Source organism: Enterobacter sp. WCHEn045836, from assembly GCF_003965585.1.
GTDB classification, from domain to species: Bacteria; Pseudomonadota; Gammaproteobacteria; order Enterobacterales; family Enterobacteriaceae; genus Enterobacter; species Enterobacter dissolvens.
Genome location: NZ_RXPT01000002.1, coordinates 115343 through 172256, shown reverse-complemented (window position 1 = coordinate 172256; position 56914 = coordinate 115343). Strand labels below are relative to the sequence as shown.

The following is a 56914-nucleotide window of genomic DNA, read 5'->3' as shown; positions in this document are numbered from 1 at the left end:
CGTGGTGGCATCACTGTGTGCGTGCGGTGCATCCGGCGTGGCGGGCGGTTCTCTGCTGCTGATCCCGCTGGCGTGCAATATGTTCGGTATCCCGAATGAAATTGCCATGCAGGTTGTTGCTGTCGGCTTTATCATCGGCGTGCTGCAGGATTCCTGTGAAACGGCGCTGAACTCCTCTACCGACGTGCTGTTCACCGCTGCGGCCTGTCAGGCGGAAGACGCGCGTTTAGCGAAGAACGCCCTGCGAGGTTAACAGCAAAACGGCAACCCTGAGGTTGCCGTTTTTAGTGTTTGTACCCTCTCCCCGTGGGAGAGGGTCAGGGTGAGGGCATCAGGCCGCACCGATTACAGCGTCACCCCACTCTTAAAGATCGCCAGCTCGCGGAAGTCGTTCTTCTCGTTACAGGTCTGTTTGCCGTTGGCAAACGCTACGATAGTATCCACAAACTCCGTCAGCAGCTGCGGCATCGCTTTGCCGTGAATGAGCTGACCGGCATCGAAGTCGATCCAGTGCTTTTTCTTCGCCGCCAGTTCACTGTTGGTGGCAATTTTGACCGTCGGGACAAACCCACCGTACGGCGTACCGCGGCCGGTACTGAACAGCACCATATGGCAGCCAGCCCCGGCAAGTGCACTGGTGGCAACCGCGTCGTTACCCGGGGCGCTCAGCAGATTAAGCCCGTGCGTTTTCAGGCGTTCGCCATAGCGCAGGACATCCACCACCTGGCTGGCCCCTGCTTTCTGCGTACAGCCCAGTGACTTCTCTTCAAGCGTGGTGATCCCGCCCGCTTTGTTGCCCGGAGATGGGTTTTCATAAATTGGCTGGTTGTGGGCAATGAAGTACTGTTTGAAATCATTCACCATGGTGACCGTTTTCTCAAACGTCGCTTCATCACGGCAGTGGCTCATCAGGATACGCTCAGCACCGAACATCTCCGGCACTTCTGTCAGCACGGTGGTACCGCCGTTGGCAATCACATAGTCTGAGAAGCGCCCCAGCATGGGGTTCGCGGTGATGCCGGAAAGACCGTCCGAGCCGCCGCATTCCAGACCAAACTTAAGCTCGCTCAGTTTGCCCGGCTCGCGTTTGTCGTGACGCATCACCTCATACAGCTGATGCAGTTGCTCAACGCCCGCTTCCACTTCATCGTCCTGATGCTGACACACCATAAAGTGCACACGGTCAGGGTCAAACTCGCCCAGTGTCTCCCGGAAGGCATCCACCTGGTTGTTCTCGCAGCCCAGGCCAATCACCAGCACCGCCCCCGCGTTCGGATGACGCACCATATTTTGCAGCATGGTACGGGTGTTAATATGGTCATCTCCCAGCTGCGAACAGCCGTAGGTGTGGCTGAACAGATGCACGCCGTCAGTGCCTTCGGCATCATGGGTCTCTTTCAGAAAACGCGTCTGGATTTGACGCGCGATCCCGTTCACACAACCGACGGTCGGGAGGATCCACAGTTCGTTGCGGATCCCCACGTCACCGTTGGCGCGGCGGTAGATCTGTACCTCACGATCCGCCGCCTGCTTTTCTTCCGGGTGGAAATCAGGTTGATAGCTGTACTCGTCCAGATCGCTCAGATTGGTGCGGGTATTGTGGGAGTGGATGTATTCACCCGGCGCAATATCCTCCAGCGCATGGCCAATCGGTAAACCGTACTTCACCACGTTCTCCCCTTTCGCAATGGGGAGCAGGGCAAACTTATGCCCACGTCCAATGGCCTGACGTAACGTAACCGACTGATTATCGAAAGTGACGTCCGTTCCTTCGGTCAGATCCGCCAGCGCAACGGCGACGTTATCCAGCGAATGGATTTTGATGTATTGCATATCAACCTCAAACGGCCTTAGTTCAGTTCAATGGCGAAGTAGTCACGCGCATTGTTGAAGCAGATGTTTCTCACCATTTCACCCAGCAGCTGGATATCTGCCGGTGCTTCGCCTGCGTGCACCCAGCGGCCAATCATCTGGCAGAGAATGCGACGGAAATACTCGTGGCGGGTATAGGAGAGGAAACTGCGACTGTCGGTCAGCATCCCCACAAAGCGGCTCAACAGGCCCAGCTGTGCCAGCTGCGTCATTTGACGCTCCATGCCATCTTTCTGGTCATTGAACCACCAGCCGGAGCCGAACTGCATCTTGCCTGGCATCCCTTCGCCCTGGAAGTTGCCAATCATGGTGCCCAGCACTTCGTTATCGCGCGGGTTCAGGCAGTAGAGAATGGTTTTTGGCAGCAGATTTTGCTCGTTCTGCTTACTCAGCAGTTTAGAGAGCGCTTCGGCCAGCGGACGGTCGTTGATGGAGTCAAAGCCCACGTCCGCGCCCAGCAGTTTGAACTGACGCTGGTTGTTATTACGCAGCGCGCCAATGTGGTACTGCTGTACCCAGCCGCGACGGGCATATTCTGCACCGAGGAACACCAGTACCGCAGTTTTGAACTGGGCGACTTCATGCTCGCTCAGGGATTCGCCGGAGAGACGGCGCGCCAGGATGCTATCCAGCTCGGCTTCGTTAGACTCCGCAAACAGCACCACATCCAGGGCGTGGTCAGAGACTTTACACCCGTGCGCGGCAAAATGGTCCAGACGTTTGGTCAGCGCAGTTTGCAGATCGGCGAAACGACGAATGTCGGTGTCGGAGACTTCAGCCAGCTTCGCCATATAGTCGCTAAACGTATCGAGTTCAATGTTAAACGCTTTATCCGGACGCCAGCTTGGCAGCACTTTGATATCAAACGCGGTGTCTTTCGCAATAACCGCGTGGTGCTCCAGCGAGTCGATTGGATCGTCCGTGGTGCCCACCATTTTCACGTTCATCTGCTTCATGATGCCGCGCGCGGAGAAGTTATCCTGTGCCAGCAAGTCGTTGCACTGCTCCCAGATCTCATCCGCCGTGGCCGGTGAAAGCAGCTTGCCGGTAATGCCAAACGGACGGCGCAGTTCGAGGTGCGTCCAGTGATAGAGCGGATTACCGATGGTCTGCGGCACGGTAGCCGCCCAGGCGTCAAATTTCTCGCGGTCGCTTGCGTCGCCAGTACACAGGCGCTCCGGGACACCGTTAGTGCGCATGGCGCGCCATTTATAGTGATCACCCTTCAGCCAGATGTCATACAGGTTTTTGAAACGGTAATTTTCGGCTACCTGCTGCGGCGGTAAATGGCAGTGGTAGTCGAAAATGGGCTGGTCTTTTGCGTAGTCGTGGTACAGGCGGCGGGCAAATTCAGTGTCTAACAGAAAATCGTCGGTCATAAACGGTGTCATTATCGTCTTCCTCGTAACGGGAGCGGCAGAAAGCTTATGTTCAGATGCTGCAAAGTTATCACACCAATTTCCAGAGCCCGAAGTTTTTTTCGTGAGTTGGATCAATAAACCCGGACAAAAAAATTACCCCAAATGAGGTAAACCCTCCTCCAGACCGCGCCAGCACTGGCTTTACCTGCGCCAGATAATGTCCCCACAAAGAATCATACATTTGTGATGTCACTCACCTTTTAAAGTTGTATGACAAGTTATCTTTTCGCCGTCGCAAACACGCAGCTGACGGAATGCATTACCGGTGGCAGACATCGGATTTAACGGTACGGAAACCGACTTATGCACGCTTACTTATGGCAAGGTTCGGGCCGTTCCGGGACGTTCTCCCGGTTACGCCCCTCCCGTTACACAGCCCTCCCCGAAACCGGTTGAGAGGTTGCCGTGCCCCGGCACGGAAATAACATAACGATGAGGTTTTAGATGCGTAAAATTAAAGGGTTACGTTGGTATATGATCGCACTGGTGACGCTGGGCACCGTGCTGGGTTACCTGACGCGTAACACCGTGGCAGCCGCCGCGCCCACGTTGATGGAAGAGCTGCACATCTCCACGCAGCAATACTCCTACATCATTGCCGCTTACTCCGCGGCTTACACCATCATGCAGCCTGTTGCCGGCTATGTGCTGGACATTCTCGGGACCAAAATCGGTTATGCCTTCTTCGCCATTGCCTGGGCGGTATTCTGCGGGGCAACAGCGCTGGCAGGGAGCTGGGGTGGCCTGGCGCTGGCACGCGGCGCGGTAGGTGCGGCGGAAGCGGCGATGATCCCCGCAGGGCTGAAAGCCAGCTCTGAGTGGTTCCCGGCAAAAGAGCGTTCCATTGCGGTCGGTTACTTCAACGTCGGTTCGTCCATCGGGGCGATGATTGCCCCCCCGCTGGTGGTGTGGGCCATTGTGATGCACAGCTGGCAGATGGCGTTCATTATCTCTGGCGTACTGAGCTTTGCCTGGGCTATGGCGTGGCTGGTGTTCTATAAACACCCACGCGATCAGAAAAAACTCTCTGAAGAAGAGCGCGAGTACATCATTGGTGGTCAGGAAGCACAGCATCAGACCAACAACGGCAAAAAAATGTCCGTCTGGCAGATCCTGGGAACCCGTCAGTTCTGGGGGATCGCCCTGCCACGCTTCCTGGCTGAGCCGGCCTGGGGCACCTTTAACGCCTGGATCCCGCTGTTCATGTTCAAGGTCTATGGCTTTAACCTGAAAGAGATCGCCATGTTCGCCTGGATGCCGATGCTGTTCGCAGACCTGGGCTGTATTGTGGGGGGTTACCTGCCGCCGCTGTTCCAGCGCTGGTTTGGCGTGAATCTGATCGTCTCCCGCAAAATGGTGGTGACGATGGGCGCGGTGCTGATGATTGGCCCAGGCATGATCGGTCTCTTCACCAGTCCGTATGTGGCTATTGCCCTGCTGTGTATCGGTGGCTTTGCTCACCAGTCGCTGTCCGGTGCGCTGATTACGCTCTCGTCTGACGTTTTCGGGCGTAACGAAGTGGCGACGGCCAACGGCCTGACCGGGATGGCCGCCTGGACCGCAAGTACCCTGTTCGCGCTGGTGGTCGGTGCGCTGGCGGACACGATTGGTTTCAGCCCGCTGTTCGCGGTACTGGCTATCTTCGACCTGATGGGTGCGGTCGTTATCTGGACGGTGCTGAAAAGCAAATCAGCGGACGAACTGGCGAAAGAGACGCTTGGGGGACCGGCGACGCAGAGTTAGCCTTGCTGTGCCGGGTGGCGCTACGCTTACCCGACCTACAAAACCAGCCGCCTCCGGGCGGCTTTTTTCATGGTGAAATCTGGAGAGTGGTGCGCAAAAGTGGTATAACAAATCATCTGCCGTACCCTGCCTGGAGCGCATATGGAAATCACCGAACCACGTCGTTTATATCAACAACTTGCTGCCGAGCTGAAAGATCGCATCGAGCAAGGTGTCTATCTTGTCGGTGACAAACTCCCCGCTGAGCGCTTCATTGCCGATGAAAAGAGCGTGAGCCGCACCGTGGTGCGTGAAGCGATCATCATGCTGGAAGTGGAAGGTTACGTTGAGGTTCGCAAAGGCTCTGGCATTCATGTGATTTCGAATCAGCCGAAACACTCTCCTGTGGCGGACGAAAGTCTGGAGTTTGCCAGCTATGGTCCGTTTGAGCTGCTCCAGGCCCGCCAGCTCATTGAAAGCAACATCGCTGAATTTGCGGCAACCCAGGTAACCAAGCAGGACATCATGAAACTGATGGAGATCCAGGAGAACGCCCGCAAGGAAAAATGTTTCCGCGATTCAGAGTGGGATCTGCAGTTCCACGTTCAGGTTGCCCTGGCGACGCAAAATACCGCGCTGGCCGCAATTGTAGAAAAAATGTGGACTCAGCGCGTTCACAACCCGTACTGGAAAAAACTGCACGATCATATCGATTCTCGAACGGTGGATAACTGGTGTGACGATCACGACCAAATCCTCAAGGCGCTGATTCGTAAAGATCCCCATGCCGCGAAACTGGCCATGTGGCAGCACCTGGAAAACACCAAGCAGATGTTGTTCAATGAGACCAGTGACGACTTCGAATTTAACGCTGACCGTTATCTTTTTGCAGATAATCCGGTCGTTCATCTCGATACCGCCTCAAGTCAGGCAAAATAGATTCCCTTTCTGCTGGCAGGCGCTTCGCTGCGCCTTCCGGCGCTGATGGGTAAGCAAAACATATATAGTGTCAGCCTTTGTAAATCCCCTCGCTCACTTCCAGGGCTTACGCCAAAATCATCACACCCTGCAAATTCTGTGACGCAGAACGTTGGGCTTTGTTACAATTGGATTCAATTCCTTATTTTGTAAGTTAGTGCTTGCTAACCAGCCAATTAACAGGGAACAGTGTTGGCCACACCGCAATGTGTCCGCGAGCGACCATAATGAAATCACAACAATGTCGCCGTGCTGTTTGTCCCGGATAACAGGCGTGACGTTAACCGATTTCCAGGAACACTGAATGGAACTTTTGACCCAACTACTGAATGCCCTCTGGGCTCAGGATTTCGAAACGCTGGCCAACCCTTCCATGATTGGCATGCTCTATTTTGTCTTGTTTATGATCCTGTTCCTTGAGAACGGTCTGCTGCCTGCGGCCTTTTTGCCAGGCGACAGTTTGCTGGTGCTGGTCGGCGTGCTGTGCGCTAAAGGGGCGATGGCATTCCCGCAAACCATTTTGTTACTGACCGTCGCCGCCAGCCTCGGCTGCTGGGTGAGCTACATCCAGGGACGATGGCTTGGCAATACGCGACTCGTGCAGAACTGGCTCTCTCATCTTCCCGCCCATTATCATCAGCGGGCGCACCATCTTTTCCATAAGCACGGACTTTCGGCACTGCTGATTGGCCGTTTTATCGCCTTTGTGCGTACCCTGCTGCCAACCATCGCAGGTCTTTCAGGGCTCAGCAGCGCGCGCTTCCAGTTCTTTAACTGGATGAGCGGCCTGTTGTGGGTGCTGATCCTCACCACGCTGGGCTATGCGCTGGGTAAAACGCCGGTCTTTATGAAGTATGAAGATCAGCTGATGTCATGCCTGATGCTGCTGCCTGTCGTTCTGCTGGTCTTCGGCCTGATTGGTTCGTTGGTTGTCCTGTGGAAGAAAAAATACGGAGCCAGGAGCTAGCAATGGTTATCTCAGCGCTCTCCCTGCGTCGTTGTGCGTATGCCCTGACCGTGCTGGTGCTAATGAGCGCCATGCTTCTGGTCTGGAGCGCGCTTTCGCATCAGGAGTCTACGCTGGCCATTCGCCCGGTGAATCAGGGTGCCAGCGTACCTGATGGTTTCTCTGTCTGGCATCATCTGGATGCCAACGGGATCCGCTTTAAAAGCATTACGCCGCAAAATGATGTGTTACTGATCAAGTTTGACTCCCGTGCGCAGAGCGCGGCCGCGAAAGTGGTTCTCGACCGCACGCTGCCCCATGGATATATCATTGCTCAGCAGGACGATGACAGCCAGCCTGCGTCCTGGCTGTCGCTGATTCGCGATACGTCGCATCGATTTGGATAATTACCAGGATTCCGAATCTTTTCACTTACTTTGGTGAATCCCCCGTTTACTTACTATGCTTAAGTACGCGGAGCACCCCTCAGATGTTCTCCGCTTAGTCTGGATAGCGGCGTATGCCGCAACACAATGGAAGGTTTCGATAATGAAATTCCGCATTACTCTGGCTCTGGCCCTTTTATCTTTAAGCACTGCATCCTTCGCTAACTCTCTCTGTCAGGAGAAAGAGCAGGATATTCAGCGTGAGATCGGTTATGCCGAAAAGCACAACAATCAGCATCGTGTTGAGGGTCTGAAAAAAGCGCTGAGTGAAGTCAAAGCTAACTGTTCGGACAGCAAACTGCGTGCCGATCACCAGAAAAAAATCGCTGAACAGAAGGACGAAATAGCCGAGCGCCGTCGCGACCTGCAGGAAGCGAAAGAGAAAGGGGATGCGGAAAAAATTACCAAGCGCGAGAGAAAGCTGAAAGAAGCGCAGGACGACCTGAAAGCGCTGGAAGCTCGCGATTATTGAGTTAACGGAAATCTCAACAGGAGAAAATCATGTCAAAAGATACGACGTCTGAACATCTGCGCGCTGAACTGAAATCCCTGGCTGACACCCTTGAAGAGGTGCTGAACTCCTCCGCAGATAAGTCAAAAGAAGAGGTCAGCAAACTGCGCAGTAAAGCGGAGCAAGCGCTGAAAGAGAGCCGTCATCGTCTGGGTGAAACCGGTGATGCGCTGGCGAAACAGACCCGTGAAGCCGCCGCTCGCGCCGACGAATATGTACGCGATAATCCGTGGACGGGTGTCGGTATTGGTGCCGCAGTCGGTGTGGTACTGGGTGTTCTGCTGACGCGTCGTTGATATGGAAGATCCTCGTCACGCACAAGGGCCTGCTAACAACGTCCTCGGCATCGGCCAGCGTATTTTAACGACGCTGGTCGGGATTGCCGAAACGCGCGTCCGGCTGGCAGTGGTAGAACTGGAAGAGGAGAAAGCCAACCTCTTCCAGATGCTGCTGATGCTCGGGCTGACCATGCTCTTCGCCGCGTTTGGTCTGATGAGCCTGATGGTATTAATCATCTGGGCTATCGACCCGCAATATCGACTTAACGCGATGATTGCCACCACCGTCGTTTTGCTGGTTGCGGCACTGATTGGCGGTATCTGGACGATGCGCAAAGCGCGTAAGTCCACTTTCCTGCGCCATACGCGCCAGGAGCTGGCGAACGATCGCGCTCTGCTGGAGGATGACAAGCCGTGAGCGATAAAGCCGAACGTGAAAAGCGAAAAGCCTTTCTGTTAAGTCAGATCCAGCAGCAACGGCTGGATCTGTCTGCCAGCCGTCGCGACTGGATTGACGCGACGCGTCGTTTTGACCGTGGCTGGAACACCTTCCTGAGCCTCCGTTCCTGGGCTCTGGTCGGCAGCAGTGTGATGGCTATCTGGACGATCCGTCATCCGAATATGCTGATCCGTTGGGCCCGACGCGGCTTTGGTGCCTGGAGTGCCTGGCGCCTGGTGAAAGCAACGATTCGCCAGCAGCAGCTTCGCTAGCCTTCTCGCCGGGTGGCGGCGTCGAGGTAAAAGTAAAACGGTAACTCAGGTTACCGTTTTTTGTTTTTGCGCCCTCTCCCTGTGGGAGAAGGCTGGGGTGAAAGCACTAGCTCACCTGCCCTTACTCAATATCTTTGATAAAGATTGACAGTTTTCCTTGCTAACAATCGCCCACCGTCACCTTTATGATGCTCTCCATCGACAGCAAAGACGCGGTATCTAACCGAATTTGCAGACAAATAAAGATCAGCCACTAATGTGGTTTCCTGGAGAGTAAAATGAAAAAATTAGAAGATGTTGGTGTACTGGTAGCACGTATTCTGATGCCAATTCTGTTCATCGTTGCAGGTTGGGGCAAAATCACCGGTTATGCGGGTACCCAGCAATACATGGAAGCCATGGGCGTTCCGGGATTCCTGCTGCCACTGACCATTCTGCTTGAGTTCGGCGGCGGCCTGGCAGTACTGTTCGGCTTCCTGACCCGCACCACGGCACTGTTTACCGCGGGCTTCACCCTGCTGACGGCGTTCATCTTCCACAGCAACTTTGCTGAAGGTGTGAACTCCCTGATGTTCATGAAAAACCTGACCATCGCGGGTGGCTTCCTGCTGCTGGCTATCACCGGCCCGGGCGCATACAGCATCGACCGCGTTCTGAATAAGAAATGGTAAGCACGCTATACTGAATGAACACAAAGCGAGGAGACCTCTCCTCGCTTTTGCTATCTGACGGAGGAGAAAAAAATGGGACAACTCGTAGACGGCGTCTGGCAGGATGTCTGGTATGACACCAAATCCACCGGTGGACGCTTCAAGCGCTCTGTTTCGGCCTTCCGTAACTGGCTCACCGCCGATGGCGCACCCGGCCCCAGTGGCGAGGGTGGCTTTGCCCCCGAGAAAGATCGGTATCACCTTTATGTTTCCCTCGCCTGCCCGTGGGCACACCGCACGCTGATTGTGCGCAAGCTGAAAGGCCTCGAATCCTTAATTCCGGTGTCGGTTGTGAACCCGCTAATGCTGGAAAACGGCTGGACTTTCGACAGTGATTTCCCTGCTGCGACGGGTGATGACCTTTACCATCATGACTTCCTCTACCAGCTTTATCTGCGTGCCGACCCGCACTACACCGGGCGCGTCACCGTACCGGTTCTGTGGGACAAGAAAAACCAGACGATTGTCAGCAATGAGTCTGCGGAGATCATCCGCATGTTCAACACCGCCTTCGATGCCCATGGCGCGCGCGCGGGTGATTACTATCCGGTTGAGCTGCGAGACAAAATCGATGAGCTGAACAGCTGGATTTACGACAACGTTAACAATGGCGTTTACAAGGCCGGTTTTGCCACCAGCCAGGAAGCCTACGACGAAGCGGTCGGGAAAGTCTTTGAATCTCTTGAGCGTCTGGAGCAGATCCTCGGCCAGCACCGCTACCTGACGGGCGATCGTCTGACGGAAGCGGATATCCGCCTGTGGACGACGCTGGTTCGCTTTGATCCGGTGTATGTTACTCACTTCAAGTGCGACAAACATCGCATCAGCGATTATCTGAACCTGTATGGTTTCCTGCGCGACATCTACCAGATGCCGGGAATTGCCGAAACGGTCGATTTTGACCATATTCGTACCCACTATTTCCGCAGCCACAAAACCATTAACCCGACGGGTATTATCTCTATCGGGCCGTGGCAGGATCTAAATGAACCCCACGGGCGCGACGTTCGTTTTGGATAAATATCGAGGGCATCGTGAGATGCCCTTTTTTAATTCACAATCTGCATCTATCCTTACCTCGATCGCTTAGAAAACAAGTGATTGACTGATAAAAGAGGCAAGGAAATGGATTGGTATTTAAACGTACTGCGCAACTACATTGGATTTGGTGGCCGCGCGCGCCGCAAAGAGTACTGGATGTTCATTCTGGTGAACTTCATCCTCGCTCTGGTGCTGAGCATCGTGGATAAAATTCTGGGCTGGGAGTGGGCGAGCGGGGAAGGCGTCCTTACATCGATTTATGCCATTTTTATTCTGCTGCCGTCGTGGGCCGTCCAGTTCCGCCGGCTTCACGACACGGATCGTTCCGCCTGGTGGTTACTGCTGCTGTTGATCCCGGTAGTGGGGTGGATCGTGATTTTAATCTTCAACTGTCAGAGCGGGACACCGGGCGAAAACCGCTTTGGTCCGGATCCTAAAATCGGCGCGTAACTTTATGCCCGATGGCGCTTACGCACATCGGGCTTACACTTTTACTTGTTGTGATGCGCAAAGAGCTTTGGAATTTCGCGCAAACACCACGACTTGGCTTCGCCCATGCTGTCGCGACGCCACGCCATAATGATATCCACTTCGCTGGTATATTCCGGGCTGACAACGCGCAGACGCCCTTCAGCAATATCTTTTTCAACAAACGGATACGGCATGGTCGCCACGCCCAGTCCGGCCAGCAATGCCTGGCGCTTATCTTCCAGAGAGGTCACCGTCAGACGCGGCTGTTTATCCAGCAACTGTACCGTTAACACCGGACGCTCACGCGCGGTATCCGCGACCGCCACGCCGCGATACTTCACACGCGTCACTTCAGAAAGCGGCTCCGCCTCCTGGTGAATCGGGTGATTGGGTGCGGCGACGTAGACGTTCATCACGCTGTAGAGTTTGCGGGAGTTGATTTCAGACGATGACCGGAAGTGCATATCCGGCGCAATGACGATATCCGCCCTGCCCGTCTCCAGACGCTCCCACGCGCCTGCCAGCACCTCAGTGATGATTGAGAGCTGCGTGTTCGCTTTGTCTGCCAGCCTGTCCACCAGCGGGAACAGCGCCTCGGTAGGCACCAGAGCCTCAGTGACCAGCGTCAGATGGGTTTCCCAGCCGCGCGCCAGCGCTTCGGCGTCCGTCGTGAGTTTATCCGCCGCTTCCAGCAGTACGCGACCGCGCTCCAGCAGCATCCGCCCAACGTTAGTGAATTTTGTTCGATGACCGGAGCGGTCAAAGAGTACCACGTCCAGCTCTTCCTCCAGCTTCTGCATGGTATAGCTGAGCGCAGACGGAACGCGCCCCAGTTCATCTGCCGCGGCGGCAAAGCTGCCGCGCCTGTCAATCGCGTCCATGACGCGAAGCGCCTCAAGCGTCAATGCTCTCTCTTTAGCCATCTCGTTCTCATTCAGGAAATTTGAACATACCCGGCAGAATATCTGGCTAACAATGAAGCGTCCATACCTTTACCATTGTTTTAGTGTAAAGAGAGGTCAAGTTTATGATTACGACAAGAACAGCTAAACAGTGCGGACAAGCCGATTTCGGTTGGCTGCAGGCCCGCTACACCTTTTCCTTTGGACACTACTTTGACCCTAAACTCCTCGGTTACGCTTCATTGCGCGTGTTAAATCAGGAAGTACTCGCCCCGGGCGCCTCCTTCCAGCCGCGTACGTATCCGAAAGTCGATATCCTGAACCTGATCCTGGAAGGCGAGGCAGAATACCGCGATAGCGAGGGCAATCATGTCCAGGCAAAGGCTGGCGAAGCGTTATTAATTTCCACGCAGCCGGGCATCAGCTACAGCGAGCATAACCTCAGCAAAGACAAAACGCTGACCCGCATGCAGCTGTGGCTGGATGCCTGCCCTGAGCGGGAAAATCCGCTGGTGCAAAAAATCGATCTGCAGAGCGAAAAGCAACAGCTGATCGCTTCTCCGGACGGGAGCAAAGGCAGCCTGCAACTGCGTCAGCAGGTGTGGCTGCACCATATCGAACTGAAGAAAGGTGAACAGGCGAGCTTCCAGCTTCATGGCCCGCGCGCCTATCTGCAATCGATTCACGGTACGGTGCATGCGGTAACGCACACGGAAGAGAAAGAGGCGCTCACCTGCGGCGACGGGGCGTTTATTCGTGATGAAGCGAATATTACGCTGGTGGCCGATACGCCGCTGCGTGCGCTGCTGATTGATTTGCCGGTTTAAAGAATGCCCTCACCTACAGGGCTGAGGGATCCCCACAAAATAATGCGTGCACAAACGGCCCCCTCTCCCTTGAGGGAGAGGGCTGGGGTGAGGGGGAACATACGGCTCTGGTGGTCATTCCGTTCACTTTACGTTGATTGCTACTCTGTAACGACGAAACCTGTGAACGTGTCAGGGCGACTCAGTCGCCACCGCCCTGACGACCCGGGCTCCCGGCCAGAAGGAAATGCCTCAGCGATTTACAGCCGGACCAGGGCATCGCTGTAATTGCTTAATTCTACAGTTAAATGTTAATCGCTTTTGAATGTAAAGATCACTCTGCCAGCGCGTTAGCCATATCCGTTCTGATCTGCTTACGCTGTTCCGGTGTCAATACCTGGCTAACGTCGAAGTAATATTTCACGCGGTAATAACGGGTCTGCTCTTCAATTTTGCTGAAGGCGGTAAGCTGGCTTTTCACCGTGCTTTCGTCCCATTTACCCGCCTGGAACATGTCGATCAGCGCACCGTCCTTCACGCCCGTCATTGGGATCTTGCTGACATTTTGTTCCAGCTGCTGATGCAGATCGTCAATCTTTTTAACCTGCTCATTGCTGAGCTTCAGGTGCTGTACCAGCGGATCCTGCGATGGAGAAGGGGCTGCCTCAACGTTCGCGGCCTGCGCGGTAAAGCTGCACACCGCCAACGACGCTGCAACCAAAGCAATACGGGCCATTTTCATCATCTTACTGTCCTTACATTTTGTTATGGGGAAAAGCAGGAACATTGTTTTTCAAGAGCGGATGAATATGTGTGAGTAATTATATAAACAATTTTGTATGTTTAGCGGGCAAAAAAATGCCCCCTGCGTTGAGGGGGCATGAGACCTGAATGTCGTCAGATTGATTGCGTAAATGTTCGCGAAATCACATCCTGCTGCTGCTCGCGCGTCAGGGCATTAAAGCGCACCGCATACCCCGAAACGCGGATCGTCAGGTTCGGGTAATTTTCCGGGTGCTCAATGGCATCCAGCAGCATTTCCCGGTTCATGACGTTGACGTTCAGATGCTGCCCGCCCTCGATGGCTGTTTCGTGGTGGAAATACCCGTCCAGAAGCCCCACCAGGTTGGTTTTGCGCACCAGCTCGTCCTTGCCCAGCGCCTGCGGCACGATGGAGAAGGTGTAAGAGATCCCGTCCTTGGCGTAGGTGAACGGCAACTTGGCGACCGAGGTTAACGATGCCACCGCCCCTTTTCTGTCACGTCCGTGCATTGGGTTGGCACCCGGCGCAAACGGCGTGCCGCCCCGGCGTCCGTCTGGCGTGTTGCCGGTCTTCTGGCCGTACACTACGTTCGAGGTGATGGTCAGGATCGACTGGGTAGGCACCGCGTTACGATAGGTTGGCAGCGCCTGAATTTTTTTCATAAAGCGCTCCACCAGGTCGCAGGCGATGCTGTCCACGCGATCGTCGTTGTTACCGTACTGCGGATAATCCCCTTCAATCACGAAATCGACCGCCAGACCGGTATGGTCGCGCACCGGTTTCACCGTGGCGTATTTAATGGCGGAAAGGGAATCCGCCGCCACCGACAGTCCGGCGATACCGCAGGCCATGGTGCGGTAGACGTCCCGATCGTGCAGCGCCATCAGCGAGGCTTCGTAGCTGTACTTATCATGCATGTAGTGAATGAGGTTCAGGGCGCTGATGTACTGTACCGCCAGCCAGTCCATAAAGTGATCCAGGCTCGCCATCACGGTGTCGTAATTCAGCACCTCATCCAGCAGCGGCGCAGTTTTCGGGCCGACCTGGATCTTCAGCTTCTCGTCCACCCCACCGTTAATTGCATACAGCAGCGTTTTGGCGAGGTTGGCACGGGCACCAAAGAACTGCATCTGCTTGCCGATCACCATCGGGCTGACGCAACAGGCAATGGCGTAGTCGTCGCTGTTGAAGTCGGCACGCATCAGGTCGTCGTTCTCATACTGTAGCGACGAGGTGACAATCGAGACCTGCGCGGCGTATTTCTTGAATGCGATCGGCAGTTGTTCAGACCACAGGATCGTCAGGTTTGGCTCTGGCGCAGGCCCCATGGTGTGCAGCGTGTGCAGATAGCGGAAGCTGTTTTTGGTCACCAGCGTGCGGCCGTCCAGCCCCATCCCGCCAATCACCTCCGTCGCCCAGATCGGATCGCCGGAGAAGAGCGTGTCGAACTCCGGCGTGCGCAGGAAGCGCACCATGCGGATCTTCATGATGAAGTGGTCGATCAGCTCCTGCGCCTGGACTTCATTCAGCCTTCCTGCCTGCATGTCGCGTTCAATGTAGATATCGAGGAACGAGGCCGTGCGTCCCAGCGACATTGCCCCACCGTTCTGGGATTTCACCGCCGCCAGGTAGGCAAAGTACAGCCACTGCACCGCTTCCTGCGCGTTCATCGCCGGACGCGAGATATCAAAGCCATAGTTCGCCGCCATCTGCTGGATCTGCAGCAGCGCGCGCTTATGCTCCGCGAGCTCTTCGCGCAGGCGGATCGTCGCCTCCAGATCCTCGCCGCGCTCCAGTTTCCCCTGCAGATCCGCAAACTGCAGTTCACGCTCGCGCACCAGATAAGCGATCCCGTACAGCGCCACGCGGCGATAGTCGCCGATGATGCGCCCGCGCCCGTAGCCGTCCGGCAAACCGGTCAGTACGCCGGATTTACGGCAGCGCATCATCTCCGGCGAGTAGACGTCAAACACGCCCTGGTTATGGGTTTTGCGCAGGTCGGTAAACAGGTATTCGAACTGCGGATCCATCTCGCGGCCGTAGGCGTCGAACGAGCTGCGGATCATGTTGATCCCACCATACGGATGCAGGGCGCGCTTGAGCGGCTTATCGGTTTGCAGGCCGACGATGGTCTCCAGCTCCCGGTCAATATAGCCCGGCCCATGCGCGGTAATGGTGGTGGCGATGTTGGTATCGAAATCTACCGGGGCGTGGGTGGCATTCTCCTGACGAATGCCGACCATCACCTTTTGCCACAGCGCCGTCGTTGCTGGCGTCGCCTGCGCGAGGAAAGTTTCGTCGCCTTCATAAGGGGTGTAGTTATGCTGAATAAAATCGCGCACGTTAACGGCGTCTTTCCATTCTTCACCGCGAAACCCGGCCCATGCGTCGCTGTAGGGCGCAACGCGCGTATCAATCGTTACTTTCATGAGATTCTCGCTCTGTCAGGCGTAAGCCGCAGCCGGGGTAACCTTCCCAAGACGGAGGGCGTCCAGCGCGATCATTTTTTCTTCATTGGTAGGGACAACCGCGCAGGCCACGCGGGACGACTCAGTGCTAATGACGCGCTCACCCGCGCTGCCCGGCAGGGCATTTTTGGCATCGTCGAGGATGATGCCAAAGACTTTCAGGTGTTCCGCCACCAGCGCACGGACAAGCTTCGAGTTTTCGCCAATGCCGCCGGTAAAGACCACCCCATCCAGGCGGTGCAGGGACGCAGCATGACCCGCAATGTGCCGCGCAATGCGGTGAACGAAGGTATGGATAGCCAGCTGTGCCCGCTCGTTGCCTTCGTGCCAGGCTTTCTCCAGCGTGCGTAAATCGGAGGAGAGGCCGGAGATCCCCAGCAATCCGGACTCTTTATTGACCACGCGCTCCAGATCCTCAAACGACTGGCCGGTTTGCTGGGCAATCCACGCCATCGCGCCAAAATCCACGTCGCCACAGCGCGTGCCCATCATCAGCCCTTCCAGCGGCGTCATTCCCATCGAGGTATCGACGCTTTTGCCATTACGAACCGCGCAAATCGACGCGCCATTCCCAAGGTGGGCAATCACTAACCCGCTGTCGTCCGGTGAAAGCCCGAGAAGCGCCTGCGCCTGCCCGGCAACGTAGCGGTGGGAAGTGCCGTGAAAACCGTAGCGCCGCACGCCCAGCTCTTCAAAATAGCGGTACGGCAATCCGTACAGATACGCCTGCGGCGGCAGCGTCTGGTGGAAGCTGGTATCGAACACCGCGACCTGCTGTACGCCCGGGAACAGGCGCTCTGCGGCTTCCACGCCGCTTAAGTTGGCGTAGTTATGCAATGGCGCCAGAGAGGAAACCTGGCGGATCTCGTTGATAACCTGCTCCGTGATAAGGGTCGACTCGCTGAAACGTTCGCCACCGTGAGCAATGCGGTGGCCAATTAAGGCCACACTGCTCATCAGGTTACGCTTCTCCAGCTCCAGGGCGATGGCAGCCAGGGCCCCTTCGTAGTCGTGGTGAGCCAGTGTGGCTGGCTCACCCCCGTTCACGGAAATAAAGGCGTTTTCAGTATTGATACCGTCGGCAATGCCCGTCATCAGGGCATCGCAGCTGCTGGCATCGAGTACCGAAAACTTAACAGAGGACGAACCGCAGTTAATAACCAGTACAACCGGAAACTCATTCATCATGTGACTCCGCTCTTCCTGAGCTTTGGTTAGAACAGTTTGTAAACGATATTCAGAATGGTCAGCAGACCCACAATCGTGACGAAGATGTTCTCCGGTCTGCCTTTGTATTTCGCCATGGCCGGCGCTTTGCGGATGGCATACATCGGCAGCAGGCACAGCAGAGAGGCGATGATCGGCGCACCCATGGCTTCGATAAGGTCAAGAATGTTCGGGTTGGCATACGCGACGACCCAGGTGGACCCCATGATGAAGACCATGCTGATGGTGTTCAGTTTGCCCACCGAGACCTTCTTCTTATCGCCCTTGTAACCGAACTTCAGGATCAGGCCGTTAAGCCCTTCCAGCGTGCCCAGGTAGTGGCCGAAGAAAGATTTGAAGATTGCGACCAGCGCGATGATGGAGGCGCCGTATTCCAGCACCGTCGCAAACGTCGATTTGGTGCCTGACATCGACGCAAAATGGTTCGCCAGATAAGAGAGCACCGGAATGTTCTGCGCTTTGGCATCAGCCATGTTCTGCGGAGAGAGCGTAAACAGGCAGCTAAAGGCGAAGAACATCACCACGGCCACCATCAGCAGGCTGGCGCGGCCGATGATTCTGGAACATTTCTGCTCGGTGAAGTCTTTACCGAACTCCGGTTCGTACTCTTCGCGCTTGGAGACCACAAACGAGGAGACAATCGGCGAGAAGTTAAAGGAGAAGACCATGATGGAGATCCCCAGCCACACCGTCACCAGAATGCCGTCATGGCCGGTGAAGGCGATATCGCTCAGGTTGACCTGGTCGATCACCGCCGAGTTCCAGTAAGGGATCAGCGACAGGGAAATCAGCACCAGACTGGCGATAAACGGGAACACCAGAAAGCTCATGACCTTCACCATCAGATCTTTGCCAAACCAGATCACAAAGGCCATCAGCAGCAGCAGGAACAGCGCCACCACCCCGCGGTTCAGCGCCGGCAGCTGGAGCTGGTTTTCCCAGAAGGTCATAAAGGTGTTGGTAATGGTGACGCCGTAAATCCACAGCAGCGGGCAAATGGCGAAGAAGTAGAGGAAGGTGATGACCACTCCGCCTGTTTTACCAAAATGCTCCTCCACCGTTTCGGTGATATTGCCGGAAACGTTGCTACCGGACAGGCACAGACGCGCCAGCGCGCGGTGGCAGTAGAACGCAATCGGGAACGCGAGAAGCAGCATCAGCAGGATAGGGATCAAGCCGCCAAAACCTGCACGAATAGGGAAGAACAGCACGCCTGCGCCAATGGCGGTACCAAACAATCCCAGCGTCCAGGTGGTGTCTGACTTACGCCAGGAGGACGTTTTTGTCTGGCCAACGATAATGCTTTCAGTGTTGCTCATAGGTCATCCTTATGCGTCAACGAAGCCGGTAATTTGGGAAACACGGGAGAGATCGATATTGCCGCCGGAAATAATGCAGACGGTTTTGCGTCCCTGAATATAATGGTCGAGCTTGCCGCTTAATAACGCCGCACAGGCCAGCGCACCCGCCCCTTCAGTCACCACTTTATTGCGCTGTATTAACGCAATCATGCTGTTGCGAATGTCATCTTCACTAACCAGCACAATGTCATCGACTAATTCGTGAACAATTTCGAAGGTTAAATTTCCCGGACGAGAAACATCGCAACCGTCGGCTAATGTGCCGGTCACGCGATGGCTTGTTATTTCTCCGGCCTGATACGATGCCGCCATGCCGTGAACGTTTTCCGACTGCACGCCAATAATATTAATGGTCGGGTTAATCGATTTTATGGCCGTTGCGATGCCGGCAATTAACCCGCCACCGCCGATCGGCACAATGACGTTATCCACGTCGTATAAATCTTCGAGAATTTCGAGGCCGATCGTGCCCTGACCGGCGATCACTTTCGGGTCATCGTAAGGCGGGATAAAAATACGCCCTTCCATCTCAACGATTTCGCTCACTTTGGCGATCGTGTCGTTGAAGTTCTCGCCGTGCAGCACCACTTCCGCCGAGTAGTCACGCGTGGCGGCAACTTTGGATTTTGGCGCGCCCATCGGCATCACCACTTTGCCGTCGATGCCGAGCATGGCACAGGAAAGGGAGACGCCCTGCGCATGGTTTCCCGCAGAGCAGGCCACAACCCCTTTACGTCTTTCAGCATCGGTCAGCGAGCTTAATTTATTGAACGCGCCGCGAATTTTGAAGGAGCCGGTACGCTGCATATTTTCAAACTTCAGAAAGATTTCACCCTTACAGCGTTCGCTGAGATAATTAGAGCGCGGCATGCCGGTTTTATATATCTTTCCTGCCAGTCGTTTTCTGGCGTCCTGAATATCTTCAATGGTTACCGGGAGATCGTAGGTAATATGCATAATATCCTCGTTATAATAATTCATTCTTTTCGGGCAAAGTCAGGGTATCAGAGCACAGCTAAAATAAGCTCTGGGGTGTTTTTCAAAAAATAGGCAGTACTTATTTGGAAATTAATTATTCATCGTCGTCGTTCACTGGTCAGTGACGCATATTGTTTTGCCAGCTCAACTAACACTGACGCTGATTTTTTAATTCTGTAATTTTTTGACCACACGGCGGCATAGCGTGCCACCGGTAATTCATCTTCTACTGGCAGTACAATAAACTGGTCTGAACCGAACGGCGCAATCATGTCGCGAGGGATCACCGTCAGGTAATCGGCATTCAGGACAAGGTTATAAATGGTGACGACGGAATCGGTCTGGACGATGTTTTCAATACTGATGTGGTTGTCTTGCAGAGTGGTCAGAAGTTCTTTGTAGTAGCCCATGTCGGTTTGCGGCATCACCCACTGCTCATGGGTGAGCGATGCCAGTGTCGTCGGGGCGGTGCACGTTCGTGATTTGCTGGCCACCAGCACAAATTCAGACTCGAACAGCGGCTCGACATGCAGATCCTGCAGCAGCATTTCATCACTCAGCGTGCCGATGGCAAAGTCCAGACGCCCGTCACGAATGGCCGGAAGGAAAGAAGAGAGCTGCGCTTCATACATGGAGACCCGCGCTTTCGGGAACACTTCCTTGAATTTTTTGATCATTTCAGAGAGGAACGTGAAGCCAATCAGCGACGGATAACCAAACGAGACGTCCATGACGGTGCTGAAACTGAGGCTGTTAATCTCGCTCACCATGTTTTTCATCTCACGGGTGATCGTCTCTGAGTACGAGAGCAGAACCTGGCCCGCCGCCGTTAGTTTTACGCCCGTGTTTTTACGCACCATCACTTCCACACCGAAGTAAGATTCGATGTCACTGATAATTTTGCTGACGGCGGGTTGCGTCAGACCCAGTTGTCTTGCTGCAGAACCTATGGAGCCACTTTTAATGACTTCCTGAAATACCACGAGGTGCTGTGTTTTCGGTAGAATAATAGTGTTCATAATATTCTGCGCTTATTTCCCTATGACGGGGTGAATTCTACTCAATATTGTTTCAGGGGGTATGTGCTGTTACTCACAATTTACCTTTTCGCACCATTACCAGGAACTACCGGACCCCACTAAAAACCCTTAAAATCAATAAAATACGACAAACCAAATACGCTATTACGCTGATATTGATCAACAAAAATGGCGGTAATAAATTTATTTTATGGCGATAACCCGGATAAATTTTTCTGCGTTTAAAAAATCAATAAAGACTATCTTTCAGGCAATTAAAGAACAATAAATAACCATTGTTCATGTGAAACATTCTTTCAGTTTTTCGAAATTTACAGGCGTAATTTGGCAGAGGTTCGGGAAAGAGTGGAATACGTCACACATTCTTTGGGTGAATGTTTTTAATTTCAAAATATGCATATCAAATAAGAAAACATTCGGGATCATCCAGTTAACATTCATAACAAATTAATCATACTCAGAATTCAGGATTTTTTAGCGGTAAATTTTGTGATAACGATCAGGATTAGACAGCAGAGCGGCAATGAATGAAGAAAACAGTGAAATGTGCTTAATGTCGCAAATATGAGAATTGGTGTCGTTTGGGGGGGGGCCGGGTGGCGCTGCGTACATACCTCATTAAGCAAAAACCCCGCCGAAGCGGGGTTCTCTAAGAAGTTGAAGCTGACCGATAAGCCGGGTTCTGTCGTGGACAGTCATTCATCTAGGCCAGCAATCGCTCACTGGCTCAAGCAGCCTACCCGGGTTCAGTACGGGCCGTACCATGTGAACCCCTATTTGGCCTTGCTCCGGGTGGAGTTTACCGTGCCACGGACTGTTACCAGCCGCGCGGTGCGCTCTTACCGCACCCTTTCACCCTTACCTGATCCCACTTGCGTGGGCCATCGGCGGTTTGCTCTCTGTTGCACTGGTCGTGGGTTTCCCCCCCAGGCGTTACCTGGCACCCTGCCCTGTGGAGCCCGGACTTTCCTCCCCTTCGCCCGTCTCCACCCGAGGGTGGACGACGACGAAGCGGCGACTGTCTGGTCAGCTTCGGCGCGCAGTATAGTGGGTTTGCACGCCGCTGTCACCCTCAGGAGTGGGGAAGACGAAATTAGCGGGAGACTTCCACCTTCGCCAGTTTTTCGTAGTAGCACGCAATGGCACTGTGGTCGGCGGTGCCCAGACCGTCGGCGCGCAGCGCCTGCATCATCTCCATGACGGCGGCGGTCAGCGGCAGTTGGGCCCCTACGCCGTGAGAAGTGTCCAGCGCGTTAGCCAGATCTTTAATGTGCAGGTCGATACGGAAACCGGGTTTGAAGTTACGATCCATCACCATCGGCGCTTTAGCATCCAGCACCGTGCTGCCCGCCAGCCCACCGCGGATTGCCTGGTAAACCAGATCCGGGTTGACGCCCGCTTTGGTTGCCAGAGTGAGCGCCTCCGACATGGCGGCAATATTCAGCGCCACAATCACCTGGTTTGCCAGCTTGGTCACGTTACCCGCGCCAATCTCCCCGGTGTGCACCACGGAACCGGCCATCGCTTTCATCAGGTCGTAGTATTTATCGAAAATCGCCTTGTCACCGCCGACCATGACCGATAACGTGCCGTCAATGGCTTTCGGTTCACCGCCGCTCACCGGGGCATCGAGCATCTCGACGCCTTTCGCTTTCAACGCCTCGCTGATTTCCCGGCTGGCCAGCGGTGCGATAGAGCTCATGTCGATCAACACCAGGCCCGGCTTCGCACCGTCGATAATACCGTTCTCACCCAGCGCGACCTCTTTTACATGTGGAGAGTTTGGCAGCATGGTGATAATGACATCGCACTGCTCAGCAATGGCTTTGGCTGTGGTGGCCGTTTCTGCGCCAGCCGCCATCACTTCGGCTACAGCCTGCGAATTATGGTCTGAAACCACCAGTGAGTATCCTGCTTTAATGAGGTTTTTACTCATTGGTTTACCCATAATGCCCAGGCCAATAAAACCCACTTTCAGCGTCATAATCTGTTTTCCTCAAAGATGGTTATTTTTTAAAAGCGTCCGCTAATTTCTGCGTCGCAGAACGGAATACGCCGAGGTCGCTGCCGACGGCAACGAAGGTCGCGCCCCACTCCAGATAGCGGCGTGCGTCTGCTTCAACCGGCGCCAGAATGCCACACGGTTTGCCGTGCGCTTTGGCGCGGGCAAAGATGTGCTGAATGGCGCGCTGCACATCCGGGTGACCCGCATTGCCCAGGTGCCCAAATGCGGCCGCCAGATCGCTTGGGCCGACGAAAATGCCGTCCACACCCTCGGTGGCGGCGATGGCATCCACGTTGTCGACACCCTGCTGACTCTCAATCTGTACCAGAATGGTGATGTTGCTGTTGGACTGCGCAAAGTAGTCCGGTACGGTGCCAAACATGTTGGCGCGATGCGAAACGGAGACGCCGCGGATCCCTTCCGGTGGATAGCGTGTTGACGCCACGGCCTGTGCCGCTTCCTCCTGCGTTTCAACAAACGGGATCAGGAAGTTGTAGAAGCCGATATCCAGCAGGCGCTTGATGATCACCGGCTCGTTCGTGGGGACGCGGACCACCGGCGCGCTCTGGCTGCCTTTGAGCGCCATCAGCTGCGGAATAAAGGTGCTGATATCGTTCGGCGCATGCTCGCCATCCAGCACCAGCCAGTCGAACCCCGCCAGACCCAGCACTTCGGTGCTGATTGGGTTTGCCAGTGCGGACCAGCATCCAATCTGAATCTGGTGCGCCGCAAGCGCCGCTTTAAATTTATTTGGGAAGATAGCGTTATTCATCGTATTTACCTTTTTAATTCCGCAGCCCTGGTCAGTATATTTATTACCAGCGTTATATTTATTCTCTATTTCGGCGTGATAAAATCGTCATTCAGTATAATCTCCACTTTCCGGCAGCACATTGTTTTAATGCTCAAGTGTTACGCTCTGTTTCAATAATATTTTGAGCATATGCACAAACCACTGGGCGCTGATGCACAGAATCAGCCATTACTGGTTCGGGAGCGATCGCGATCACATTCTCACGCTCTGTCTCCTGACATGCTCTATTTTCGCAAGCTGCGTTTTTATTTTTGCCATAAGAAAATTGGCTGTATTAATTATCAGATTCTTTGCTGGAGAATATTGAACAATGGCCGACATTGAAATTCGACAAGCGTTGCCGACGGCGTTCTATATAAAAGTTCACGACACGGATAATGTGGCAATTATTGTGAACGACAATGGCTTAAAAGCCGGAACCCGCTTCCCGGATGGTCTGGAGCTGATTGAACATATTCCGCAGGGGCATAAAGTGGCGCTGGAGGATATCCCGGCCCAGGGTGAAATCGTGCGTTATGGTGAAGTCATTGGCTATGCCGTCCGTGCCATTCCGCAAGGCAGCTGGATTGATGAGTCTCTGGTTGAGCTGCCAGAAGCCCCACCGTTGAACACCCTGCCGCTGGCGAACCGCGTCCCGGAGCCGCTGCCACCGCTGGAAGGGTACACCTTTGATGGCTACCGCAACGCAGACGGGAGCGTGGGAACCAAAAACCTGCTCGGCATTACCACCAGCGTTCACTGTGTGGCAGGCGTGGTGGATTACGTGGTGAAACTCATCGAGCGCGATCTGCTGCCAAAGTACCCGAACGTTGATGGCGTGGTGGGGCTGAATCACCTTTATGGCTGCGGCGTGGCGATCAATGCCCCTGCGGCCGTGGTGCCAATCCGAACTATCCACAATATCGCCCTGAACCCGAACTTTGGTGGCGAAGTGATGGTGATAGGCCTGGGTTGTGAAAAACTACAGCCTGAGCGCCTGCTGCAGGGCACCGAGGATGTCAAAGCCATTCCGGCCGACGAGGCCAGCATTGTGCGTCTGCAGGACGAGCGCCACGTTGGTTTCCGTTCGATGGTTGACGATATCCTGCAGGTGGCAGAGCGTCATCTGGCTAAACTCAATACCCGTCAACGTGAGACCTGCCCGGCTTCCGAGCTGGTGATTGGTACACAATGCGGCGGCAGCGATGCGTTTTCCGGCGTGACCGCCAACCCGGCGGTGGGTTATGCCTCCGACCTGTTTGTTCGCTGCGGGGCCACGGTGATGTTCTCCGAAGTGACCGAAGTGCGTGACGCCATCCATCTGCTCACGCCGCGCGCCATCAACGAGGAGGTAGGCAAACGCCTGCTCGAAGAGATGGCCTGGTACGATAACTATCTTGATATGGGTAAAACCGACCGCAGCGCCAACCCGTCTCCGGGCAACAAAAAAGGGGGTCTGGCGAACGTGGTGGAAAAAGCGCTTGGCTCAATCGCCAAATCCGGCCAGAGCGCCATTGTGGAAGTGCTCTCGCCGGGCCAGCGCCCGACAAAACGCGGCCTGATCTACGCGGCAACGCCGGCCAGCGACTTCGTTTGCGGCACCCAGCAGGTGGCTTCCGGCATTACGGTGCAGGTCTTTACCACCGGACGCGGTACGCCGTACGGCCTGATGGCGGTGCCTGTGATAAAAATGGCGACCCGCACTGAGCTGGCTAACCGCTGGTATGACCTAATGGACATTAATGCAGGCACCATTGCCACAGGGGAAGAGAGTATAGAAGAGGTAGGCTGGAAGCTGTTCCACTTTATTCTTGATGTGGCGAGTGGTCGGAAGAAAACCTTCTCGGATCAATGGGGGCTGCACAATCAGCTGGCGGTGTTTAACCCGGCACCGGTGACGTGATAGCCCCTCACCCTGCCCTCTCCCCACAGGGGAGAGGGTAAAAACCGCACCGAGCAGTCCCCTCTCCCCACAGGGGAGAGGATTAGGATGAGGGGAGAAACTACCCTTTCACCAGCACCACATCGATCCCGCTTTTACGCAACCCATCCAGGCTCTCCGCCGGAATGCCTTCGTCGACAATAATCATATCAATCCGTTGTGTATCAATGATTTTATGCAGGCTTGAGCGGTTAAATTTGCTGGAGTCGGTCACGACAATAATACGCTCTGCCACTTCGCACATCCGGCGGTTGAGGCGCGCCTCGTCTTCATTGTGCGTACTCACGCCGCGATCGAGATCGATTGCGTCAACGCCCAGGAACAAAAGATCGAAGTGATAATTCTGTAATGACTGCTCCGCCTGGTCGCCATAAAAGGATTGCGACTGGCGGCGCAGATGCCCGCCTGTCATCAGCAGTTCCACTCCTTCCGCTTCCAGCAAAGCGTTCGCGACGTTCATGCCATTAGTCATGGCAATCACATCTGTGTGCTGGCGCAGCATTCGGGCAATTTCAAACGTTGTGGTACCCGAATCCAGAATGATTCGATGCCCTGGCTTTACCAGTTCTGCGGCAACCTTCGCGATGCTGCGCTTCACGGCAGTATTCAGCGAGCTTTTATCTTCAACGGAGGGTTCAACGCCCGGCACATTACCTTCGCAAATCAACGCGCCGCCATAGGCGCGAACGGCGATACCTTGCTTCTCCAGAAAAGCCAGATCGTTGCGGATCGTTACCGTCGACACGCCGTATAAATGGGAAAGATCGTTAACCTGTACGCTTCCCTGCGCCCGCAACCGCTGAATGATCTGCTCTCGCCTTTCACTGGTGCCGGTGATGCGCTTTTCCGCGGAGGAATCAGTGCTGCTCATACGCGATCCTTTATAAATAAACTTTCGTTTCATTTCGTTTTGCCTATTAAGGCCTTTCTTTTAGGGGAATGCAAGCCCCATCTGCCGTTCTTACCCTCCCCTTCCCGACGCTGAAACCTTTCATTGCGTTTCTTTTGTGAAACAGATCGGAAAACCATTATCTTTCGTTTTATTTTTATACCACCATAATGCAGTATCAAATGAAACAAAACGAAAGATGAATACCATCACCATCCGAAATGGAGAGGAAAGTGAAACATCTGACTGATATGGTGGAACAACATAAACGGGGGAATTCAAACGGGATTTATGCCGTCTGTTCCGCACATCCATTAGTACTTGAAGCTGCAATTCGTTACGCCCATTCGCAACAAACGCCGCTGCTGATTGAAGCCACCTCAAACCAGGTCGATCAGTTTGGCGGTTACACCGGCATGACGCCCACCGACTTTTACGGGTTCGTCCGCAAGCTGGCGGACTCTCTTGGCTTCCCCGCGTCACAGCTGATCCCCGGCGGCGACCACTTGGGGCCAAACCGCTGGCAACACCTGCCCGCGCAGCAAGCGATGGCAAATGCTGACGATCTTATCAAAAGCTATGTCGCAGCCGGGTTCAAAAAGATCCACCTCGACTGCAGTATGTCCTGCGAGGATGATCCGGTTCCTTTGACCGACGCGATTGTCGCCGAACGCGCGGCACGTCTGGCAAAAGTCGCCGAGAAGACCTGCCGTGAACAGTTTGGTGAATCCGATCTGGTCTATGTCATTGGCACTGAAGTCCCCGTGCCGGGTGGCGCACACGAAACGCTTACCGAGCTTGAAGTCACCACGCCGGACGCGGCTCGCGCGACGCTTGAGGCGCATCGTCATGCGTTCGAAAAGGAAGGGTTAGGTGACATCTGGCCACGCATTATTGGCCTGGTGGTTCAGCCTGGCGTGGAGTTCGACCATGGGCACGTCTGTGACTACCAGCCGCAAAAAGCCCATGCCCTGAGCACCATGGTTGAAGCCTACGATACGCTGGTTTTTGAAGCGCACTCCACCGACTACCAGACGCCACAGGCGCTTCGCCAGCTGGTAAAGGACCACTTCGCCATTTTAAAAGTCGGCCCGGCCCTCACCTTCGCTCTGCGCGAGGCACTCTTTGCGCTGGCTGCCATAGAAGAGGAGCTGCTGCCAGCGAAAGCCAGCTCGGGCCTGCGTCACGTGCTGGAAAACGTGATGCTCGATCGGCCGGAATACTGGCAAAGCCACTACCATGGCGACAGCAACGCACGCCGCCTGGCGCGCGGCTACAGCTACTCTGACCGCGTACGCTACTACTGGCCGGACAGCCAGATTGACGATGCCTTTGAACGTTTGGTGCGTAACCTGGCGGACGAACCGCTACCGTTGCCGCTGATTAGCCAGTATCTGCCGTTGCAGTACAGCAAAGTTCGCGAGGGGGCTCTCAAGTCAACGCCGCGAGAACTCATCATCAACCACATTCAGGACATACTTCAGCAGTACCACGCCGCCTGCGAAGGCGTAACGACTCAGCATGCATAATTAAAAAGAGGAAAAAGCTATGCCAAACATTGTCTTATGCCGAATTGATGAACGTCTGATCCACGGTCAGGTGGGCGTGCAATGGGTGGGGTTCGCGGGGGCGAACCTGGTACTGGTCGCGAATGACGAGGTGGCAGAGGATCCGGTTCAACAGAACCTGATGGAAATGGTGCTCGCGGAGGGGATCGCCGTGCGTTTCTGGTCTTTGCAAAAAGTGATCGACAACATTCATCGCGCCGCTGATCGCCAGAAAATTCTACTGGTCTGTAAATCTCCCGCTGATTTTCTGAAGCTGGTTGAAGGGGGCGTGCCCATCACCCGTATCAACGTAGGAAACATGCACTACGCCAGTGGCAAACGACAAATTGCCAAAACGGTATCTGTAGACGCGGACGACATCGCCGCCTTCAACGGCCTGAAAGCGGCCGGGGTGGAATGCTTCGTTCAGGGCGTTCCAACAGAGACTGCTTTGGATCTCTTTAAACTGCTTTGAGGGATTCACAATGGAAATCAGTCTGTTGCAGGCTTTCGCGCTGGGGCTTCTCGCCTTTATCGCGGGTCTGGATATGTTTAATGGCTTAACACACATGCACCGTCCGGTCGTACTTGGGCCGCTGGTTGGCCTGATCCTTGGCGATCTGCACACCGGGATTTTAACCGGCGGGACGTTAGAGCTGGTCTGGATGGGTCTGGCACCGCTCGCGGGCGCACAGCCGCCAAACGTCATTATCGGCACCATCGTCGGGACCACGTTTGCCATCACCACAGGCGTGAAACCGGATGTCGCCGTTGGGGTCGCCGTGCCGTTTGCCGTCGCGGTACAGATGGGAATTACCTTCCTCTTCTCGGTAATGTCCGGTGTGATGTCCCGCTGCGATCGCATGGCGGCTAATGCAGATACTAACGGCATTGAACGGGTTAACTATCTGGCTCTGCTGGCACTCGGCCTCTTCTATTTCTTGTGCGCGTTTCTGCCCATTTATTTCGGTGCAGAACACGCGAAAACCGCCATTGATGTTCTGCCGGCGCGTCTGATTGACGGCCTTGGCGTCGCGGGCGGCATCATGCCTGCCATTGGCTTTGCCGTGCTGCTCAAAATCATGATGAAAAACGTCTACATCCCCTACTTCATTATCGGTTTTGTCGCCGCGGCCTGGCTCAAGCTTCCGGTGCTGGCGATTGCCGCTGCCGCGCTGGCCATGGCTTTGATAGACCTGATGCGTAAATCACCTGAACCGGCGGCACCAGCGGCCCAGAAAGAGGAATTCGAAGATGGCATCTAATCACACAACATTACCGGGCGTGTCTGAAAGCGAAGAGACGCTGCTGACCGGCGTCAATGAAAACGTCTACGAAGACCAGAGCATCGGTGCAGAACTGACGAAAAAGGACATCAACCGCGTGGCCTGGCGTTCTATGCTGCTGCAGGCCTCATTCAACTATGAACGTATGCAGGCCTCCGGCTGGCTTTACGGGTTACTGCCCGCGTTGAAAAAGATCCATACCAACAAGCGCGATCTGGCGCGAGCCATGAAAGGCCACATGGGGTTCTTTAATACCCACCCGTTCCTGGTGACCTTTGTTATCGGCATCATTCTGGCGATGGAACGCTCCAAACAGGATGTAAACAGTATTCAGAGCACCAAAATTGCCGTCGGTGCGCCGCTTGGCGGCATTGGTGACGCCATGTTCTGGCTGACCCTGTTGCCGATCTGCGGCGGTATTGGCGCCAGCCTGGCGCTGCAAGGTTCGATTCTGGGTGCGGTGGTGTTTATCGTGCTGTTTAACGTTGTGCATCTCGGCCTGCGCTTTGGCCTGGCGCATTACGCTTACCGGATGGGCGTCGCAGCCATTCCGTTGATCAAAGCCAATACTAAAAAGGTCGGCCATGCGGCTTCCATTGTCGGGATGACGGTGATCGGTGCGCTGGTGGCAACCTATGTTCGTCTCAATACCACGCTCGAAATCAAAGCCGGTGATGCGGTCGTCAAACTGCAGGCTGACGTTATCGATAAGCTGATGCCCGCGTTTCTGCCGCTGGTCTACACCCTGACCATGTTCTGGTTGGTGCGTCGTGGCTGGAGCCCGCTGCGGCTGATTGGTATCACCGTGGTGTTGGGTGTTGTCGGTAAATTCTGTCACTTCCTGTAAAAGCAAAGAGGTTGCGATGTTAGGCATTATTTTGACAGGTCACGGCGGTTTTGCCAGCGGGCTTGAGCAGGCTATGAAGCAGATCCTGGGCGAGCAGCCGCAGTTTATTGCCATCGATTTTCCTGAAACCTCCACCACCGCGCGGCTGACCGCGCAGCTTGAGCAGGCGGTGAGCGAGCTCGACGCACGGCACGATATAGTGTTCCTTACCGATCTGCTGGGCGGGACGCCGTTTCGCGTTGCTTCTATGCTCGCCATGAAAAGACCGGGCAGCGAAGTGATCACCGGTACCAACCTGCAATTGCTGCTGGAGATGGTGCTGGAGCGCGATGGATTAACCAGCGAAGCGTTTCGTCTGCAGGCGCTGGAGTGTGGCCACCGCGGCCTGACGAGCCTGGTAGATGAGCTTGGCCGCTGTCGCGAGGAAGCGCCCGCAGAGGAAGGAATATGAGCCAACTGCTGCGCGCGCGACGGGTGCTGACCGAACAAGGCTGGCTGGATGACCACCAGCTTCGTTTTGAGGACGGCATTATCGCAGCGATTGAACCCATCCCCGAAGGCGTTCACGCCCGCGATGCCGATAAGCTTTGCCCGGCATTCATTGATATTCACGTTCATGGTGGCATGGGTGTGGATGTGATGGATGACGCCCCCGATGCGCTGGATGTTTTGGCTCTCCATAAAGCACGTGAAGGCGTCGGGGCATTTTTGCCCACGACGGTCACCGCGCCGCTGGAGGCGATTCACGGCGCACTCACGCGGATCGCCCGACGCTGTCAGTCAGGCGGCCCTGGCGCGCAGATTCTGGGCAGCTATCTGGAGGGCCCGTACTTTACCCCGCAGAACAAAGGGGCGCATCCACCCGCGCTGTTTCGGGAACTGGATATCGCCGAGCTGGACGCGTTGATTGCGGTATCGCACAACACGCTGAAGGTGGTGGCACTGGCACCGGAAAAACCCGGCGCGCTACAGGCCATTCGCCACCTGAAGCAGCGGGGTATCCGTGTGATGCTGGGCCACAGTGGCGCCACGTACGAGCAAACCCTCGCCGCCTTTGACGTCGGTGCAGACGGGCTGGTGCACTGCTTTAACGGTATGACGGGGCTGCATCACAGAGCGCCGGGTATGGTCGGTGCCGGGCTGACGGACAAACGGGCGTGGCTGGAGCTTATTGCCGACGGTCATCATGTTCATTCGGGCGCCATGCGTATATGCAGCTGCTGTGCGAAGGACCGCGTGGTGCTGATTACCGATGCCATGCAGGCGGCAGGTATGCCGGACGGGCGGTATATGCTCTGTGGCGAAGAGGTCACAATGCACCACGGCGTGGTGAAAACCGCCTCTGGCGGGCTGGCGGGAAGCACGCTGTCGCTGGATGCCGCCGTCAGGCATATGGTGGAACATGCGGGTGTGACAGCAGAAGAGGCTATTCATATGGCTTCGCTGCATCCTGCCCGCCTGCTGGGCAGTGATCATCAGCTGGGCTCCTTAACGCCAGGGAAACGCGCCAATATTATTGCGCTGGATGACGGTTTACACCTTCAGCAGATCTGGATTCAGGGCCAGGCTCTCCCCCTTTAGCCCTTTTATTGTGTCTCCTTTTGGCTTTACGGCGTCAAACCGTAAGGCCTTTCTTTTCCTTTCCTTAATTTTACCCTTTCCTTTCGCGATCACACTTTTCGTTTTATTTCTTTTCTTTCATTGAACTTTCGATTTCTTTTCTATAGATTTTATTTAACTGCTTAAATGAACAAGTGAAACGAAACGAAAGATAGCGACACATTTGCCAGCGTCTGATGTGGAATTCACACGACTAAGGACTGAGTTATGCCACAGATCACTCCCACCGCCACAACCGGCACCTGGACCGAAGAAGAGATCCGCCAGCAGCCTGCCAGCTGGATTCGCTCGCTCCACAACATCGATAATTTGCGTTCCTCGATTGACAGTTTCCTGACGCCACTGCTGCGTAAGCACGATCTGCGGATCGTACTGACCGGCGCGGGCACGTCCGCGTTTATAGGCGATATCATTGCGCCATGGCTTGCGAGCCACACCGGGAAAAACATCTCCGCCGTACCGACAACCGATCTGGTCACGAACCCGATGGATTACTTCAGCCCTGCACATCCGCTGCTGCTGATCTCATTTGCCCGTTCCGGTAACAGCCCTGAAAGCGTCGCCGCCGTTGAGCTGGCTAATCAGTTCGTGCCGGAGTGCTACCATCTGTCGATCACCTGTAACGAGGCGGGAAACCTGTATCAGAGCGCTATCGACAGTGATAACGCCTGTGCCCTGCTGATGCCTGCCGAAACGCACGATCGCGGTTTCGCGATGACCAGCAGTATCACCACCATGATGGCAAGCTGCCTGGCCGTATTCGCGCCAGAGACGATCAACAGCAACACCTTCCGCGACGTGGCCGATCGCTGTCAGGCGATCCTCATCTCACTTGGTGATTTCCGACATGGCGTATTTGGTAACGAGCCCTGGAAACGGATCGTCTACCTGGGAAGCGGTGGCCTGCAGGGGGCGGCGCGCGAATCTGCGCTGAAGGTACTGGAACTGACGGCGGGCAAGCTGGCGGCATTTTACGATTCCCCAACGGGGTTCCGTCACGGGCCTAAGTCGCTGGTAGATAACGAAACGCTGGTGGTGGTGTTTATCTCCAGCCATCCGTATACGCGTCAGTACGATCTGGATCTTCTGGCGGAATTGCGTCGCGATCGCCAGGCCCTGCGCGTTGTCGCCATCGCCGCTGAAAACGATCCGGTGATTGAAGCGGGCCCGCACATCCTGCTGCCGCCTTCACGCCCGTTCATTGATATGGAACAGGCGTTCTGCTTCCTGATGTACGCCCAGGTCTTTGCGCTGTCCCAGTCCCTCAGCGTGGGCAATACACCCGATACGCCATCCGCCAGTGGCACGGTCAACCGCGTGGTACAGGGCGTTGTTATTCATCCGTGGCAGGCTTAAGAGGATCGCATCATGAGCATTATCTCAACGAAATATCTTCTGCAGGACGCACAGGCAAAAGGCTACGCCGTGCCGGCGTTTAACATCCACAACGCAGAGACGATCCAGGCGATCCTCGAAGTGTGTAGCGAGATGCGATCGCCAGTGATCCTCGCAGGCACGCCGGGTACGTTCAAACATATTGCCCTGGAAGAGATCTACGCCCTGTGCAGCGCATATTCATTAACCTACGACATGCCGCTGGCGCTGCATCTCGATCATCACGAATCTCTCGACGATATTCGTCGCAAGGTTACCGCTGGCGTGCGTAGCGCGATGATCGACGGCAGCCACTATCCGTTTGAACAAAACGTGAAGCTGGTGAAATCGGTAGTCGATTTCTGCCACCTCAACGACTGTAGCGTCGAGGCTGAGCTGGGCCGTCTGGGCGGCGTGGAAGATGACATGAGCGTCGACGCGGAGAGTGCATTTCTCACCGACCCGCAGGAAGCGAAACGCTTTGTCGAACTGACCGGCGTCGATAGCCTCGCCGTCGCCATCGGCACCGCACATGGCCTGTATACCAAACGCCCTAAAATTGACTTCCAGCGCCTGGCCGAAATCCGTGAAGTGGTCACCGTGCCGCTGGTGCTGCACGGCGCGAGCGATGTGCCGGATGAGGATGTACGTCGCACCATCGCGCTGGGTGTGTGCAAAGTCAACGTGGCGACCGAGCTGAAAATCGCCTTCTCTGACGCAGTGAAAGCCTGGTTTGCTGAAAACCCGCAGGGTAACGATCCGCGTTTTTATATGCGGGTCGGAATGGATGCCATGAAAGAGGTGGTCAGAAGCAAAATTACCGTGTGTGGCTCGGCAAACCGCTTGCTGCTTCCGGCAGAAGCCTGATGAAAAAGGATCTTACCCTGATGAAAAAAATCCTCACCCTATCCATGCTTGCCCTGGGTGTTTCCCATAGCGCGTTAGCAGCGAATTACACCCTTAATAACGACAACATTGCCCTGTCATTTGATGACGCGAACTCGACGGTCGTGGTGAAGGACACCAGGGCTAATCATCCGCTGACGCCGCAGGAGCTGTTCTTTCTGACGCTGCCGGACGAGACTAAAATCCACACGGCGGATTTTAAGGTCAAACATGTCGAAAAACAGGACAGTGGTATTGTCGTCGACTTCACCCATCCTGACTTTAACGTGACGGTGAAGCTGAACCTGGTGAAGGGCAAATACGCCAGCATCGACTACACCATCGCCGCCGTCGGGCAGCCACGGGATGTGGCGAAAATCACCTTCTTCCCGACCAAAAAGCAGGCTCAGGCACCTTATGTAGACGGGGCAATTAACAGCTCGCCGATTATTGCAGACTCGTTCTTTATCCTGCCGGATAAACCCATCGTTAACACGTACGCCTATGAAGCGACGACCAACCTCAACGTGGAGCTGAAAACACCCATTCAGCCGGCAACCCCGGTCAGCTACACCACCTACTTCGGTACCTTCCCGGAGACCAGCCAACTGCGCCGTAGCGTAAACCAGTTTATCGATGCCGTGCGTCCGCGTCCGTATAAGCCTTACTTACACTACAACAGCTGGATGGACATCGGCTTCTTTACCCCGTACTCCGAGCAGGATGTGCTGGGGCGGATGGACGAATGGAACAAGGAGTTTATTGCCGGGCGGGGTGTCGCGCTGGATGCTTTCCTGCTTGACGATGGCTGGGATGACCTTACCGGGCGCTGGCTGTTCGGCCCGGCTTTCAGCAAAGGTTTTGGCAAGGTACGGGAGAAAGCAGACAGCCTGCACAGCTCTGTTGGCCTGTGGCTCTCGCCATGGGGCGGATATAACAAACCGCGCGATACGCGCGTCTCGCATGCAAAAGAGTATGGTTTCGAAACGGTAGACGGGAAGCTGGCGCTGTCTGGCCCGAACTATTTTAAGAACTTTAATGAGCAGATCGTTAAGCTGATAAAAAACGAGCATATTACCTCGTTTAAACTGGACGGCATGGGCAACGCCAACTCGCACATCAAAGGCAGCCCGTTCGCCTCGGATTTTGACGCCTCTATTGCACTGCTGCATAACATGCGCAGCGCCAATCCGAATCTGTTTATCAACCTGACGACCGGTACCAATGCCAGCCCATCCTGGCTATTTTACGCTGATTCCATCTGGCGTCAGGGTGACGATATCAACCTGTACGGCCCCGGCACGCCGGTGCAGCAGTGGATGACCTATCGCGATGCGGAGACGTATCGCTCTATTGTGCGTAAAGGTCCGCTGTTCCCGCTGAACTCCCTGATGTATCACGGGATCGTCAGCGCGGAGAATGCGTATTACGGTCTGGAGAAGGTGCAAACGGACAGTGATTTTGCTGACCAGGTCTGGAGCTACTTCGCCACCGGCACCCAGTTGCAGGAGCTGTATATCACCCCTTCAATGCTCAACAAGGCGAAGTGGGATACCCTGGCACAGGCTGCCAAATGGTCCCGGGATAACGCCAGCGTGCTGGTGGATACCCACTGGATTGGCGGAGACCCAACGGCGCTTGAGATCTACGGCTGGGCGTCGTGGAATCAAGACAAAGCCATTTTTGGATTACGAAACCCGTCGGATAAACCGCAAAGCTATTATCTGGATTTGGCGAAAGATTTCGAAATCCCGACCGGAGATGCGACGCCGTTTAGCCTGAAAGCGGTCTATGGCAGTAACGCCACGATACCGGCAGAGTATAAAAACGCGGTGGTGATTACCCTCAAACCGCTGGAAACGCTGGTGTTTGAGGCGATGCCAGAAAAATAAAACATGATCGGCTGAGCAGGTTAAGGCATGACCTGCCAGCTTCCTCCTTTCCTGGCTCCCATGCGCTTTAGTTTCCCTTTTGTTTGCAAGGCGCTGAGATAGCGTTCCACAGTGCGGGAAGTGACACCTAGCATGGATGCTAACATCGCTGCGGACATCTGCGGTTGAACGGTAAGAAGCTCAAGAATAGTCGTTTCCTTTTCCGACATCTCTTCCGACATTTTTTCCGACATAACAGAAGGTGCCCCTATGCCCTCCCGCAACGCTTCAGCCATATTCTGGAGCATAAACTCTATAAATGCGGTGCAATCACTCGCCCGGTCACATTCTCCCAAAATCTGATAATAGCGATCCTGCTGAAAATGAATCAGTGTCTCAACTGGCAGCCAGGCAAGCTCTGAGCGCCACTGACTCAAAATCAACGTTTGCCACAGCCGCCCCATACGACCATTCCCATCAGAAAATGGATGGATGAATTCAAATTCGTAATGGAAGACTGAGCTGGTAATCAGTGGATGGAGTTCGGTTTCTTTTAACCAGGCAAGCAGATCAGCAATAAGCCGGTTAATTTGGGAAGCGGGTGGAGCCATATGGACCAACTGATTCCCGCGATATACGCCTACGTCCCCCATTCTGAGCTTGCCAGGGTTATCAACCAGACCAAGCATTAATAACCGGTGTGCACTGAGTAAGTCTTTGAGCGTCCAGGGCTTCCATTCAGGCAATTTCTCATAAGCCAGAATCGCGTTACGCATTTCCTGAATATCTTTTTCAGGTGCGAGCACGCGTTTACCCTCCATGATTGCCGTTACTTGTCCGGTCGTCAGAGAGTTATGTTCAATGGCCAGAGAAGCCTGGATGGTGCGGATTCGGTTCTCTTTACGCAGTAACGGAGAGTTTCTTCCTGAATGCGCCGCCCAGTGCCCTAATAGCTCACCAATCTCAACAACCTGATTGAGAATCGATGGTGTGATCGTGAAAGGAGGCTGGTAGCGGCTCATATCACTTACTCCCCCTGCTGCTCCAGCGCATATTTATAGAGCGCATTCTTCTTCACGCCGTGGATTTCCGCCGCCAGTGCCGCCGCTTTCTTAAGCGGCAATTCAGCCTGTAGCAGTGCCAGAGTACGCAGCGCATCGGCAGGCAGTGCGTCCTCCTCCGCTTTATGCCCTTCGACAATCAGCACCATCTCACCCTTGCGACGGTTTTCGTCCTCTTTTACCCACGCCAGCAGTTCGCCGACCGGCGCGCCGTGAATGGTTTCCCAGGTTTTGGTCAGCTCGCGCGCCAGCACCACGTAGCGGCTCTCTCCCCAGACGGTCACCATATCTTCCAGGCTTTCCAGCAGGCGATGCGTGGATTCGTAGAAAATCAGCGTACGCGGTTCAGCTTCCAGCTCTTTTAACACATCACGGCGGCCTTTGGATTTGGCGGGTAGGAAACCTTCATAGCAGAAACGATCGGACGGCAGGCCCGCAGCGCTCAACGCAGCAATCGCAGCACACGGTCCCGGCAGAGGGACCACCCGGATCCCCGCTTCACGGCAGGTACGCACCAGATGGTAGCCCGGATCGTTAATCAGCGGCGTACCGGCGTCAGAGACCAGCGCAATGTTCTGCCCCTCTTTGAGCTTCGCCACCAGCGTTTCTGCTTTTTGCTGCTCATTATGATCGTGCAGGGCGAAGAGACGAGCGTTAATCGCAAAGTGTTGCAGCAATAAACCGGTATGCCGGGTATCTTCAGCAGCAATTAAATCAACAGCTTGCAATACGGTCAGCGCACGTTGGGTAATATCAGACAAATTCCCGATAGGAGTAGGTACAATATAAAGCTGGCCTTGAGAATTCTCTGCCGTTTCGTGTTGTTTCATTGTTTCGTCCGTATTGCCGATTTAATATTGAGCATTGCGTAAAAAAATCACTGGATACAGTATGGTACCGTTAACGTTTCTTCGAAAAAAAGCCACGCGCAGCGTGCCGCTTCTGCTGGCAGCCCTGATCTTTGCAGGCTGTGGCACCCAGGCACCTGACCAGAGCACGGCCCATCTGCAGGGATCCGCTCAGGCTGATTCTGGCTTTTATCTGCAACAAATGTCGCAAAGCTCAAATGATACCAGGATCAACTGGCAATTACTCGCCATTCGTGCACTGCTGAAAGAGGGCAAAACCCAGCAGGCCGCCGAACTGTTCAACCAGCTTCCGCACGAGCTTAACGATGCCCAGCGTCTTGAGCAGAGCCTGCTCTCTGCCGAGCTGAAAGTCGCGCTGAAAGATTATGCCGCCGCGAAAAAGAGCCTTGGCGACATCGACGTGAGCGCGCTGGATAAAAATCAGCAGGCCCGTTTCTGGCAGGCGGGCATTACCGCTGAGCAGGGGCGCCCTTCCCTGACGCTGTTGCGGGCGCTAATCGCCCAGGAGCCGCTGCTCGGCGGTGCGGACAAGCAGAAAAATATTGATGCCACCTGGCAGGCGCTCGCCTCTATGACCCAGGAACAGGCGCAGGCGCTGGTCATCAATGCCGATGAAAATGTGTTGCAGGGGTGGCTGGATCTGCAACAGATGTGGTTTAACAACCGCAGCGATCCAAACATGCTGAAAGCCGGTATTACCGACTGGCAAACCCGTTACCCGCAAAACCCGGGCGCGAAAATGCTGCCGACACAGCTGGTGAACGTGCAGAACTTTAAGCCTGCCTCTACCAGCAAAATCGCCCTGCTTTTGCCGTTGAACGGCCAGGCGGCGGTATTTGGCCGCACCATTCAGCAAGGTTTTGAAGCGGCGAAGAACGGAACCACGCCAGTGACCGGTAGCGCGGTTCCGGCACAGGCAGCTCAGGCGGCAAACGTGAACGACGTTGTTAGCCCTTCCGCCGCGGAAACCAGCGACCTGACCACAGCACAAACCCCGGCGCAGGGGACGATGCAGAACCCGGTGACAGCACCGACCACACCTGCGGCCGCAGCACCCGCGCCTGCGACTCCGGCTCCGACTCCGGTAGAGACACAATCCGCACCGGCAACAGAGCCTGCGACAGCGGAGCAGCCTCAACCGCAGACCACTGAGCCCGCAGCACAACCTGCCGCTCAGCCCGCCACTCAGCCACAGGCCGTAGCCACCACCAGCGCTAACCCTGGCGCTGAGCTGAAAATCTACGACACCAGTTCTCAACCGCTCGATCAGGTTCTGGCGCAGGTGCAACAGGACGGCGCCAGCATCGTTGTCGGCCCGCTGCTGAAAAACAACGTGGAAGAGCTGATGAAGAGCAATACTGCGCTGAACGTGCTGGCGCTCAACCAGCCTGAGCAGGTTCAGAACCGCGCCAATATCTGCTATTTCGCCCTCTCTCCGGAAGATGAAGCCCGCGATGCGGCGCGTCATATTCACGAGCAGGGGAAACAGTCTCCGCTGCTGCTGATCCCTCGCAGTACGCTGGGCGATCGCGTCGCCAACGCCTTTGCCGAAGAGTGGCAGAAGCTGGGTGGCGGCATCGTGCTGCAGCAGAAATTCGGTTCCGTCTCTGAACTGCGTGCGGGCGTTAACGGCGGCGCGGGTATTGCGCTTAACGGCAGCCCGGTGAGTGCCAGCCTGCCACAGCAGCAGAGCGTGACGATTGGCGGTCTGACCATCCCGGCCCCGCCAACCGACGCGCAAATCGGCGGTGGCGGCAAAGTGGATGCGGCCTATATCGTCGCCACGCCGCAGGAGATTGCCTTCATCAAACCGATGATCGCCATGCGTAACGGCAGCCAGAGCGGTGCCACACTCTACGCCAGCTCGCGCAGCGCGCAAGGTACCGCGGGCCCGGATTTCCGTCTGGAGATGGACGGTCTACAGTACAGTGAAATTCCTATGCTGGCAGGCAGCAATCCGGCGCTGATGCAGCAGGCGCTGAGTACGGTCCGTAACGACTACTCGCTGGCGCGTCTGTATGCAATGGGTGTCGATGCCTGGGCGCTGGCAAACCACTTTACCCAAATGCGTCAGGTGCCGGGCTTTGAACTTAACGGTAACACCGGCGATCTGACGGCCACTCAGGATTGCGTGATTAACAGGAAGTTATCATGGCTCAAATACCAGCAGGGGCAAATCGTCCCGGCCAGTTAAGCCGTAAAGAGACCGGCGACGCATGGGAATTAAAAGCCCGTCGCTGGCTTGAGGGCAAAGGACTGCGCTTTATCGCCGCTAACGTTCGCGGACGTGGCGGCGAAATCGATCTGATCATGAAAGAGGGTCAGGTCATTGTGTTTGTAGAAGTACGCTACCGACAGTCTTCCCGTTTTGGCGGTGCTGCCGCCAGCGTGACGCTCGCCAAACAACATAAATTATTACAGACTGCCCACTTGTGGCTTGCCCGCCATAATGGGAGTTTTGATACTGTGGATTGCCGGTTCGATGTGTTAGCCTTCACCGGAAACGAGATCGAATGGCTGAAAAACGCTTTTGGCGAAGACGCATAATTAAGATTTAAAAGGGATAACGTGCTCGAAAGAATTAAAGTGTGCTTCACAGAAAGCATCCAGACTCAGATTGCCGCGGCAGAAGCCCTCCCTGACGCGATCTCTCGCGCCGCGATGACGCTGGTGCAGTCTCTGCTGAATGGCAACAAAATCCTCTGTTGTGGCAATGGTACGTCCGCCGCCAACGCACAGCATTTTGCTGCCAGTATGATCAATCGTTTTGAAACAGAACGTCCCAGTTTACCTGCCATTGCACTTAATACCGATAATGTGGTCTTAACAGCGATTGCTAACGATCGTCTGCATGACGAGATTTACGCAAAGCAGGTGCGTGCCCCGGGCCATGCAGGTGATGTGCTGCTGGCCATCTCCACGCGCGGCAATAGCCGTGACATTGTCAAAGCCGTCGAAGCCGCCGTCACCCGCGATATGACTATCGTTGCCTTAACCGGCTATGACGGGGGCGAGCTGGCGGGCCTGCTGGGGCCGCAGGATGTGGAAATCCGCATTCCGTCTCACCGTAGCGCACGCATTCAGGAGATGCATATGCTCACGGTTAACTGCTTATGTGATTTGATCGATAACACGCTTTTCCCTCACCAGGATGATTAAGGAGTTCTCATGAAGGCTTTATCGACCCTCGCAGTCCTTATGTCTGCATTACTGCTTCAGGGATGTATTGCTGCGGCTGTTGTGGGTACCGCCGCGGTAGGCACCAAAGCCGCGACCGATCCACGCACCGTCGGCACTCAGGTAGATGACGGCACGCTGGAGCTGCGCGTCAACAGTGCGCTGTCGAAAGACGAGCAAATTAAGAAAGAAGCGCGCATCAACGTGACGGCTTACCAGGGCAAAGTGCTGCTGACAGGCCAGGCGCCAAATACTGACCTCTCCAGCCGCGCAAAACAGATCGCGATGGGCGTAGAAGGTACCACGGAAGTCTTTAACGAAGTGCGTCAGGGGCAGCCAATCAGCCTTGGTACCGCCTCCAATGATACGTGGATCACCACCAAAGTCCGTTCCCAGCTGCTGGGTTCAGACCAGGTGAAATCATCCAACGTGAAAGTGACGACCGAAAACGGCGAAGTGTTCCTGCTGGGTCTGGTTACCGACCGGGAAGGCAAAGCGGCGGCCGATATTGCCAGCCGGGTGAGCGGCGTGAAACACGTCACCACCGCCTTTACTTACATCAAGTAAGTCACACCTGACTCCAGGCCCGGTAAGCGCCAGCGCTACCGGGCTTTTTTTTTCACAGAAGCGCAATACTTCCCACAATTACCCCGCTCAACGCCACCAGCCCCGCGGTCAGCCACAGCGCTTTCGCCGGGAATGACTTACGCAACATGATAAGCGACGGCAGGCTGATCGCAGGCAGTGTGATAAGCAGAGCCAGCGCCGGAGCCGTTCCCATGCCGGCCAGCATCATGGTCTGCACAATCGGAATTTCTGCGGCCGTTGGGATCACAAACAGACAACCGGCAACGGCCATCGCAATGACCCACATAAGGGTATTGTCGATGGCGCCGTCGGCATGCGGGAATAGCCAGACGCGTGCGGCCCCGAGCACCAGCACCGCCAGGATATACACAGGAATGGTACTCCAGAAGAGCTGCCACAGCGCGTTACCCCAGCGCGCAAAGAAGCTCCCCTGCGGCTCGCTCACGTCAAGCTCGACAGACGCAGGTTCCACGGCAGTTTCTTTCACCCATTTTTGTACCAGCGTCGCCACCACCAGCACCGTCAGCAGACCGGCCACCAGGCGGATAAAGGCGAAATGCCAGCCAAGGACAAAGCCCATAAACACCAGCGTGGCCGGGTTTAACAGCGGGTTGCCCATCCAGAACGCCAGCGCGCCGCCCATTGAGACTCGCTGGCGACGCATACCGGCAGCGACAGGCGCGGCACAGCACGAACACATCATGCCCGGCAGGGAGAAAATGGTCCCCAACAGGGTGCCCTGAAAGCGCGGCTGCCCCAGGGTTTTCACCAGCCAGTGGCGCGGGATAAGTACCTGAATCAACGAGCCCAGAATGACACCTAATACGGCGGCTTTCCAGACGGCAAGGAAATAGACCATGGCATAATCCCACGCCGCGCGAAGCGGGCTGGAATCAGCCTGGGCGAGAATAGATTTACCGATGCTGTGCGTTTCGGCGGCAGTGAAGGCTTTACCATAGTACGGCTGCCATTTCACATACCAGAGGCCAATAATGACCACGAGAAAGAAGAGTGCGGGCTTCCACCATTGGACAGGTGTTGCCGCCTGAGATGAAGACTGACCAGTCATAGCATTCCCCGGAGAGTGTTATTTAATTAGCCGGGGGAGTTTACGCCTCGCCTTGAGCGATTTCACGCAGTTTTGCCGAAGGAATGATATTCACCCCCTCCTGCGACGGCGAAAGTGCCTCGTTTAGCATCGCACGCGCCACATCGCGCGCCTCAATGGATTTCCAGTTACCAGGCAGAATGCGGAACAAGGGGGCAAAAACAGACTCGTTAAAACGACGCTCGTCGCGATGCCCCAGCAGCATGGAGGGACGGACGATAGTCAACCGCTCCCACTTCTGGGCAATCAGTGCCTCTTCCATCTCCCCCTTCACCTTGTTGTAAAAGAACGGCGAACGGGCGCTGGCACCCAGCGAGCTGACCACCAGAAAATGGGTGGCTCCCAGCTTTTTCGCCGTCAGCGCCGTGTCGACCACCAGCGTGTAGTCGGCATGGACAAACGCCTCTTTACTGCCCGCCTCGCGCCGCGTCGTCCCAAGACAGCAAAAGGCGATATCGATGGGATCCTGCACCTGTGCCAGTGCGTCAGTCAGCTGCGGATCGTGAGGATTAAAGACGCCAGAGATGTCAGCCAGCGGTCGACGTGTCGGGGCCGCGATGTAGTTCACCCTGCGATCCTGAATCAGCAGCCGCAGCAGATGATCGCCCACCAGCCCGGTTGCGCCTGTAATCAGTACCTGACTCATCTCTTCCCCTTTACAGAATAGTCCGTTTGCGAACTCAGCACGGTCAACCACACTTAGAAGTCTGTTACCGGTAAGTATTTACCACAAACGGGAAAAAAACAGTCTGAAGCGAAAACAACGGAGGAAGCATGGGTAAAAAAATCGCAGTCCTGATTACCGACGAGTTTGAAGATTCAGAGTTCACCTCACCTGCGGAGGCGTTCCGTAAGGCGGGACATGAGGTCATCACCATCGAGAAAGAGGCGGGAAAAACGGTGAAAGGCCACAAGGGCGAAGCCAGCGTGACCATCGACGAAACCATTGATAACGTCAGCCCGTCAGATTTCGATGCGCTACTGTTACCCGGCGGTCATTCCCCGGATTCCCTGCGCGGGGACGAGCGCTTCGTCACATTCACCCGCGATTTCGTCTCGACCGGCAAACCGGTCTTTGCCATCTGCCACGGTCCGCAACTGCTTATCAGCGCGGATGTGGTGCGCGGACGAAAACTCACGGCCGTGAAACCGATCGTTGTCGATCTGAAAAACGCGGGGGCCGAGTTTTACGATCAGGAGGTGGTCAACGACAAAGACCAGCTGATCACCAGCCGAACCCCGGACGATCTGCCCGCGTTTAACCGCGAAGCGCTACGCCTGCTCGGTGCGTAGCCAGTGCAGCTTTTTGCCAAAGCCCAGTGTGTTGTCGGTAAATTTCAGCTCATCAAGGCGGATTTCCCACACCGGGGCTTTTAAGGCGGCGGCTACCGGAAAGCGGCGCGTGTAGTGCTTACGGCGCGCGTCGCTCTCGTCACCGTCCAGCCGACGGATCTCCCCTTTAAACTGCACCCCACGGATCAGTGCCACCGTTTTAGGCTGACCGTTAACTGTCCCTGCTACCTTCGCCTGTTGCCCGGTCATCTGCGCATGGCGCGTTTTATCTTCGCTCATCACATAAAACGCAACGCGATCAGGGTCATAATAGTAAAACGCATTTGCGCACCACATTTCACCGTCGTCATACACGCACCAGGTGACAACATGCTGTTTCGCCAGCCAGCGGTTAATGGCAGCCAGAGTTTCCATTTTCGTTCTCTCTCATGCTATGGTGCGTTCACCTTAACATACTGAATCTGTTTACCGTGTGCTGGTTTCTCTACCTTGTCCGTACCGCCGATAATGCCCTCTACACCGGGATCACCACCGATGTGGCGCGGCGTTTTCTTCAGCATCAAACGGGAAAAGGGGCAAAAGCGCTGCGGGGGAAAGGTGAATTAACGCTCGCCTTTGCAGCACCCGTGGGTGACCGATCGCTGGCGTTAAGGGTGGAATACCGCATTAAGCAGCTGACAAAGCGCCAGAAAGAGCGCCTCGTCACCGGAGACGGCTCGTTTGAGGCGCTGTGCGAAAGCCTGATTAGAAACGATTAAAATGGTCGTGGTACTCCACCAGACCATTTACACCATTCAGTGCGTCATCAGCCAGTCGGTGCACCTGGAAGGCAGTTTCGGTGCCCGGCCAGCGACAGCGGAGATCGTAGTGCGCCGCTGGCTCGAAGCCCAGGCGACCATAGAAAGCAGGATCGCCCAGCGTCACCACCGCGGCATAGCCAAACTCATTGAGCGAGTCCAGCCCTTCATACACCAGCTGACGTGCCAGCCCTTGTCCACGATAGTGCTCATCTACCGCCAGCGGTGCCATCCCTACCCACTGTAATTCTTCACCCTGAACGGTTACCGGGCTGAAGGCAACGTAGCCCACCACCTGACCTTCATCATCGGTGGCAACCAGCCCCAGCGTGATCAGGCCGTCTTCGCGGAGATCGTGGACCAGTTGGGCTTCTGCGTCGCTCGCAAAAGAACGGCGTAACAACGCATCGATACCCGGTGCATCAATCCCAATTTCGACTCGAATCAGCATGGCTCACCTACTGAAGTGTGTTTACTGTCAGGCGGGGTTTTCAGCCCGGCCTCAACGAAATCTGCCATTTGCATTAACATTACGCGCAGCGCTTTTGGCATCTGCTCCAGCTCAATGGCATCCATTAAATTTTTGACGTACAGACCCAGTTCCGTATCGCCTTCAATGACCAGACGGCGCTGGAAAAAGAGGGTGTCCGGATCCTGCTTACGCGCGGCGATCATCAGCAGATCGCAGGCGTCGGCGCTAAAGCTCACATCCGCGTCGGCAGACTCGCGTACGATCAGCTGGTCATTCTCAACGGAGGTAAACCAGCGCAGACCGATATCACGCACTTCAATGCTTAACCAGCGACCTTCCAGAAACGCCAGCTCGCCATCCTGCAACGCCTGGCGGAATTGCCAGCTCAGGACCTGCTCCAGCACCTGACGTTTAAGCGCGAACGGCGCCAGTTTTACCGGCACGCTCAGCATTGATGGACCAAATTGTACGAGACGTGAACGCAGTTTATCCAGCACGAGCTTTACTCCCTGATAGCGATAGTCCGGGTATTTTGCCATATCCGGAGGAGAACATAGCGGCGTAAATCAACAAACCGTCGTCCGGTGTACCTCATTATTGGTGCCATCAATACGCCATTAGCTGCCTTAAATCAAAAATTGTCGCGTATGGGTTAATTAAAATCCCAGCTCGTTAACATTTTTGCTCTCGACGACATCAGGATAAATTATGGAGCTGCTCTGCCCTGCCGGAAACCTTCCGGCGCTTAAGGCGGCCATCGAAAATGGGGCCGATGCGGTCTATATCGGGCTGAAAGATGATACTAACGCCCGCCATTTTGCTGGCCTCAACTTTACGGAGAAAAAGCTTCAGGAAGCCGTTAACTTCGTACATCAGCACCGCCGCAAATTGCATATTGCCATCAATACCTTTGCCCATCCTGATGGCTATGCCCGCTGGCAGCGCGCGGTGGATATGGCAGCACAGCTGGGTGCTGATGCGCTGATTCTGGCCGACCTCGCCATGCTGGAGTATGCGGCAGAACGCTATCCTCATATTGAGCGCCATGTCTCTGTTCAGGCCTCTGCCACCAACGAAGAGGCGGTACGTTTTTATCATCAACACTTTGACGTGGCCCGCGTGGTCTTACCGCGCGTGCTCTCTATTCATCAGGTTAAGCAACTCGCGCGCGTCACGCCAGTGCCGCTGGAAGTTTTTGCCTTTGGCAGCCTGTGCATCATGGCTGAAGGCCGCTGCTATCTCTCCTCGTATTTAACCGGTGAATCACCCAATACCGTTGGCGCCTGCTCGCCTGCCCGCTTTGTTCGCTGGCAGCAAACGCCACAGGGGCTGGAATCTCGCCTGAATGAAGTGTTGATTGACCGCTATCAGGACGGTGAAAACGCTGGCTACCCGACGTTGTGCAAAGGCCGCTATCTGGTTGACGGCGAGCGTTATCACGCGCTGGAAGAACCCACCAGCCTCAACACGCTGGAACTGCTGCCGGAACTGCTGGCCGCTAATATTGCTTCGGTGAAGATTGAAGGTCGCCAGCGCAGCCCGGCCTACGTCAGTCAGGTGGCGAAAGTCTGGCGTCAGGCTATCGACCGCTGCATGGCAGACCCGCAGAACTACGCCCCACAGTCGGCCTGGATGGAGACCCTCGGCGCGATGTCTGAAGGCACACAAACCACGCTTGGCGCATATCACCGTAAATGGCAGTGAGATAATCATGAAATATTCATTAGGACCGGTGCTCTACTACTGGCCAAAAGAGACGCTGGAAGATTTTTATCAACAGGCCGCAACCAGCAGCGCCGATGTGATTTATCTTGGCGAAGCGGTATGCAGCAAGCGCCGCGCCACCAAAGTGGGCGACTGGCTGGAGATGGCGAAAAGCCTCGCCGGGAGCGGCAAACAGGTGGTGCTCTCCACGCTGGCGCTGGTGCAGGCGTCCTCCGAACTGGGTGAGCTAAAACGCTATGTGGAGAACGGTGAATTCCTGATTGAAGCGAGCGACCTGGGCGTGGTGAACATGTGCGCTGAACGCAAGCTGCCGTTTGTCGCGGGCCATGCATTGAACTGCTATAACGCCGTGACCCTGCGCCTGCTGCTGAAACAGGGGATGACGCGCTGGTGCATGCCGGTAGAGCTGTCGCGCGACTGGCTGGCAAACCTGCTCGCTCAGTGTGAAGAGCTTGGCATTCGCAATCAGTTTGAAGTGGAAGTGCTGAGCTATGGTCATCTGCCGCTGGCGTACTCTGCCCGCTGCTTTACTGCCCGCTCTGAAGATCGGCCGAAAGACGAGTGCGAGACCTGCTGCATCAAGTACCCGAACGGGCGCAGCATGCTGTCGCAGGAGAACCAGCAGGTGTTTGTCCTGAACGGCATTCAGACCATGAGCGGCTATGTCTATAACCTGGGTAACGAGCTGGCGTCGATGGTCGGGCTGGTGGATATGGTGCGTCTGTCACCGCTGGACACCAGCGTGTTTGCCATGCTGGATGCTTTTCGCGCCAACGAAAATGGCACGTCACCGCTGCCGCTGACGGCAAACAGTGACTGTAACGGCTACTGGAAACGGCTGGCCGGACTGGAGCTGCAGGCCTGAAAAAGGCTCACTTTGTTAACAACGGTTATCATTATTTAATGCAGTATTAAAGATTGACCGTCGACAAAGTGAGCTGTTATGACTGACAAAACCCTTCCGTTTTCGGTGCTGGATCTGGCGCCGATCCCACAAGGCTCCTCGGCCAGAGAAGCCTTTTCGCACTCTCTCGATCTGGCTCAACTGGCCGAAAAGCGTGGCTATCACCGTTACTGGCTGGCAGAGCACCACAACATGGTCGGTATCGCCAGCGCCGCCACCTCGGTACTGATTGGTTATCTGGCCGCGAACACCACCACCCTGCACCTGGGATCCGGTGGCGTGATGCTGCCAAACCATGCTCCACTGGTGATCGCCGAGCAGTTTGGTACGCTGAATACCCTCTATCCGGGCCGTATTGATTTAGGCCTTGGCCGTGCGCCGGGCAGCGACCAGCCAACCATGCGCGCCCTGCGTCGCCATATGAGTGGTGACATCGACAATTTCCCGCGTGATGTGGCGGAACTGGTGGACTGGTTCGATGCGCGTGACCCGAACCCGCACGTGCGCCCGGTGCCGGGCTACGGCGAAAAGATCCCGGTATGGCTGCTGGGGTCGAGCCTGTACAGTGCGCAGCTTGCTGCACAGTTGGGGCTGCCGTTTGCGTTTGCCTCGCACTTCGCACCGGATATGCTGCATCAGGCGCTGCATCTCTACCGCACGAACTTCAAACCTTCTGAAAGGCTGGAGAAACCGTACGCGATGGTGTGTATCAACATCATTGCCGCCGACAGCAATCGCGATGCGGAATTCCTGTTTACCTCCATGCAGCAGGCGTTTGTGAAGCTGCGTCGCGGCGAGACCGGCCAGTTGCCGCCACCGGTGGAGAATATGCATCAACTGTGGTCAGCCTCCGAGCAGTATGGCGTTCAGCAGGCGCTGAGCATGTCGCTGGTGGGAGATAAAGCGAAGGTGCGTCACGGGCTGGAAGCGGTGCTGCGCGAAACGCAGGCGGATGAGATTATGGTTAACGGCCAGATATTTGATCACCAGGCGCGTTTGCATTCGTTTGATTTAGCGATGCAGGTGAAAGAAGAATTGGTGGGATAGTTTTTTGCCGGATGGCGGCTTCGCCTTATCCGGCCTACGCGATCCCTGTAGGCCCGGTAAGCGTAGCGCCACCGGGCTTTGTGTTTAGTGATATACAGGCAACAAATTAAAACTCGACAGCACGTGCACCACCGCGTTGCCAATACCGAACACCAGAATCAGTGCAATCATCGGTTTGCCGCCCCAGACGCGGAATTTCGGGCTACCGAAGCGCTGACGGGATTTACGCGCCAGCAGCGCTGGCACAATTGCCGCCCAGATGGTAGCCGCCAGACCGGCATAGCCGATAGCGTACAGGAACCCGTTCGGCCACAGCAGGCCGCCGACAATCGGTGGCAGGAAGGTCAGCAGTGCGGTTTTAAAGCGCCCCATCGCGGAATCATCAAAACCAAACAGATCCGCCAGATAGTCAAACAGGCCCAGCGTCACGCCGAGGAAAGAGCTCGCTACCGCAAAGTTAGAGAACACCACCAGCAGCAGATCCAGACTGCGGCTGTTCAGTACCCCACTCAGGGCCTGGACCAGCACATCAATGTTACCGCCCTTCTGCGCAATGCCGATAAACTCCGGACGCGGGATGTTGCCCATCGTCCCCAGCAGCCAAATCACATACAGCCCCAGCGCCAGCAGCGTACCGTAGACCAGGCACTTTACAATCGTCCGGGGGTCTTTGCCGTAGTACTTCATCAGACTTGGCACATTGCCGTGGTAGCCAAACGACGCCAGACAGAACGGCAGGGTCATCAGCAGATACGGCGTATACGACGTATTGGTTTCAGCCACGTTAAACAGCGTTGACGGGGTGACGTGCCCCAGCAGGCTACCGAAGGTCAGGAAGAAAGTGATGACCTTTGCGCCCAGTACGATGGCCGTCATCCGGCTCACCGCTTTGGTACTCATCCAGACAATAAATGCGACGCCCAGCGCAAAGCACAGCCCAGCCAGACGCGCCGGAACGTTCAGCGACATCTCCGCAAAGGTGTGATGCAGAATCGAACCGCTTGCAGAGATGTACGCGTAGGTCAGGATGTAAAGCACAAACGCGATGGAAAGGCCGTTCACCAGGTTCCAGCCTTTACCCAGCAGATCTTTCGTGATGGTGTCGAAGCTGGAGCCAATGCGGTAGTTCAGGTTGGCTTCAAGGATCATAAGCCCTGAATGCAACATACAGAACCAGGTGAAAACCAGCGCAGCCAGCGACCAGAAGAACCACGCACCGGACATGACCACTGGCAGGGAGAACATCCCGGCACCAATAATGGTTCCGCCGATGATCACCACGCCGCCAAGCAGCGAAGGTGACGTTTGGGTGGTGGTTAGTGTCGCCATACAGCCATATCTCCAGTCAAAAATGTGGTTTGCATTTTAATGTGCTGCACTGTACCAGTACAAGAGTACAAAGGAAATAAAAAAAGCCCCGATAGTCTTTATCGGGGCTGTATATATTACTTTACGTCAGAAACGAAAGGCTTACGCGTCACCAAAACGACGACGGCTGGTGCCTTCTTCACGACGTGGGCCACGGCTCTCGCGGCGTTCACCGGAGAAACGACGACCTTCACCACCACGACCTTCGCTACGACCGCCTTCACGACGCTCGCCACCGAAACCGCGACCACCGCCACGACGTTCGCCGCCACGGTCAGGACGTGGCTGTGCATCGCCCAGCAGCTGCATGTTCATCGGCTTGTTCAGGATGCGAGTGCGGGTAAAGTGCTGCAGTACTTCACCCGGCATGCCTTTTGGCAGCTCGATGGTGGAGTGGGATGCGAACAGCTTGATGTTACCGATGTAACGGCTGCTGATGTCGCCTTCGTTCGCGATCGCGCCAACGATATGACGAACTTCAACACCATCATCACGGCCCACTTCAATGCGGTACAGCTCCATTTCGCCAGCGTCACGACGCTCACGACGTGGACGATCTTCACCACCACGCTCTGGACGGTCACCACGTGGGCCACGGTCGTTACGATCGCCACGACGTTCGAAGCGATCGTCACGGTCACGGAACTCACGACGAGGACGCATCGGTGCATCTGGTGGCACGATCAGGGTACGTTCGCCCTGTGCCATCTTCAGCAGTGCTGCAGCCAGCGTTTCGATATCCAGCTCTTCGCCTTCAGCGGTTGGCTGGATCTGCGCCAGCAGCGCACGGTACTGATCCAGATCGCTGCTTTCCAGCTGCTGCTGAACTTTGGCAGCGAATTTTTCCAGACGGCGTTTGCCCAGCAGTTCTGCGTTTGGCAGCTCAGCTTCCGGAATGGTCAACTTCATGGTGCGTTCAATGTTACGCAGCAGACGACGCTCGCGGTTCTCAACGAACAGCAGCGCACGGCCTGCACGACCCGCACGACCGGTACGGCCGATACGGTGAACGTAGGACTCGGAGTCCATTGGGATGTCGTAGTTTACAACCAGGCTGATACGTTCAACGTCCAGACCACGTGCTGCCACGTCGGTTGCAATCAGGATATCCAGACGACCGTCTTTCAGACGCTCCAGCGTCTGCTCACGCAGAGCCTGGTTCATGTCGCCATTCAGCGCTGCGCTGTTATAGCCGTTACGCTCCAGGGCTTCAGCCACTTCCAGGGTCGCGTTTTTGGTACGTACGAAAATAATCGCCGCATCAAAATCTTCCGCTTCCAGGAAACGCACCAGCGCTTCGTTTTTGCGCATGCCGTACACAGACCAGTAGCTCTGGCTGATGTCCGGGCGAGTGGTAACGCTGGACTGAATGCGCACTTCCTGCGGCTCTTTCATGAAGCGACGGGTAATGCGACGAATGGCTTCTGGCATCGTGGCAGAGAACAGAGCGGTCTGATGACCTTCCGGGATCTGCGCCATAATGGTTTCTACGTCTTCGATGAAGCCCATACGCAGCATTTCGTCTGCTTCATCCAGTACCAGACCGCTCAGTTTAGAGAGATCCAGTGTACCGCGCTTAAGGTGATCCAGCAGACGGCCCGGCGTACCGACAACAATCTGTGGGCCCTGGCGCAGGGCGCGTAACTGCACGTCATAACGCTGGCCGCCGTACAGGGCAACCACGTTTACGCCGCGCATGTGTTTAGAGAATTCCGTCATGGCTTCAGCAACCTGAACCGCCAGTTCACGGGTTGGAGCCAGAACGAGGATCTGCGGTGCACGCAGGTCCGGATCGATGTTGTTCAGCAGCGGCAGCGAGAACGCCGCAGTTTTACCGCTACCAGTCTGGGCCATGCCCAGCACGTCACGACCAGAAAGCAGGTGTGGGATACATTCTGCCTGGATCGGAGATGGTTTTTCGTAACCCAGATCGTTAAGGGCTTCAAGGATAGGAGCCTTCAGGCCCAGATCTGCAAAAGTGGTTTCGAATTCAGCCATGTAGTACGAGTGCCTCAATGTCAATGGCGGCCAGTCTACTTAGCTCATCGTGAAAATGATTAGCAATTTTCATTGAAAAGTGTGAACCGGCTCAAAGTAGGTGTATTGACGAACAACAACGCCCTCACCAGTTAAGGTGATGGCAATCAAAAAGATTACGGGCTGATGTTTATGTCGTCAGCTATTGCTGGTCCGATTCTGCCAGGTCGTCTTGCTCCTGGCCCAAGAGCGATAATTCCAACAATGCATAACGGTGCTCAACGAAGTTGTGTACGTTGTTAGCAACCGCTAATTTGAACAGTGCCGTAGCGCTGTCCTTATCCCCCAGACTTAGGTAGTACTTACCTAAATAGAAGTTGGTTTCACTGAGATGCTCAGCGAGCGAGGTGTTATCCGTTGCGTCCGCCTTGAGGCGTTCCATCAGCGTTGCTTCGCTAATGTTGCCCAGGTAGAACTCGACAATGTTCCATCCCCACTGTTCCTTGTCCGATTTGTCGAAGCGCTGTTTCAGTGCCTCTTTTGCCTGCTTCTCATCGAGCTTCTGCTCAACGATGTAAAGCCACAGGCTACGGAAAGGATCATTAGGATCGTCTTGATAAAACGCCAGCAGATCATCTTGCGCTAACTTATCACGACCGCCGTAATACAATGCGATACCGCGATTCAAGTGCGCGTAGTTGTAAGTTGGATCAAGCTCAAGTACAGAATCAAACGCTTCATAGGCAGCATCAAAATTGCCTGCCTGCGTTAAATAAATGCCTAAGTAATTGAATACTTCAGGCATATCAGGTCGGATAGCCAGCGCTTGTGAGAAATCATTTCGCGCTAATGCCCTCAGACCGAGACTATCATACAACACTCCGCGCTCATATAAAAGCTGTGCGCGTTCGTCATCGGTTAAAGCCCGACTGGCAAGAATTTGTTCCATGCGTGCCAGAATCACTTCCTGTTGCAAAGTCGGTTGCAATGGCACTGCGAGGACTTCGCTCTTACGCCAGGCAGAGTTGCTGCATCCTGCCAGCGTTAAAGCTGTCGCAACGAAACACCAGCGCAAAAAAGGCTTCATTTCCCACTCCCGAAGACAACTATTGGATGAACGTCCTGTCCCCCGGCGGCTTAACAAGGCGTCCTGCCTGATAACGGCCCTCCGCGATGCGGAGGGCAAATGGCAACCTTACTCGCCCTGCTGTTCTGCTGCCGGTGCTTCTGGCGCAGCAGCTGGCTGAGACTGCTCGGTTGCTTCTTTAATGCTCAGACGGATACGGCCCTGGCGGTCAACTTCCAGAACTTTAACCGGTACTTCCTGACCCATCTGCAGGTAATCGGTCACTTTCTCAACGCGCTTGTCAGCGATTTGAGAGATGTGTACCAGACCTTCTTTACCGCCACCGATGGCAACGAATGCGCCAAAGTCAACGATACGGGTCACTTTACCATTGTAGATACGGCCCACTTCGATTTCTGCAGTGATTTCTTCGATACGACGAATCGCGAATTTCGCTTTCTCGCCGTCGGTCGCTGCGATTTTCACAGTACCGTCATCTTCGATTTCAATGGTGGTGCCGGTCTCTTCGGTCAGCGCACGGATCACGGAACCGCCCTTACCGATAACATCTTTGATCTTGTCTGGATTGATCTTGATGGTGTGAATACGCGGAGCGAATTCAGAGATATCACCGCGTGGAGCGTTGATAGCCTGTTCCATCACGCCCAGGATGTGCAGACGCGCACCTTTAGCCTGGTTCAGAGCAACCTGCATGATCTCTTTGGTGATACCTTCAATTTTGATATCCATCTGCAGCGCAGAGATACCGTCGCGGGAACCCGCCACTTTGAAGTCCATATCGCCCAGGTGGTCTTCGTCGCCCAGAATGTCAGACAGAACAACAAAGTTGTCGCCCTCTTTCACCAGACCCATTGCGATACCCGCAACGGCGGCTTTGATTGGCACGCCTGCATCCATCAGCGCCAGAGAGGCACCACATACGGAAGCCATGGAAGAAGAACCGTTAGATTCGGTGATTTCAGAAACCACACGAACGGTGTACGGGAATTTGTCTGCGTCTGGCATCACTGCCAGCACGCCGCGCTTCGCCAGACGACCGTGACCAATTTCACGACGCTTCGGCGAACCCACCATACCGGTTTCCCCTACGGAGTACGGAGGGAAGTTATAGTGGAACAGGAAGCTGTCAGTGCGCTCGCCCATCAGCTCGTCGATGATCTGTGCGTCACGTGCAGTACCCAGGGTCGCGGTAACCAGCGCCTGCGTTTCACCACGGGTGAACAGCGCAGAACCGTGAGTACGTGGCAGTACGCCAGTACGCACGTCCAGACCACGGATCATGTCTTTTTCACGACCATCGATACGCGGCTCGCCAGCCAGTACGCGGCTACGAACTACGTTTTTCTCGATTGCGTGCAGAATCTCGCTCAGCTCGTTAGCATCCAGCGTTTCGTCTTCAGCAACCAGCGTGGCGATGGTTTCGTCTTTGATCACGTCAACCTGAGCATAACGCTCCTGTTTGTCGGTGATACGGTATGCATCGCTCAGACGCGCTTCAGCCAGCGCAGCAACGCGTGCGTTCAGCGCGTCGTTTACTGCTTCAGGCTGCCAGTCCCAACGTGGTTTGCCGGCTTCTTTCACCAGCTCGTTGATGTTCTGGATAACAACCTGCTGCTGGTCGTGGCCGAAGACCACAGCGCCGAGCATCTGGTCTTCGCTCAGCAGTTCAGCTTCAGATTCAACCATCAGAACAGCGGCTTCAGTACCCGCAACAACCAGGTCCAGCTTACTTTCTTTCAGCTCTTCCTGAGTCGGGTTCAGCACATACTGGTCGTTGATGTAGCCAACGCGCGCAGCACCGATTGGACCATTGAATGGAATACCGGACAGAGACAGCGCAGCGGATGCGCCGATCATCGCAACGATATCCGGGTTAACCTGTGGGTTAACGGAAACCACGGTCGCGATAACCTGCACTTCGTTTACGAAGCCTTCCGGGAACAGCGGACGAACCGGGCGGTCAATCAGACGCGCGATCAGGGTTTCGCCTTCGCTTGGACGGCCTTCACGACGGAAGAAGCCACCCGGGATTTTACCGGCAGCGTAAGTACGCTCCTGGTAGTTAACGGTCAGAGGGAAAAAGTCCTGACCTGGTTTTGCTTTTTTCTGGCCAACAACGGTCACGAATACCGCGGTGTCATCCATGCTTACCATAACGGCAGCAGTAGCCTGACGTGCCATCATGCCGGTTTCCAGCGTGACGGTATGCTGACCATACTGGAATTTACGAACGATCGGATTCAGCAAAATTCTGTCCTTTCTTAAAAGTTTGACAGCACACCACCGGTGTGCTGACGATTTAACCCGACCTTCTTCGCATCCTCGCGACTAATGACAACCAACACCCCCATGGGTGAAGCCTCTCATTAGCCGCGCGAACCTCTGCAAGGAAGATCATTTATAGCAACAATACAATAGTTTCCAGTGAATTGCTGCGGTCTGGTTGAAAAAAGGGGCCATCAGGCCCCCTTTTCTGAAACTCGCAAGACTTAGCGACGCAGACCCAGACGCTCGATCAGCGCGGAGTAACGTGCAACATCTTTACGTTTCAGGTAGTCGAGCAGTTTACGACGCTGAGAAACCATACGCAGCAGACCACGACGGCTGTGGTGATCTTTTTTGTGCTCTGCAAAGTGACCCTGCAGGTGGTTAATCTGTGCAGTCAGCAGTGCAACCTGAACTTCGGTAGAACCGCTGTCGTTAGTACCACGACCAAACTCAGAAACGATTTTAGCTTTAGCTTCAACGCTTAGAGACATTTTCAAACTCCAAAGTATAAAGAATGTAAGGATGCCGATCTCTAATTCAGCGATCCCCGTATACGCCCCGCAAAATTGTTAAACAATTTGCCGGACGTTAAGCCGCGATATTCTACTCGCCTCACCGGTTTACCGCAAGGTGAGCTGATATCGCCGTCAGCCTTCGACCGGGTATTCCACCACCAGACGGCGGGGCGCAACGCGTCCTTCACCGTCCATTTCACCCATGCCGATAAACTTACCGTCATCCCCTTCGGTCACGCGTACCAGCCCTTCCAGCGGTGCATTCGTGGTCCGAACCGGGTTTCCGTTCTTAAAGTAAACGGACGATGTTAAAGGAAGATTAACAACCGGGAAGTCGGCCGCCGGGCTGTCCATCGGCATCAGCAGCGGATCGAGCAGTTCTGCTGCTGCCATCCCTTGCGCTTGCGCCTGCTCAACCAACGCGTGCAGATGTTCAAGGGTCACCATCCGCTCAACCGGATACTTACTGACGGCCAGGCGGCGCAGATAGATAACATGCGCGCCGCAGCCCAGTTTCTCGCCCAGATCGTCGATGATGGTACGAATATAGGTGCCTTTCGAACAGTGGACTTCCAGCTCCAGTTCGTCACCCTCGTGGCGAATAAAGAGCAGTTCATACACGGTGATCGGGCGGGCTTCACGCGGCACTTCAATGCCCTGGCGCGCATATTCGTAGAGTTTTTTACCCTGATACTTCAGCGCCGAATACATCGACGGCACCTGCAGCGTATCGCCACGGAAGCTCTCCAGCGCCGCATCCAGTTGCTCTGCGCTAAACGTCACAGGACGCTCCTCTACCACCTGGCCATCGGCATCGGAGGTGTCCGTGCGCTGGCCCAGTCTGGCGATGACGCGATAACGTTTATCGGAATCCAGCAGGTACTGAGAAAACTTTGTAGCCTCCCCCAGGCAGACAGGCAACATGCCCGTCGCCAGAGGGTCCAGCG

The 56914-nt window shown here is 55.3% G+C and carries 58 protein-coding genes and 1 other RNA gene (2 of these 59 cut by a window edge); 32 read left to right on the top strand and 27 right to left on the bottom strand.

Features of this window, described 5'->3' with window-relative positions:
* A protein-coding gene (gene sstT / locus EKN38_RS03240; RefSeq protein ID WP_014833385.1) for a serine/threonine transporter SstT crosses the window boundary here: on the top strand, positions 1–253 show its final stretch. Its footprint begins 989 nt before the window's first position; 253 of the gene's 1242 nt are visible here — the last part of the coding sequence; the start codon falls outside the window, past its left edge; it ends in the stop codon at positions 251–253.
* A gap of 92 nt (positions 254–345) precedes the next feature.
* On the opposite strand, the gene EKN38_RS03235 is transcribed toward sstT, so the two are convergent.
* Both EKN38_RS03235 and uxaC read right to left on the bottom strand, forming a co-directional pair.
* Positions 346–1833, bottom strand: a complete 1488-nt coding sequence (locus EKN38_RS03235; protein ID WP_014833386.1) for a UxaA family hydrolase — start codon at positions 1831–1833, stop codon at positions 346–348.
* 17 nt (positions 1834–1850) lie between these two features.
* Positions 1851–3263, bottom strand: coding sequence for a glucuronate isomerase (gene uxaC / locus EKN38_RS03230; protein ID WP_014833387.1), 1413 nt, complete (start codon positions 3261–3263; stop codon positions 1851–1853).
* A 474-nt stretch (positions 3264–3737) separates the two neighbouring features.
* Between uxaC and EKN38_RS03225 the strand changes: the two genes are divergently transcribed.
* The 11 genes from EKN38_RS03225 to EKN38_RS03175 all read left to right on the top strand — a co-directional run bounded on the left by EKN38_RS03225 (position 3738) and on the right by EKN38_RS03175 (position 11086).
* Complete coding sequence (locus EKN38_RS03225) at positions 3738–5036, top strand: MFS transporter (RefSeq protein WP_014833388.1); 1299 nt, start codon at positions 3738–3740, stop codon at positions 5034–5036.
* A gap of 141 nt (positions 5037–5177) precedes the next feature.
* The gene (gene exuR / locus EKN38_RS03220) at positions 5178–5954 is read left to right on the top strand and encodes a transcriptional regulator ExuR (RefSeq protein WP_014833389.1); all 777 of its coding nucleotides are present in this window, start codon (positions 5178–5180) and stop codon (positions 5952–5954) included.
* Positions 5955–6297: 343 nt separating this feature from the next.
* Positions 6298–6960 carry a DedA family general envelope maintenance protein YqjA gene (yqjA, locus tag EKN38_RS03215; RefSeq protein WP_014833390.1) on the top strand — a complete coding sequence of 221 codons (663 nt, stop codon included), beginning with the start codon at positions 6298–6300 and terminating at the stop codon, positions 6958–6960.
* Positions 6961–6962: 2 nt separating this feature from the next.
* Complete coding sequence (mzrA, locus tag EKN38_RS03210; protein ID WP_014833391.1) at positions 6963–7346, top strand: EnvZ/OmpR regulon moderator MzrA; 384 nt, start codon at positions 6963–6965, stop codon at positions 7344–7346.
* Positions 7347–7488: 142 nt separating this feature from the next.
* On the top strand, positions 7489–7857 hold the full coding sequence (locus EKN38_RS03205) for a DUF1090 domain-containing protein (protein ID WP_014833392.1): 369 nt from the start codon (positions 7489–7491) through the stop codon (positions 7855–7857).
* Between the two features lie 29 nt (positions 7858–7886).
* Entirely contained in the window at positions 7887–8192 is a 306-nt protein-coding gene (locus EKN38_RS03200) for a YqjD family protein (RefSeq protein WP_014833393.1), read from the top strand.
* Position 8193: 1 nt separating this feature from the next.
* Positions 8194–8592 carry a phage holin family protein gene (locus EKN38_RS03195; protein WP_013098867.1) on the top strand — a complete coding sequence of 133 codons (399 nt, stop codon included), beginning with the start codon at positions 8194–8196 and terminating at the stop codon, positions 8590–8592.
* Entirely contained in the window at positions 8589–8885 is a 297-nt protein-coding gene (locus EKN38_RS03190; protein ID WP_013098868.1) for a YqjK-like family protein, read from the top strand. Before EKN38_RS03195 ends, EKN38_RS03190 begins: the two co-directional genes overlap by 4 nt.
* Positions 8886–9163: 278 nt before the next feature.
* Positions 9164–9556 (top strand): DoxX family protein, encoded by a 393-nt coding sequence (locus EKN38_RS03185; RefSeq protein ID WP_014833394.1) that lies wholly within the window; start codon positions 9164–9166, stop codon positions 9554–9556.
* Between the two features lie 72 nt (positions 9557–9628).
* Positions 9629–10615 carry a glutathione S-transferase family protein gene (locus EKN38_RS03180; protein ID WP_014833395.1) on the top strand — a complete coding sequence of 329 codons (987 nt, stop codon included), beginning with the start codon at positions 9629–9631 and terminating at the stop codon, positions 10613–10615.
* Positions 10616–10720: 105 nt separating this feature from the next.
* Positions 10721–11086 carry a DUF805 domain-containing protein gene (locus tag EKN38_RS03175; protein WP_014833396.1) on the top strand — a complete coding sequence of 122 codons (366 nt, stop codon included), beginning with the start codon at positions 10721–10723 and terminating at the stop codon, positions 11084–11086.
* Positions 11087–11127: 41 nt separating this feature from the next.
* Here EKN38_RS03175 and EKN38_RS03170 read toward each other — a convergent pair whose 3' ends face one another.
* Positions 11128–12030: a LysR family transcriptional regulator gene (locus EKN38_RS03170; protein ID WP_014833397.1), complete on the bottom strand. Its 903-nt coding sequence runs from the start codon at positions 12028–12030 to the stop codon at positions 11128–11130.
* A 104-nt stretch (positions 12031–12134) separates the two neighbouring features.
* Here EKN38_RS03170 and EKN38_RS03165 point away from each other — a divergent pair, with 104 nt between their 5' ends.
* Positions 12135–12836: a pirin family protein gene (locus EKN38_RS03165; RefSeq protein WP_013098873.1), complete on the top strand. Its 702-nt coding sequence runs from the start codon at positions 12135–12137 to the stop codon at positions 12834–12836.
* 313 nt (positions 12837–13149) lie between these two features.
* Here the strand turns inward: EKN38_RS03165 and EKN38_RS03160 are convergent, their stop codons facing one another.
* The 9 genes from EKN38_RS03160 to garL form a co-directional block, all read right to left on the bottom strand.
* A complete protein-coding gene (locus EKN38_RS03160; RefSeq protein ID WP_014833398.1) occupies positions 13150–13560 on the bottom strand; it encodes a Spy/CpxP family protein refolding chaperone in 411 nt (136 codons plus the stop codon).
* Between the two features lie 152 nt (positions 13561–13712).
* The gene (gene pflB / locus EKN38_RS03155; protein WP_014833399.1) at positions 13713–16007 is read right to left on the bottom strand and encodes a formate C-acetyltransferase; all 2295 of its coding nucleotides are present in this window, start codon (positions 16005–16007) and stop codon (positions 13713–13715) included.
* A gap of 15 nt (positions 16008–16022) precedes the next feature.
* Positions 16023–17231, bottom strand: a complete 1209-nt coding sequence (gene tdcD / locus EKN38_RS03150) for a propionate kinase (protein ID WP_014833400.1) — start codon at positions 17229–17231, stop codon at positions 16023–16025.
* Between the two features lie 29 nt (positions 17232–17260).
* The gene (gene tdcC / locus EKN38_RS03145; protein WP_014833401.1) at positions 17261–18592 is read right to left on the bottom strand and encodes a threonine/serine transporter TdcC; all 1332 of its coding nucleotides are present in this window, start codon (positions 18590–18592) and stop codon (positions 17261–17263) included.
* Positions 18593–18601: 9 nt separating this feature from the next.
* Positions 18602–19591 (bottom strand): bifunctional threonine ammonia-lyase/L-serine ammonia-lyase TdcB, encoded by a 990-nt coding sequence (gene tdcB / locus EKN38_RS03140; RefSeq protein ID WP_014833402.1) that lies wholly within the window; start codon positions 19589–19591, stop codon positions 18602–18604.
* A gap of 119 nt (positions 19592–19710) precedes the next feature.
* A complete protein-coding gene (tdcA, locus tag EKN38_RS03135; protein WP_014833403.1) occupies positions 19711–20631 on the bottom strand; it encodes a transcriptional regulator TdcA in 921 nt (306 codons plus the stop codon).
* Between the two features lie 676 nt (positions 20632–21307).
* Positions 21308–21686, bottom strand: an RNA gene (gene rnpB, locus EKN38_RS03130) — RNase P RNA component class A.
* A 59-nt stretch (positions 21687–21745) separates the two neighbouring features.
* On the bottom strand, positions 21746–22636 hold the full coding sequence (gene garR, locus EKN38_RS03125; protein WP_013098882.1) for a 2-hydroxy-3-oxopropionate reductase: 891 nt from the start codon (positions 22634–22636) through the stop codon (positions 21746–21748).
* A 22-nt stretch (positions 22637–22658) separates the two neighbouring features.
* The gene (gene garL / locus EKN38_RS03120) at positions 22659–23429 is read right to left on the bottom strand and encodes a 2-dehydro-3-deoxyglucarate aldolase (protein ID WP_013098883.1); all 771 of its coding nucleotides are present in this window, start codon (positions 23427–23429) and stop codon (positions 22659–22661) included.
* Positions 23430–23781: 352 nt separating this feature from the next.
* Here garL and garD point away from each other — a divergent pair, with 352 nt between their 5' ends.
* Positions 23782–25353 carry a galactarate dehydratase gene (gene garD, locus EKN38_RS03115; RefSeq protein ID WP_014833404.1) on the top strand — a complete coding sequence of 524 codons (1572 nt, stop codon included), beginning with the start codon at positions 23782–23784 and terminating at the stop codon, positions 25351–25353.
* Positions 25354–25453: 100 nt separating this feature from the next.
* Here garD and EKN38_RS03110 read toward each other — a convergent pair whose 3' ends face one another.
* Positions 25454–26263: a DeoR family transcriptional regulator gene (locus tag EKN38_RS03110; RefSeq protein WP_013098886.1), complete on the bottom strand. Its 810-nt coding sequence runs from the start codon at positions 26261–26263 to the stop codon at positions 25454–25456.
* A gap of 239 nt (positions 26264–26502) precedes the next feature.
* On the opposite strand from EKN38_RS03110, the gene kbaZ reads away from it, so the two are divergent.
* The 9 genes from kbaZ to EKN38_RS03065 all read left to right on the top strand — a co-directional run bounded on the left by kbaZ (position 26503) and on the right by EKN38_RS03065 (position 35732).
* Positions 26503–27810, top strand: coding sequence for a tagatose-bisphosphate aldolase subunit KbaZ (kbaZ, locus tag EKN38_RS03105; protein WP_043951703.1), 1308 nt, complete (start codon positions 26503–26505; stop codon positions 27808–27810).
* Between the two features lie 19 nt (positions 27811–27829).
* A complete protein-coding gene (gene agaV / locus EKN38_RS03100; protein ID WP_014833406.1) occupies positions 27830–28303 on the top strand; it encodes a PTS N-acetylgalactosamine transporter subunit IIB in 474 nt (157 codons plus the stop codon).
* 10 nt (positions 28304–28313) lie between these two features.
* Positions 28314–29093 (top strand): PTS N-acetylgalactosamine transporter subunit IIC, encoded by a 780-nt coding sequence (agaW, locus tag EKN38_RS03095; protein ID WP_014833407.1) that lies wholly within the window; start codon positions 28314–28316, stop codon positions 29091–29093.
* The gene (gene agaE / locus EKN38_RS03090; protein ID WP_013098890.1) at positions 29083–29961 is read left to right on the top strand and encodes a PTS N-acetylgalactosamine transporter subunit IID; all 879 of its coding nucleotides are present in this window, start codon (positions 29083–29085) and stop codon (positions 29959–29961) included. Before agaW ends, agaE begins: the two co-directional genes overlap by 11 nt.
* A gap of 16 nt (positions 29962–29977) precedes the next feature.
* Positions 29978–30412 (top strand): PTS galactosamine/N-acetylgalactosamine transporter subunit IIA, encoded by a 435-nt coding sequence (gene agaF / locus EKN38_RS03085; RefSeq protein ID WP_014833408.1) that lies wholly within the window; start codon positions 29978–29980, stop codon positions 30410–30412.
* Positions 30409–31542: an N-acetylglucosamine-6-phosphate deacetylase gene (nagA, locus tag EKN38_RS03080; protein WP_014833409.1), complete on the top strand. Its 1134-nt coding sequence runs from the start codon at positions 30409–30411 to the stop codon at positions 31540–31542. Before agaF ends, nagA begins: the two co-directional genes overlap by 4 nt.
* Before the next feature lie 246 nt (positions 31543–31788).
* Positions 31789–32937 carry an SIS domain-containing protein gene (locus EKN38_RS03075; RefSeq protein WP_014833410.1) on the top strand — a complete coding sequence of 383 codons (1149 nt, stop codon included), beginning with the start codon at positions 31789–31791 and terminating at the stop codon, positions 32935–32937.
* A gap of 12 nt (positions 32938–32949) precedes the next feature.
* A complete protein-coding gene (gene kbaY, locus EKN38_RS03070; protein WP_014833411.1) occupies positions 32950–33822 on the top strand; it encodes a tagatose-bisphosphate aldolase subunit KbaY in 873 nt (290 codons plus the stop codon).
* Between the two features lie 20 nt (positions 33823–33842).
* Positions 33843–35732 carry an enterotoxin gene (locus tag EKN38_RS03065; RefSeq protein WP_043951809.1) on the top strand — a complete coding sequence of 630 codons (1890 nt, stop codon included), beginning with the start codon at positions 33843–33845 and terminating at the stop codon, positions 35730–35732.
* 20 nt (positions 35733–35752) lie between these two features.
* Here EKN38_RS03065 and EKN38_RS03060 read toward each other — a convergent pair whose 3' ends face one another.
* Positions 35753–36733 (bottom strand): Fic family protein, encoded by a 981-nt coding sequence (locus tag EKN38_RS03060; RefSeq protein WP_014833413.1) that lies wholly within the window; start codon positions 36731–36733, stop codon positions 35753–35755.
* 5 nt (positions 36734–36738) lie between these two features.
* Positions 36739–37602: a 16S rRNA (cytidine(1402)-2'-O)-methyltransferase gene (gene rsmI, locus EKN38_RS03055; RefSeq protein ID WP_013098896.1), complete on the bottom strand. Its 864-nt coding sequence runs from the start codon at positions 37600–37602 to the stop codon at positions 36739–36741.
* Positions 37603–37663: 61 nt separating this feature from the next.
* Between rsmI and EKN38_RS03045 the strand changes: the two genes are divergently transcribed.
* From EKN38_RS03045 to dolP, 4 genes are read left to right on the top strand one after another with little or no spacing between them, the layout of a single operon-like run.
* On the top strand, positions 37664–39835 hold the full coding sequence (locus EKN38_RS03045) for a penicillin-binding protein activator (protein ID WP_014833415.1): 2172 nt from the start codon (positions 37664–37666) through the stop codon (positions 39833–39835).
* Positions 39793–40188, top strand: a complete 396-nt coding sequence (locus EKN38_RS03040) for a YraN family protein (protein WP_047361217.1) — start codon at positions 39793–39795, stop codon at positions 40186–40188. The genes EKN38_RS03045 and EKN38_RS03040 overlap by 43 nt, the downstream gene beginning before the upstream one ends.
* A gap of 21 nt (positions 40189–40209) precedes the next feature.
* Positions 40210–40800 carry a DnaA initiator-associating protein DiaA gene (gene diaA / locus EKN38_RS03035; RefSeq protein WP_126521633.1) on the top strand — a complete coding sequence of 197 codons (591 nt, stop codon included), beginning with the start codon at positions 40210–40212 and terminating at the stop codon, positions 40798–40800.
* A 9-nt stretch (positions 40801–40809) separates the two neighbouring features.
* Positions 40810–41385 (top strand): division/outer membrane stress-associated lipid-binding lipoprotein, encoded by a 576-nt coding sequence (gene dolP, locus EKN38_RS03030; RefSeq protein ID WP_014833417.1) that lies wholly within the window; start codon positions 40810–40812, stop codon positions 41383–41385.
* A gap of 52 nt (positions 41386–41437) precedes the next feature.
* Here the strand turns inward: dolP and EKN38_RS03025 are convergent, their stop codons facing one another.
* Complete coding sequence (locus tag EKN38_RS03025) at positions 41438–42475, bottom strand: permease (RefSeq protein ID WP_014833418.1); 1038 nt, start codon at positions 42473–42475, stop codon at positions 41438–41440.
* A gap of 40 nt (positions 42476–42515) precedes the next feature.
* Positions 42516–43160, bottom strand: coding sequence for an NAD(P)H-binding protein (locus EKN38_RS03020; RefSeq protein WP_014833419.1), 645 nt, complete (start codon positions 43158–43160; stop codon positions 42516–42518).
* Between the two features lie 128 nt (positions 43161–43288).
* Here EKN38_RS03020 and EKN38_RS03015 point away from each other — a divergent pair, with 128 nt between their 5' ends.
* Entirely contained in the window at positions 43289–43807 is a 519-nt protein-coding gene (locus tag EKN38_RS03015) for a type 1 glutamine amidotransferase domain-containing protein (protein ID WP_013098902.1), read from the top strand.
* Here the strand turns inward: EKN38_RS03015 and EKN38_RS03010 are convergent.
* Entirely contained in the window at positions 43787–44221 is a 435-nt protein-coding gene (locus tag EKN38_RS03010; RefSeq protein ID WP_014833420.1) for a YhbP family protein, read from the bottom strand. The two genes, EKN38_RS03015 and EKN38_RS03010, sit on opposite strands and share 21 nt — an antisense overlap.
* 14 nt (positions 44222–44235) lie before the next feature.
* On the opposite strand from EKN38_RS03010, the gene EKN38_RS03005 reads away from it, so the two are divergent.
* Complete coding sequence (locus EKN38_RS03005; protein WP_014833421.1) at positions 44236–44565, top strand: GIY-YIG nuclease family protein; 330 nt, start codon at positions 44236–44238, stop codon at positions 44563–44565.
* Here the strand turns inward: EKN38_RS03005 and EKN38_RS03000 are convergent.
* Together EKN38_RS03000 and EKN38_RS02995 are read right to left on the bottom strand one after the other, a co-directional pair.
* Positions 44552–45055 carry a GNAT family N-acetyltransferase gene (locus EKN38_RS03000; RefSeq protein ID WP_014833422.1) on the bottom strand — a complete coding sequence of 168 codons (504 nt, stop codon included), beginning with the start codon at positions 45053–45055 and terminating at the stop codon, positions 44552–44554. The two genes, EKN38_RS03005 and EKN38_RS03000, sit on opposite strands and share 14 nt — an antisense overlap.
* Positions 45049–45573: an SCP2 domain-containing protein gene (locus EKN38_RS02995; protein WP_014833423.1), complete on the bottom strand. Its 525-nt coding sequence runs from the start codon at positions 45571–45573 to the stop codon at positions 45049–45051. Before EKN38_RS02995 ends, EKN38_RS03000 begins: the two co-directional genes overlap by 7 nt.
* Positions 45574–45784: 211 nt before the next feature.
* Between EKN38_RS02995 and EKN38_RS02990 the strand changes: the two genes are divergently transcribed.
* The 3 genes from EKN38_RS02990 to EKN38_RS02980 all read left to right on the top strand — a co-directional run bounded on the left by EKN38_RS02990 (position 45785) and on the right by EKN38_RS02980 (position 48752).
* Positions 45785–46780, top strand: coding sequence for a peptidase U32 family protein (locus EKN38_RS02990; protein ID WP_014833424.1), 996 nt, complete (start codon positions 45785–45787; stop codon positions 46778–46780).
* Positions 46781–46787: 7 nt separating this feature from the next.
* Positions 46788–47666, top strand: coding sequence for a U32 family peptidase (locus EKN38_RS02985; protein ID WP_014833425.1), 879 nt, complete (start codon positions 46788–46790; stop codon positions 47664–47666).
* 78 nt (positions 47667–47744) lie between these two features.
* Complete coding sequence (locus tag EKN38_RS02980) at positions 47745–48752, top strand: LLM class flavin-dependent oxidoreductase (RefSeq protein ID WP_014833426.1); 1008 nt, start codon at positions 47745–47747, stop codon at positions 48750–48752.
* Positions 48753–48836: 84 nt separating this feature from the next.
* Here EKN38_RS02980 and mtr read toward each other — a convergent pair whose 3' ends face one another.
* The 7 genes from mtr to truB all read right to left on the bottom strand — a co-directional run.
* A complete protein-coding gene (gene mtr / locus EKN38_RS02975) occupies positions 48837–50081 on the bottom strand; it encodes a tryptophan permease (RefSeq protein ID WP_014833427.1) in 1245 nt (414 codons plus the stop codon).
* A gap of 141 nt (positions 50082–50222) precedes the next feature.
* Positions 50223–52118, bottom strand: coding sequence for a DEAD/DEAH family ATP-dependent RNA helicase (locus EKN38_RS02970; RefSeq protein WP_014833428.1), 1896 nt, complete (start codon positions 52116–52118; stop codon positions 50223–50225).
* Positions 52111–52191, bottom strand: coding sequence for a protein YrbN (yrbN, locus tag EKN38_RS26195; protein ID WP_100122156.1), 81 nt, complete (start codon positions 52189–52191; stop codon positions 52111–52113). The genes EKN38_RS02970 and yrbN overlap by 8 nt, the downstream gene beginning before the upstream one ends.
* 108 nt (positions 52192–52299) lie before the next feature.
* Complete coding sequence (gene nlpI, locus EKN38_RS02960) at positions 52300–53184, bottom strand: lipoprotein NlpI (RefSeq protein WP_013098912.1); 885 nt, start codon at positions 53182–53184, stop codon at positions 52300–52302.
* A gap of 108 nt (positions 53185–53292) precedes the next feature.
* The gene (gene pnp, locus EKN38_RS02955) at positions 53293–55431 is read right to left on the bottom strand and encodes a polyribonucleotide nucleotidyltransferase (protein ID WP_014833429.1); all 2139 of its coding nucleotides are present in this window, start codon (positions 55429–55431) and stop codon (positions 53293–53295) included.
* Between the two features lie 242 nt (positions 55432–55673).
* Positions 55674–55943 carry a 30S ribosomal protein S15 gene (gene rpsO / locus EKN38_RS02950; RefSeq protein ID WP_013098914.1) on the bottom strand — a complete coding sequence of 90 codons (270 nt, stop codon included), beginning with the start codon at positions 55941–55943 and terminating at the stop codon, positions 55674–55676.
* Positions 55944–56099: 156 nt separating this feature from the next.
* On the bottom strand, positions 56100–56914 hold the 3' portion of the coding sequence (truB, locus tag EKN38_RS02945) for a tRNA pseudouridine(55) synthase TruB (RefSeq protein WP_014833430.1). It continues 136 nt past the right edge of the window; the window shows 815 of its 951 coding nt (coding positions 137–951); its start codon lies beyond the right edge, outside the window; it ends in the stop codon at positions 56100–56102.

Coding starts and splice junctions, on each gene's coding strand:
- EKN38_RS03020 (WP_014833419.1), bottom strand. CDS start 43,160: ATGAGTCAGGTACTGATTACAGGCGCAACCGGGCTGGTGGGCGATCAT.
- yqjA (WP_014833390.1), top strand. CDS start 6,298: ATGGAACTTTTGACCCAACTACTGAATGCCCTCTGGGCTCAGGATTTC.
- EKN38_RS03185 (WP_014833394.1), top strand. CDS start 9,164: ATGAAAAAATTAGAAGATGTTGGTGTACTGGTAGCACGTATTCTGATG.
- mtr (WP_014833427.1), bottom strand. CDS start 50,081: ATGGCGACACTAACCACCACCCAAACGTCACCTTCGCTGCTTGGCGGC.
- garR (WP_013098882.1), bottom strand. CDS start 22,636: ATGACGCTGAAAGTGGGTTTTATTGGCCTGGGCATTATGGGTAAACCA.
- EKN38_RS03160 (WP_014833398.1), bottom strand. CDS start 13,560: ATGATGAAAATGGCCCGTATTGCTTTGGTTGCAGCGTCGTTGGCGGTG.
- agaE (WP_013098890.1), top strand. CDS start 29,083: ATGGCATCTAATCACACAACATTACCGGGCGTGTCTGAAAGCGAAGAG.
- EKN38_RS03000 (WP_014833422.1), bottom strand. CDS start 45,055: ATGCTGATTCGAGTCGAAATTGGGATTGATGCACCGGGTATCGATGCG.
- EKN38_RS03075 (WP_014833410.1), top strand. CDS start 31,789: ATGCCACAGATCACTCCCACCGCCACAACCGGCACCTGGACCGAAGAA.
- EKN38_RS03170 (WP_014833397.1), bottom strand. CDS start 12,030: ATGGCTAAAGAGAGAGCATTGACGCTTGAGGCGCTTCGCGTCATGGAC.
- EKN38_RS02990 (WP_014833424.1), top strand. CDS start 45,785: ATGGAGCTGCTCTGCCCTGCCGGAAACCTTCCGGCGCTTAAGGCGGCC.
- EKN38_RS02970 (WP_014833428.1), bottom strand. CDS start 52,118: ATGGCTGAATTCGAAACCACTTTTGCAGATCTGGGCCTGAAGGCTCCT.
- agaV (WP_014833406.1), top strand. CDS start 27,830: ATGCCAAACATTGTCTTATGCCGAATTGATGAACGTCTGATCCACGGT.
- rsmI (WP_013098896.1), bottom strand. CDS start 37,602: ATGAAACAACACGAAACGGCAGAGAATTCTCAAGGCCAGCTTTATATT.
- EKN38_RS03065 (WP_043951809.1), top strand. CDS start 33,843: ATGAAAAAAATCCTCACCCTATCCATGCTTGCCCTGGGTGTTTCCCAT.
- EKN38_RS03005 (WP_014833421.1), top strand. CDS start 44,236: ATGCTATGGTGCGTTCACCTTAACATACTGAATCTGTTTACCGTGTGC.
- yrbN (WP_100122156.1), bottom strand. CDS start 52,191: ATGAAAATTGCTAATCATTTTCACGATGAGCTAAGTAGACTGGCCGCC.
- EKN38_RS03205 (WP_014833392.1), top strand. CDS start 7,489: ATGAAATTCCGCATTACTCTGGCTCTGGCCCTTTTATCTTTAAGCACT.
- EKN38_RS03025 (WP_014833418.1), bottom strand. CDS start 42,475: ATGACTGGTCAGTCTTCATCTCAGGCGGCAACACCTGTCCAATGGTGG.
- EKN38_RS03010 (WP_014833420.1), bottom strand. CDS start 44,221: ATGGAAACTCTGGCTGCCATTAACCGCTGGCTGGCGAAACAGCATGTT.
- agaW (WP_014833407.1), top strand. CDS start 28,314: ATGGAAATCAGTCTGTTGCAGGCTTTCGCGCTGGGGCTTCTCGCCTTT.
- exuR (WP_014833389.1), top strand. CDS start 5,178: ATGGAAATCACCGAACCACGTCGTTTATATCAACAACTTGCTGCCGAG.
- mzrA (WP_014833391.1), top strand. CDS start 6,963: ATGGTTATCTCAGCGCTCTCCCTGCGTCGTTGTGCGTATGCCCTGACC.
- pflB (WP_014833399.1), bottom strand. CDS start 16,007: ATGAAAGTAACGATTGATACGCGCGTTGCGCCCTACAGCGACGCATGG.
- tdcC (WP_014833401.1), bottom strand. CDS start 18,592: ATGAGCAACACTGAAAGCATTATCGTTGGCCAGACAAAAACGTCCTCC.
- EKN38_RS03165 (WP_013098873.1), top strand. CDS start 12,135: ATGATTACGACAAGAACAGCTAAACAGTGCGGACAAGCCGATTTCGGT.
- agaF (WP_014833408.1), top strand. CDS start 29,978: ATGTTAGGCATTATTTTGACAGGTCACGGCGGTTTTGCCAGCGGGCTT.
- EKN38_RS03175 (WP_014833396.1), top strand. CDS start 10,721: ATGGATTGGTATTTAAACGTACTGCGCAACTACATTGGATTTGGTGGC.
- garD (WP_014833404.1), top strand. CDS start 23,782: ATGGCCGACATTGAAATTCGACAAGCGTTGCCGACGGCGTTCTATATA.
- EKN38_RS03110 (WP_013098886.1), bottom strand. CDS start 26,263: ATGAGCAGCACTGATTCCTCCGCGGAAAAGCGCATCACCGGCACCAGT.
- EKN38_RS03060 (WP_014833413.1), bottom strand. CDS start 36,733: ATGAGCCGCTACCAGCCTCCTTTCACGATCACACCATCGATTCTCAAT.
- EKN38_RS03200 (WP_014833393.1), top strand. CDS start 7,887: ATGTCAAAAGATACGACGTCTGAACATCTGCGCGCTGAACTGAAATCC.
- kbaY (WP_014833411.1), top strand. CDS start 32,950: ATGAGCATTATCTCAACGAAATATCTTCTGCAGGACGCACAGGCAAAA.
- uxaC (WP_014833387.1), bottom strand. CDS start 3,263: ATGACACCGTTTATGACCGACGATTTTCTGTTAGACACTGAATTTGCC.
- EKN38_RS03040 (WP_047361217.1), top strand. CDS start 39,793: ATGGCTCAAATACCAGCAGGGGCAAATCGTCCCGGCCAGTTAAGCCGT.
- garL (WP_013098883.1), bottom strand. CDS start 23,429: ATGAATAACGCTATCTTCCCAAATAAATTTAAAGCGGCGCTTGCGGCG.
- EKN38_RS03225 (WP_014833388.1), top strand. CDS start 3,738: ATGCGTAAAATTAAAGGGTTACGTTGGTATATGATCGCACTGGTGACG.
- nagA (WP_014833409.1), top strand. CDS start 30,409: ATGAGCCAACTGCTGCGCGCGCGACGGGTGCTGACCGAACAAGGCTGG.
- nlpI (WP_013098912.1), bottom strand. CDS start 53,184: ATGAAGCCTTTTTTGCGCTGGTGTTTCGTTGCGACAGCTTTAACGCTG.
- dolP (WP_014833417.1), top strand. CDS start 40,810: ATGAAGGCTTTATCGACCCTCGCAGTCCTTATGTCTGCATTACTGCTT.
- EKN38_RS03235 (WP_014833386.1), bottom strand. CDS start 1,833: ATGCAATACATCAAAATCCATTCGCTGGATAACGTCGCCGTTGCGCTG.
- EKN38_RS03195 (WP_013098867.1), top strand. CDS start 8,194: ATGGAAGATCCTCGTCACGCACAAGGGCCTGCTAACAACGTCCTCGGC.
- tdcD (WP_014833400.1), bottom strand. CDS start 17,231: ATGAATGAGTTTCCGGTTGTACTGGTTATTAACTGCGGTTCGTCCTCT.
- EKN38_RS03180 (WP_014833395.1), top strand. CDS start 9,629: ATGGGACAACTCGTAGACGGCGTCTGGCAGGATGTCTGGTATGACACC.
- EKN38_RS02985 (WP_014833425.1), top strand. CDS start 46,788: ATGAAATATTCATTAGGACCGGTGCTCTACTACTGGCCAAAAGAGACG.
- EKN38_RS02980 (WP_014833426.1), top strand. CDS start 47,745: ATGACTGACAAAACCCTTCCGTTTTCGGTGCTGGATCTGGCGCCGATC.
- tdcA (WP_014833403.1), bottom strand. CDS start 20,631: ATGAACACTATTATTCTACCGAAAACACAGCACCTCGTGGTATTTCAG.
- tdcB (WP_014833402.1), bottom strand. CDS start 19,591: ATGCATATTACCTACGATCTCCCGGTAACCATTGAAGATATTCAGGAC.
- EKN38_RS03015 (WP_013098902.1), top strand. CDS start 43,289: ATGGGTAAAAAAATCGCAGTCCTGATTACCGACGAGTTTGAAGATTCA.
- rpsO (WP_013098914.1), bottom strand. CDS start 55,943: ATGTCTCTAAGCGTTGAAGCTAAAGCTAAAATCGTTTCTGAGTTTGGT.
- kbaZ (WP_043951703.1), top strand. CDS start 26,503: ATGGAGAGGAAAGTGAAACATCTGACTGATATGGTGGAACAACATAAA.
- EKN38_RS03045 (WP_014833415.1), top strand. CDS start 37,664: ATGGTACCGTTAACGTTTCTTCGAAAAAAAGCCACGCGCAGCGTGCCG.